General features: G+C 71.4%; 55 protein-coding genes and 3 pseudogenes (1 of these 58 running past the window's edge). 39 read left to right on the top strand and 19 right to left on the bottom strand.

All coding sequences use genetic code 11. The features are described from left to right. From ACFU9E_RS17450 to ACFU9E_RS17440, 3 genes are all read left to right on the top strand, one after another. Positions 1 to 61: the 3' portion of a hypothetical protein gene (locus tag ACFU9E_RS17450; protein WP_380684254.1), read on the top strand. Its footprint begins 461 nt before the window's first position; the window shows 61 of its 522 coding nt (coding positions 462-522); its start codon lies beyond the left edge, outside the window; the stop codon is at positions 59 to 61. A 106-nt stretch (positions 62 to 167) separates the two neighbouring features. Continuing rightward, on the top strand, positions 168 to 1,142 hold the full coding sequence (locus ACFU9E_RS17445; RefSeq protein ID WP_380684255.1) for a hypothetical protein: 975 nt from the start codon (positions 168 to 170) through the stop codon (positions 1,140 to 1,142). Positions 1,143 to 1,268: 126 nt separating this feature from the next. Continuing rightward, on the top strand, positions 1,269 to 1,847 hold the full coding sequence (locus ACFU9E_RS17440; protein WP_380684256.1) for a hypothetical protein: 579 nt from the start codon (positions 1,269 to 1,271) through the stop codon (positions 1,845 to 1,847). Positions 1,848 to 1,868: 21 nt separating this feature from the next. On the opposite strand, the gene ACFU9E_RS17435 is transcribed toward ACFU9E_RS17440, so the two are convergent. Beyond that, a complete protein-coding gene (locus ACFU9E_RS17435; protein ID WP_380684257.1) occupies positions 1,869 to 2,321 on the bottom strand; it encodes a hypothetical protein in 453 nt (150 codons plus the stop codon). A 133-nt stretch (positions 2,322 to 2,454) separates the two neighbouring features. Between ACFU9E_RS17435 and ACFU9E_RS17430 the strand changes: the two genes are divergently transcribed. The 8 genes and pseudogenes from ACFU9E_RS17430 to ACFU9E_RS17395 all read left to right on the top strand — a co-directional run bounded on the left by ACFU9E_RS17430 (position 2,455) and on the right by ACFU9E_RS17395 (position 9,901). Beyond that, positions 2,455 to 2,700 (top strand): hypothetical protein, encoded by a 246-nt coding sequence (locus ACFU9E_RS17430; protein WP_380684258.1) that lies wholly within the window; start codon positions 2,455 to 2,457, stop codon positions 2,698 to 2,700. Positions 2,701 to 2,923: 223 nt separating this feature from the next. Beyond that, positions 2,924 to 3,316, top strand: a complete 393-nt coding sequence (locus tag ACFU9E_RS17425) for a hypothetical protein (RefSeq protein WP_380684259.1) — start codon at positions 2,924 to 2,926, stop codon at positions 3,314 to 3,316. Between the two features lie 265 nt (positions 3,317 to 3,581). Next, on the top strand, positions 3,582 to 4,166 hold the full coding sequence (locus tag ACFU9E_RS17420) for a DUF2975 domain-containing protein (RefSeq protein ID WP_380684260.1): 585 nt from the start codon (positions 3,582 to 3,584) through the stop codon (positions 4,164 to 4,166). Next, positions 4,166 to 4,414, top strand: a complete 249-nt coding sequence (locus ACFU9E_RS17415) for a helix-turn-helix transcriptional regulator (RefSeq protein ID WP_355363610.1) — start codon at positions 4,166 to 4,168, stop codon at positions 4,412 to 4,414. The genes ACFU9E_RS17420 and ACFU9E_RS17415 overlap by 1 nt, the downstream gene beginning before the upstream one ends. A 286-nt stretch (positions 4,415 to 4,700) precedes the next feature. Further along, a complete protein-coding gene (locus ACFU9E_RS17410) occupies positions 4,701 to 5,618 on the top strand; it encodes a DUF6891 domain-containing protein (protein WP_380684261.1) in 918 nt (305 codons plus the stop codon). A gap of 88 nt (positions 5,619 to 5,706) precedes the next feature. Further along, a pseudogene (locus ACFU9E_RS17405) lies at positions 5,707 to 6,449 on the top strand (transposase). A gap of 70 nt (positions 6,450 to 6,519) precedes the next feature. Further along, positions 6,520 to 7,317: a GNAT family N-acetyltransferase gene (locus tag ACFU9E_RS17400; RefSeq protein ID WP_380684262.1), complete on the top strand. Its 798-nt coding sequence runs from the start codon at positions 6,520 to 6,522 to the stop codon at positions 7,315 to 7,317. Between the two features lie 649 nt (positions 7,318 to 7,966). Then, a complete protein-coding gene (locus ACFU9E_RS17395; protein ID WP_380684263.1) occupies positions 7,967 to 9,901 on the top strand; it encodes a CocE/NonD family hydrolase in 1,935 nt (644 codons plus the stop codon). A 357-nt stretch (positions 9,902 to 10,258) separates the two neighbouring features. Here the strand turns inward: ACFU9E_RS17395 and ACFU9E_RS17390 are convergent, their stop codons facing one another. Further along, a complete protein-coding gene (locus tag ACFU9E_RS17390) occupies positions 10,259 to 11,557 on the bottom strand; it encodes a DUF4419 domain-containing protein (protein WP_380684264.1) in 1,299 nt (432 codons plus the stop codon). A gap of 214 nt (positions 11,558 to 11,771) precedes the next feature. On the opposite strand from ACFU9E_RS17390, the gene ACFU9E_RS17385 reads away from it, so the two are divergent. Next, positions 11,772 to 12,878 (top strand): hypothetical protein, encoded by a 1,107-nt coding sequence (locus tag ACFU9E_RS17385; RefSeq protein ID WP_380684265.1) that lies wholly within the window; start codon positions 11,772 to 11,774, stop codon positions 12,876 to 12,878. A 387-nt stretch (positions 12,879 to 13,265) separates the two neighbouring features. Here ACFU9E_RS17385 and ACFU9E_RS17380 read toward each other — a convergent pair whose 3' ends face one another. The 3 genes from ACFU9E_RS17380 to ACFU9E_RS17370 all read right to left on the bottom strand — a co-directional run bounded on the left by ACFU9E_RS17380 (position 13,266) and on the right by ACFU9E_RS17370 (position 16,945). After that, positions 13,266 to 14,429 (bottom strand): serine hydrolase domain-containing protein, encoded by a 1,164-nt coding sequence (locus tag ACFU9E_RS17380; protein WP_380689783.1) that lies wholly within the window; start codon positions 14,427 to 14,429, stop codon positions 13,266 to 13,268. Between the two features lie 68 nt (positions 14,430 to 14,497). Next, positions 14,498 to 15,691 (bottom strand): serine hydrolase domain-containing protein, encoded by a 1,194-nt coding sequence (locus ACFU9E_RS17375; protein WP_380689785.1) that lies wholly within the window; start codon positions 15,689 to 15,691, stop codon positions 14,498 to 14,500. A 252-nt stretch (positions 15,692 to 15,943) separates the two neighbouring features. Then, positions 15,944 to 16,945, bottom strand: coding sequence for a LacI family DNA-binding transcriptional regulator (locus tag ACFU9E_RS17370; protein WP_380686316.1), 1,002 nt, complete (start codon positions 16,943 to 16,945; stop codon positions 15,944 to 15,946). Between the two features lie 196 nt (positions 16,946 to 17,141). Between ACFU9E_RS17370 and ACFU9E_RS17365 the strand changes: the two genes are divergently transcribed. The 6 genes from ACFU9E_RS17365 to ACFU9E_RS17340 all read left to right on the top strand — a co-directional run bounded on the left by ACFU9E_RS17365 (position 17,142) and on the right by ACFU9E_RS17340 (position 23,725). Continuing rightward, complete coding sequence (locus tag ACFU9E_RS17365) at positions 17,142 to 18,776, top strand: ABC transporter substrate-binding protein (protein WP_380686314.1); 1,635 nt, start codon at positions 17,142 to 17,144, stop codon at positions 18,774 to 18,776. A 139-nt stretch (positions 18,777 to 18,915) separates the two neighbouring features. Further along, on the top strand, positions 18,916 to 19,863 hold the full coding sequence (locus ACFU9E_RS17360; protein WP_380686313.1) for an ABC transporter permease: 948 nt from the start codon (positions 18,916 to 18,918) through the stop codon (positions 19,861 to 19,863). Continuing rightward, positions 19,860 to 20,777, top strand: a complete 918-nt coding sequence (locus ACFU9E_RS17355; RefSeq protein ID WP_380686311.1) for an ABC transporter permease — start codon at positions 19,860 to 19,862, stop codon at positions 20,775 to 20,777. The genes ACFU9E_RS17360 and ACFU9E_RS17355 overlap by 4 nt, the downstream gene beginning before the upstream one ends. Further along, positions 20,774 to 21,778: an ABC transporter ATP-binding protein gene (locus ACFU9E_RS17350; RefSeq protein ID WP_380686309.1), complete on the top strand. Its 1,005-nt coding sequence runs from the start codon at positions 20,774 to 20,776 to the stop codon at positions 21,776 to 21,778. Before ACFU9E_RS17355 ends, ACFU9E_RS17350 begins: the two co-directional genes overlap by 4 nt. Beyond that, positions 21,771 to 22,631 carry an ABC transporter ATP-binding protein gene (locus ACFU9E_RS17345; RefSeq protein ID WP_380686307.1) on the top strand — a complete coding sequence of 287 codons (861 nt, stop codon included), beginning with the start codon at positions 21,771 to 21,773 and terminating at the stop codon, positions 22,629 to 22,631. Before ACFU9E_RS17350 ends, ACFU9E_RS17345 begins: the two co-directional genes overlap by 8 nt. Next, entirely contained in the window at positions 22,628 to 23,725 is a 1,098-nt protein-coding gene (locus ACFU9E_RS17340) for a C45 family autoproteolytic acyltransferase/hydolase (RefSeq protein WP_380686305.1), read from the top strand. The genes ACFU9E_RS17345 and ACFU9E_RS17340 overlap by 4 nt, the downstream gene beginning before the upstream one ends. A 697-nt stretch (positions 23,726 to 24,422) precedes the next feature. Here the strand turns inward: ACFU9E_RS17340 and ACFU9E_RS17335 are convergent. Together ACFU9E_RS17335 and ACFU9E_RS17330 are read right to left on the bottom strand one after the other, a co-directional pair. After that, a pseudogene (locus ACFU9E_RS17335) lies at positions 24,423 to 24,646 on the bottom strand (transposase); the annotation flags it as partial. A 676-nt stretch (positions 24,647 to 25,322) separates the two neighbouring features. Continuing rightward, positions 25,323 to 25,880 (bottom strand): NUDIX hydrolase, encoded by a 558-nt coding sequence (locus tag ACFU9E_RS17330; protein WP_380682866.1) that lies wholly within the window; start codon positions 25,878 to 25,880, stop codon positions 25,323 to 25,325. A gap of 385 nt (positions 25,881 to 26,265) precedes the next feature. Here ACFU9E_RS17330 and ACFU9E_RS17325 point away from each other — a divergent pair, with 385 nt between their 5' ends. Next, complete coding sequence (locus tag ACFU9E_RS17325; protein WP_380682865.1) at positions 26,266 to 26,817, top strand: hypothetical protein; 552 nt, start codon at positions 26,266 to 26,268, stop codon at positions 26,815 to 26,817. A gap of 188 nt (positions 26,818 to 27,005) precedes the next feature. Here ACFU9E_RS17325 and ACFU9E_RS17320 read toward each other — a convergent pair whose 3' ends face one another. After that, complete coding sequence (locus tag ACFU9E_RS17320) at positions 27,006 to 27,677, bottom strand: restriction endonuclease (RefSeq protein ID WP_380715109.1); 672 nt, start codon at positions 27,675 to 27,677, stop codon at positions 27,006 to 27,008. Positions 27,678 to 27,885: 208 nt separating this feature from the next. Between ACFU9E_RS17320 and ACFU9E_RS17315 the strand changes: the two genes are divergently transcribed. Next, positions 27,886 to 28,086 carry a hypothetical protein gene (locus ACFU9E_RS17315; protein ID WP_355375782.1) on the top strand — a complete coding sequence of 67 codons (201 nt, stop codon included), beginning with the start codon at positions 27,886 to 27,888 and terminating at the stop codon, positions 28,084 to 28,086. 475 nt (positions 28,087 to 28,561) lie between these two features. Here the strand turns inward: ACFU9E_RS17315 and ACFU9E_RS17310 are convergent, their stop codons facing one another. From ACFU9E_RS17310 to ACFU9E_RS17300, 3 genes are all read right to left on the bottom strand, one after another. Then, a complete protein-coding gene (locus ACFU9E_RS17310) occupies positions 28,562 to 28,924 on the bottom strand; it encodes a hypothetical protein (RefSeq protein ID WP_380682863.1) in 363 nt (120 codons plus the stop codon). Between the two features lie 184 nt (positions 28,925 to 29,108). Then, complete coding sequence (locus tag ACFU9E_RS17305) at positions 29,109 to 29,687, bottom strand: hypothetical protein (RefSeq protein ID WP_380682862.1); 579 nt, start codon at positions 29,685 to 29,687, stop codon at positions 29,109 to 29,111. 316 nt (positions 29,688 to 30,003) lie between these two features. Continuing rightward, entirely contained in the window at positions 30,004 to 30,498 is a 495-nt protein-coding gene (locus ACFU9E_RS17300; RefSeq protein WP_380682861.1) for a hypothetical protein, read from the bottom strand. Positions 30,499 to 30,812: 314 nt separating this feature from the next. Here ACFU9E_RS17300 and ACFU9E_RS17295 point away from each other — a divergent pair, with 314 nt between their 5' ends. The 4 genes from ACFU9E_RS17295 to ACFU9E_RS17280 all read left to right on the top strand — a co-directional run bounded on the left by ACFU9E_RS17295 (position 30,813) and on the right by ACFU9E_RS17280 (position 34,019). Beyond that, a complete protein-coding gene (locus tag ACFU9E_RS17295) occupies positions 30,813 to 31,745 on the top strand; it encodes a class I SAM-dependent methyltransferase (protein WP_380682860.1) in 933 nt (310 codons plus the stop codon). Beyond that, entirely contained in the window at positions 31,742 to 32,284 is a 543-nt protein-coding gene (locus tag ACFU9E_RS17290; protein ID WP_380682859.1) for a hypothetical protein, read from the top strand. Before ACFU9E_RS17295 ends, ACFU9E_RS17290 begins: the two co-directional genes overlap by 4 nt. Before the next feature lie 221 nt (positions 32,285 to 32,505). Then, the gene (locus tag ACFU9E_RS17285; RefSeq protein WP_380682858.1) at positions 32,506 to 33,570 is read left to right on the top strand and encodes a hypothetical protein; all 1,065 of its coding nucleotides are present in this window, start codon (positions 32,506 to 32,508) and stop codon (positions 33,568 to 33,570) included. Further along, entirely contained in the window at positions 33,534 to 34,019 is a 486-nt protein-coding gene (locus tag ACFU9E_RS17280; protein WP_380682857.1) for a hypothetical protein, read from the top strand. Before ACFU9E_RS17285 ends, ACFU9E_RS17280 begins: the two co-directional genes overlap by 37 nt. A 391-nt stretch (positions 34,020 to 34,410) precedes the next feature. Here ACFU9E_RS17280 and ACFU9E_RS17275 read toward each other — a convergent pair whose 3' ends face one another. Continuing rightward, entirely contained in the window at positions 34,411 to 34,899 is a 489-nt protein-coding gene (locus ACFU9E_RS17275; protein ID WP_380682856.1) for a hypothetical protein, read from the bottom strand. Beyond that, positions 34,800 to 35,273 (bottom strand): transposase, encoded by a 474-nt coding sequence (locus ACFU9E_RS17270; RefSeq protein WP_380682855.1) that lies wholly within the window; start codon positions 35,271 to 35,273, stop codon positions 34,800 to 34,802. The genes ACFU9E_RS17275 and ACFU9E_RS17270 overlap by 100 nt, the downstream gene beginning before the upstream one ends. 352 nt (positions 35,274 to 35,625) lie before the next feature. Between ACFU9E_RS17270 and ACFU9E_RS17265 the strand changes: the two genes are divergently transcribed. The 3 genes from ACFU9E_RS17265 to ACFU9E_RS17255 all read left to right on the top strand — a co-directional run bounded on the left by ACFU9E_RS17265 (position 35,626) and on the right by ACFU9E_RS17255 (position 38,310). Further along, positions 35,626 to 36,261, top strand: coding sequence for an RNA polymerase sigma factor (locus ACFU9E_RS17265; protein WP_380682853.1), 636 nt, complete (start codon positions 35,626 to 35,628; stop codon positions 36,259 to 36,261). Continuing rightward, entirely contained in the window at positions 36,258 to 37,319 is a 1,062-nt protein-coding gene (locus tag ACFU9E_RS17260; protein ID WP_380682851.1) for a CU044_5270 family protein, read from the top strand. The genes ACFU9E_RS17265 and ACFU9E_RS17260 overlap by 4 nt, the downstream gene beginning before the upstream one ends. A gap of 490 nt (positions 37,320 to 37,809) precedes the next feature. Next, entirely contained in the window at positions 37,810 to 38,310 is a 501-nt protein-coding gene (locus ACFU9E_RS17255) for a tetratricopeptide repeat protein (RefSeq protein WP_380682850.1), read from the top strand. 698 nt (positions 38,311 to 39,008) lie between these two features. Here ACFU9E_RS17255 and ACFU9E_RS17250 read toward each other — a convergent pair. Continuing rightward, positions 39,009 to 39,674: a hypothetical protein gene (locus ACFU9E_RS17250; protein ID WP_380682849.1), complete on the bottom strand. Its 666-nt coding sequence runs from the start codon at positions 39,672 to 39,674 to the stop codon at positions 39,009 to 39,011. A gap of 673 nt (positions 39,675 to 40,347) precedes the next feature. On the opposite strand from ACFU9E_RS17250, the gene ACFU9E_RS17245 reads away from it, so the two are divergent. The 7 genes from ACFU9E_RS17245 (at position 40,348) to ACFU9E_RS17215 (ending at position 46,094) form a co-directional block, all read left to right on the top strand. Next, entirely contained in the window at positions 40,348 to 40,623 is a 276-nt protein-coding gene (locus ACFU9E_RS17245; protein WP_380682848.1) for a hypothetical protein, read from the top strand. A 122-nt stretch (positions 40,624 to 40,745) separates the two neighbouring features. Beyond that, positions 40,746 to 41,123, top strand: coding sequence for a nuclear transport factor 2 family protein (locus ACFU9E_RS17240; RefSeq protein ID WP_380682847.1), 378 nt, complete (start codon positions 40,746 to 40,748; stop codon positions 41,121 to 41,123). A 543-nt stretch (positions 41,124 to 41,666) separates the two neighbouring features. After that, positions 41,667 to 41,798, top strand: coding sequence for a hypothetical protein (locus ACFU9E_RS17235; RefSeq protein WP_380682846.1), 132 nt, complete (start codon positions 41,667 to 41,669; stop codon positions 41,796 to 41,798). A gap of 541 nt (positions 41,799 to 42,339) precedes the next feature. After that, positions 42,340 to 43,065 (top strand): 2OG-Fe dioxygenase family protein, encoded by a 726-nt coding sequence (locus tag ACFU9E_RS17230; protein ID WP_380682844.1) that lies wholly within the window; start codon positions 42,340 to 42,342, stop codon positions 43,063 to 43,065. Positions 43,066 to 43,078: 13 nt separating this feature from the next. Then, positions 43,079 to 44,269: an argininosuccinate synthase-related protein gene (locus ACFU9E_RS17225; RefSeq protein ID WP_380682842.1), complete on the top strand. Its 1,191-nt coding sequence runs from the start codon at positions 43,079 to 43,081 to the stop codon at positions 44,267 to 44,269. A gap of 97 nt (positions 44,270 to 44,366) precedes the next feature. Beyond that, positions 44,367 to 45,341, top strand: a complete 975-nt coding sequence (locus tag ACFU9E_RS17220; RefSeq protein WP_380690001.1) for a DMT family transporter — start codon at positions 44,367 to 44,369, stop codon at positions 45,339 to 45,341. A 405-nt stretch (positions 45,342 to 45,746) separates the two neighbouring features. Then, on the top strand, positions 45,747 to 46,094 hold the full coding sequence (locus ACFU9E_RS17215) for a hypothetical protein (protein ID WP_380689999.1): 348 nt from the start codon (positions 45,747 to 45,749) through the stop codon (positions 46,092 to 46,094). Between the two features lie 593 nt (positions 46,095 to 46,687). Here the strand turns inward: ACFU9E_RS17215 and ACFU9E_RS17210 are convergent. After that, positions 46,688 to 48,277 carry an MFS transporter gene (locus ACFU9E_RS17210; RefSeq protein ID WP_380688912.1) on the bottom strand — a complete coding sequence of 530 codons (1,590 nt, stop codon included), beginning with the start codon at positions 48,275 to 48,277 and terminating at the stop codon, positions 46,688 to 46,690. Positions 48,278 to 48,484: 207 nt separating this feature from the next. Between ACFU9E_RS17210 and ACFU9E_RS17205 the strand changes: the two genes are divergently transcribed. Further along, positions 48,485 to 49,477 carry an Lrp/AsnC family transcriptional regulator gene (locus ACFU9E_RS17205; protein ID WP_380715106.1) on the top strand — a complete coding sequence of 331 codons (993 nt, stop codon included), beginning with the start codon at positions 48,485 to 48,487 and terminating at the stop codon, positions 49,475 to 49,477. 811 nt (positions 49,478 to 50,288) lie between these two features. Then, positions 50,289 to 51,116: an HAD family hydrolase gene (locus ACFU9E_RS17200; RefSeq protein WP_380688908.1), complete on the top strand. Its 828-nt coding sequence runs from the start codon at positions 50,289 to 50,291 to the stop codon at positions 51,114 to 51,116. 59 nt (positions 51,117 to 51,175) lie between these two features. Here ACFU9E_RS17200 and ACFU9E_RS17195 read toward each other — a convergent pair whose 3' ends face one another. Then, positions 51,176 to 51,424: a hypothetical protein gene (locus ACFU9E_RS17195; protein WP_380686896.1), complete on the bottom strand. Its 249-nt coding sequence runs from the start codon at positions 51,422 to 51,424 to the stop codon at positions 51,176 to 51,178. Positions 51,425 to 51,560: 136 nt separating this feature from the next. Here ACFU9E_RS17195 and ACFU9E_RS17190 point away from each other — a divergent pair, with 136 nt between their 5' ends. After that, positions 51,561 to 51,872: a transposase gene (locus tag ACFU9E_RS17190; RefSeq protein ID WP_030060918.1), complete on the top strand. Its 312-nt coding sequence runs from the start codon at positions 51,561 to 51,563 to the stop codon at positions 51,870 to 51,872. Then, the gene (locus ACFU9E_RS17185) at positions 51,869 to 52,564 is read left to right on the top strand and encodes an IS3 family transposase (protein WP_380686898.1); all 696 of its coding nucleotides are present in this window, start codon (positions 51,869 to 51,871) and stop codon (positions 52,562 to 52,564) included. Before ACFU9E_RS17190 ends, ACFU9E_RS17185 begins: the two co-directional genes overlap by 4 nt. Here ACFU9E_RS17185 and ACFU9E_RS17180 read toward each other — a convergent pair. The 3 genes and pseudogenes from ACFU9E_RS17180 to ACFU9E_RS17170 form a co-directional block, all read right to left on the bottom strand. Then, positions 52,461 to 53,810 (bottom strand): IS30 family transposase, encoded by a 1,350-nt coding sequence (locus tag ACFU9E_RS17180; RefSeq protein WP_380686908.1) that lies wholly within the window; start codon positions 53,808 to 53,810, stop codon positions 52,461 to 52,463. The genes ACFU9E_RS17185 and ACFU9E_RS17180 overlap by 104 nt on opposite strands. A 354-nt stretch (positions 53,811 to 54,164) precedes the next feature. Beyond that, positions 54,165 to 54,443 (bottom strand): annotated as a pseudogene (locus ACFU9E_RS17175) (YrhB domain-containing protein); the annotation flags it as partial. Positions 54,444 to 54,640: 197 nt separating this feature from the next. Further along, a complete protein-coding gene (locus tag ACFU9E_RS17170) occupies positions 54,641 to 54,961 on the bottom strand; it encodes a hypothetical protein (RefSeq protein WP_380686900.1) in 321 nt (106 codons plus the stop codon). A gap of 234 nt (positions 54,962 to 55,195) precedes the next feature. On the opposite strand from ACFU9E_RS17170, the gene ACFU9E_RS17165 reads away from it, so the two are divergent. Continuing rightward, on the top strand, positions 55,196 to 55,804 hold the full coding sequence (locus tag ACFU9E_RS17165) for an SMI1/KNR4 family protein (RefSeq protein WP_380686902.1): 609 nt from the start codon (positions 55,196 to 55,198) through the stop codon (positions 55,802 to 55,804). The last annotated feature ends 444 nt before the right edge of the window (positions 55,805 to 56,248 follow it).

Raw genomic sequence — 56,248 nt, 5'->3', positions numbered from 1 at the left:
CGCCCGCACCGCGATCCGCACCAACTGGACCACCGCCCTCTCGGTCACGGGCATCGGCTGACCCACCCACGGCGGGGCCCGTCCACACCGGGCCCCGCCCCCGCCTCCATCCCCGGCACGGGCCCGGGCGGAAATTCCTTCGATCGGTGGGCATGTTTCGTGAAAGTGTGTCCACGTACGACATCCGCCGACCGGAGACCACTTTGACGATCCGCCGCACGACCCTGACCGCCGCCGCCTCGCTGCTCGCCCTGTCGGCCGTGGCCGCCTGCAACGACGACACGCAGTCCGCCCCGACGGCGGCCGGCACCTCGGCCGCCGCGAGTACGACCACATCCGCTCCCGCTCCGGCGCCCACGCCCAGCGCGACCACGTCCGCCCCGGCCGCCACCCCCAGCGCGACCGCGAGCGTCACGCCGACCGCCACGGCTGCCCCGAGTGCCACGGGTGCGCCGGTCGACGCCTCGGGAGCGTTCGACCCCGTACAGGCACTGACCACTCCCGACCTGACGCCGTACGCCGCGACGATGAACATGACGGTGGTGGCGACGGGCGCGGGCGGTGAGCAGTCCACGATCACCTCGACCGGCCGGACGAACGTCAACACCCCGGTCACCGAGAGCCGGACGGAGACCAAGACGCTCGTCGGCGGCAGCGATGAGCCACTGCTCTGGGTGGAGGTGGTGAACACCGGCAAGGGCATCTTCATGCGCGACAAGACCAAGCCGGGAAGCACCTGGACTCCTTCGGGCACCTCCTCCGACGACTCCGCGTCCGACACCGCCACCACCTATGCCAAGGCGCTCGCCGAGTCCGGCCCCGCCGCCCGCAAGGGCATGGAACAGAAGAACGGCGTGCCCGCCTACCACCTCGGCGGGCGCCTGACGATCGACCGGATCAAGAGCCTCGCCCCCAAGGAGCACCAGCGGATGAGCGCGAAGGGGGTCACCGCCATCGACTTCGACATCTGGATCGACCGGGGCGGCCGGGTCCTGGCCCTGCGGCAGACCATGAAGGTCCCCGACGCCCGTGTGTCGACCGTCACGACGGTCACCTCCGTGACCTACAGCGACTTCGGCCCGCGCGAGACCTTCACCGCCCCGACCGCCGCCGCGACCACCGCCCCGACCGCCGCCGCCTGAGCCGGCCGCCGCCGACGGCACGCCCCACCCCGCCCGAGGGCCGCCCGCACATGCGGTCACGGCCCGCCGGGTGGCGCGCGCCGCCGCCGCGGTCGGGGCTTTGTACCGTGCGCGTAGGCTCACGGCATGAGCTTCACGGGATTCTGGGTGGTGATGCCGGTGCCCGCGGCCGTGATCGACGAGGTGGCTCCGGTGCTCGGCCCGGTGATCGAGGCACAGTCCGCCTCGGATGCCGCACGCGCGGGCCTGCAGCGCTGGGCGCGTGGCGGCGCGGACGTCCCCGACGTCCTGGAGTTCCACGACCTGGCCGCCCCCTACCTGCTCGACGACCATCTCGACCTGCTCTTCGAGGTCTGGGGCGGCTACGAGAAGGCCGGCCCGTTCCTGAAGTCCGCGTGCCGCAAGGGCTACCCCGCCATCGGGCTCGCCCACGCGCTCGGGCACGAGCGGTTCGGCGTCCTGCCCGGCTGGTTCGGCACCTTCGTCGTCCCGCCGGACGAGGTGCGGGCCGCCTTGCCCGCCGTCGAAGCCGCCCTCACGCTCCACCCCGCCGACCGGGCCGCCGCCGACCAGAGGCTGAACGAGTTCTTGGAGGAGGCCTCGCCGGAGGACACCGCCGCTCTCCTCGACGACCTGGCGCCCACCTGGCGGTGGGCGGCCGCCACCGGACAAGGGCTGATCGGCGCCCAGGCCGTCCCCTGCTGACCGGCGGCGTTGTGGCGGGTGTCAGGTGGTCGCGGGCAGGCCGGCCTCGTGTTCGGCGGTGCTGATCAGGTCGATCACCTGGACCTGGTGGAGCGACAACGCGTCGTTGGCGATCCGTCCGATGTCCACGGGGCGGGTCGCGTGGCCGAGGGGGTGGGCGAATCCGGTGACCACCCAGCGTCCGCCCAGCGGTGACGTGTCGTCGGGCAGCCATGCCCAGTGGGCGCCATGGGTGTGGATGAGGAACTCGCCGGTGACGGCCATGAGCATGGCCCGGAACCGGTGCCGTTCGTCCTCGTCCATGGCGGTCGGGTCGAAGCCCTCGACGATCTCCCGGTCGAGCAGCCCGATCGCCCAGTCGGGGTTGGTGCGCAGCCACTGCGGGTCGCCGCCCAGGCTGCTCACGATCCGTTCGGCGAAGTCCCGCAGGTCGGCGGCCCATGCGTCGGTGTCGGGGTTCGGGTAGCCGGTCATCGACGGGTGCCTCCTCGTACGGGTCGTGCCGGGTGCAGACGATACCGACCTCCCCGAGCCGCTCGCCGGCCGGCCACTGTTGTGTCGGCGGTGGCGGCTACGGTTCGAGTGCCTGTTCGCTCCGCTGCGCCTGGTGGATATCGCCGAAGCCGTTCCGGAGCTGGTGCCGCCGGCGCGGCGGACGGTGCGTCTGCACCTGCGCCTGGGCGGGCCGACCGTCCGCGACGGCTCGGTCGGTGGCTCGCTGCTGTGGCGCTCCTTGGGGCAGGTCGCCGCACTGCTGACGGGTCCGCTGCTCCTGGCCGATGTGGAATACCACGGTGACTGCGTTCCCGGGCCCTGCGTGCTGCACGTCCGGGGCCCGGACCGTGCCGGGTGAGCCGCTTCCCGCCGGACACCTGGTTGTGAAGGCGATGGACGGCTGTTCGAGTGCTGCCAGGCCTACGGTCCCCTGCGACCTGGGGAGAAGTAGGGCAGCCGAGGCGACGTTCCCGGGCAGCGGGCCTGGTGCAGGACGTCGACCTTCCCGTGGCAGCTCAGCGGGCAACGCCCGTGCTGCCGGATGAAAGGAACCCCTCATGCGGAGCCGTTCCCTCCCCCCGATGCTTGCCGCGCCGGTCGCGGCGGCCCTGTCCCTGCTGGGTGTAGCCGTCCCGGCGCAGGCTACGTCCGGCGAATACGCCGAGGCGGTCCCGGTCGCACCAGCCGCAGCCGCAGCCAACGGCGACTTCTTGGTCGCCATCGAGCAGTGCGGGCCCTGGGGCTGCGACTACGCGACCTACTGGTCGCTGACCAACCCGACGGGATGCCACGTCATCCCGAGTGACCCCAAGGAGCCGACCCTCACGGGCTGGAGGGAGTTCTCGAACGAAACCGACGGGGACGCATACCTCTACAACAACACCGACTGCAGCGGGGGACCCGACGCGATCCTCGAGCCCAAGTCCGACATCAAGATCGCCAGCCCCACCTACCGCTCGGTCCTCTTCCGCTGAACCTCGCCGCGTGCCGGCGGACGGCGTGACGCCCGGGCCTCCACTCCACGCCGTCCGCCGGAAAGGCGAGGCCGCCCCGCTGAAGGCGACGCCGCACAGTGCTTCGGCGCCGGTCACCGGGGCATCGCCGCCCACACCTGCAGCCTCCGCCCGAGCGCCGCCGCCGACGCTGCGGTGTGCCCGGGGTTCCTGACCGGGCTTGTCGATTATCGATATGGTCGAGTAACGTCGAACATATCGAAAATCGATGCGCGGAGGGTGGGAGTTGGATACGCGGCTGACGAAGGTGCTGGCGTCGGTGACGTTCGTGCTGGCGGTGCTGTGCGGGCTGGCGTTCCTCGGGACGGGGGCTGTGCGCATGCTCGACGACGGGGCGGTGTGCGTGCAGACGGGCTTCTGGGCCAATGCCACACTGGCCGGTGACCTGCCGGTGCGTGAGGGTGTGGACGCGGCCAGCAGTGCCTCGCGTCTGTGTCAGGGGAATCCGTCGGTGGGGCAGCGCGCCGCCGACCTCGGGGGTGAACTGCCGTGGCTGCTGTTCGGCGCGATGGCGCTGCTGTTGTTCTCCCGGCTCATGAAGGCGGTCCTGTCCCGTGGGCCGTTCACCGTCGAGGTCGCGCGGCTGCTGACCGTTTTGGGCTGGTTCGTCACGGTGGGCGCGGTGGTGGCCGGACTGGTCGCGGGCTGGTCGCAGTCCTGGCTCGTGGGGAGCATGGCGCCGATCGTCGGGGCCGGGCCGGCGCTCTCCGGTCCGCTGGTGCTGGTCCTCGCGGGCCTGGCCGCGGTGGTCATGGGGCGGATCATGCGTGAGGGTGTGCGTATGCGGGAGGACCTCGAAGGGACGATCTGATGCCTGAAGAGGAACCCCATGCGATCCGTATCCACCTCGACCGCCTCCTGGCCGAGCGCGGCATGACGTTGACCGAGCTGTCCGCGCAGGTCGGGATCACGGTCGTCAACCTGTCCGTCCTCAAGAACGACCGGGCCAAGGCCATCCGTTTCTCGACCCTGTCGAAACTCTGTGCGGCCCTGGACTGCCAGCCCGGAGACCTCATCACCCACGACCCCGCCGCCCCGGACACGGACGCGGGGCACTGACACACCACCCCCGGTCCGGGTTCGGACACGGTGTCGTGCCCGCTCTCGAACGGCCCGCGGGTCGGCCCCGGGCCGTCCTCGGGTTGGGGCAGGCCTGGGGCACCCCTGTCCCGGCACCGTTCCAGCGTTCCCGTCATGTTGGGTTCATTGGGACAGTCGTCGGGACTGTGGCCAGACCTCGGCCAACAGCCGCCAGGTACCGGGCTGGTCGAGCGGTCGCGGCAGCGGCAGTTGCGTCGCGGTTTCCGGGAGGTCGGCTGTCAGAGGGGTGTGTCAGAGTCTGGGCATGCTCGAGATCGTGGTGAGGACGGAGAACGGGGAGCGGCACGTCCGTGTGTCCGCCGAGGAGCTGGCCGGGTTGGTCCGGCGGATCGGTGGTGACGGTGACCGGTTCCTGGTGGTCCAGCGCATACCCGACCTGCCGGACGTCTTCGCCCAGGTCTGGCACCAGGCCGGTGGTGACTACACGCTGGAGTACCGGGACGGCACCGCCGCCCGGCACTTCCAGGCGATGGTCGACGGGCCTGAGGCCGTGAGTGCGGCGATGACCGGCTGGGCCCGCCAGGAGGCCGGATGGGACAGTGGTCCGGCCTGGTCGCCGCTGGACATGGGCCCCGTCCGTGAGGTGCCGCCGCTCGGCCTCGACGAGGGCGAGCGCGCGGAGTTGGAGAAGCGCGTCCGCGAAGTGCTGGTGGGCGGTTACGCCTCCCTAGCGGAACTGGCCGAGCTTGCCGAGGAGTTCCTGGTCACCGAGGACGGCCGGCCTGTCTCGCGCGAGCAGGCGCAGGCGCTGGCCGACCGGTTGTGGGTGGAGCGGGTCGCGGAGCAGGCCGGCTGGCGGGGCGAGACCGACCCTGAGCGGCTCACCCGCGCGTTCACCGCCCTGCAGGGGGCCGGTATCACCGCCCGCGAGAACTTCACGTGTTGCCGTAGCTGCGGCCAGTCCGAGATCGGCGGCGAAGGCGGGCCCGAAGCCCGGGGCTTCGTCTACTTCCACGCACAGTGCACGGACGCTGCCGCAGCAGGCCACGGACTGATTCTCCTCTACGGCGGCTTCGACGACTCGCCCGAGACCACGACAGCCACCGGCCACGAGGTCGTGGCCGCCCTCGAAGCGGTCGGCCTGACCGCCGAGTGGGATCACGACCCCGGCCGGGCCATCACCGTCACTCCGTTGGACTGGCGTCGCCGCCTGGTCGGCTAGTGCTGTGACCGCATAGGTTCGCCGGGTTGGCGCTCTCGGGCCATCGGCCGGTTGGATGTCGCGAGCCGTTCAGCTCGGAAGGGGAGCGGTGGCAGAGCCGGTCAGGGTCCGCAGACTCACGGACCGTGAAGGACAGCAGTTACAGCGGATCGTGCGACGAGGCAGTACCAGCTCGGTGCGGCATCGGCGGGCGATGATGCTGCTGGCCTCGGCAGGTGGGAACCGGGTGCCGGTGATTGCCCGGCTTGTGCTGGCGGACGAGGACACGGTGCGGGATGTGATCCATCGGTTCAACGAGATCGGCCTGGCCGGCCTGGACCCTCGGTGGGCGGGAGGTCGTCCCCGCCTGCTCAGTCCTGACGACGAGGACTTCGTCGTTCAGACGGCCACCACCCGCCCGGCCAAGCTCGGGCAGCCTTTCACCCGCTGGTCCATCCGCAAACTGCTGGCCTACCTGCGTCGGGTTCACGGCCGGGTGATCCGGATCGGCCATGAGGCCCTGCGCTGCCTGCTCGCCCGGCGTGGTGTCACCTTCCAGCGCACCAAGACGTGGAAGGAGTTCACAGACCCCGAGTGCGACGTCAAGCTCGATCGGATCGAACACCCCGACCAACGCCTCCTGGGCCAACCCGATCGAGGCCCACTTCGGACCACTGCGGCAGTTCACCCTCGCCAACTCCAACCACCCGAACCACACGGTCCAGACCCGCGCGCTGCATGCCTACCTGCGCTGGCGCAACACCAACGCCCGCCAAGCGCAGCGAGCGCGCCCGCATCCGCAGCGAGAAGGGCATCCACGGGGGCGGCCGTCTCCCGACGCGTGCCGCGTGATCAGTCACGTCTGCGAGGAACAGGACAAAACTCAATGGCGAGGCCGCCCGCCTCATGCTGGAGTGGGCGGATGGATCATGAAGAAGTGCTCGCTCTGTTCGACCGCCAGATGAGGCGCGACGCGCAGCCCGACGGTGCCGGAGCCCGCGTCGAGCGTGACGGCGACGTCGTGCGGCAGGTCGGCGAGGATCACGACTGGAACGGCGTCCTCTGGTCGGACCTCGACGATGCCACGGCGGATGCGGCGATCGCGGCGCAGGTGCGCTACTTCGGCACGCTGGGGCGCGAGTTCGAGTGGAAGGCATACGCTCACGACCGGCCCGGCGATCTCGGGAGGCGGCTGCGGTCGGCTGGGTTCACAGCGGAGCCCGAGGAAGCGGTGATGGTCGCCCGGATCCAGGATCTGCCGGCCGACATCGCGCTGCCCGAGGGCGTCCGCCTGCTCTCGGTGACCGATCTCGCGGGAGTGGATCTCGTGGTGGACGTCCACGAGCAGGCCTTCGGCACCAGCGGCGCCGGTCTGCGGCAGCGGCTGCTCGCCCAACTGACCCAGGACTCGGAAACGGTCAGCATGGTCGTTGCGATGGCCGGCGACCTGCCCGTCTGCTCGGCGCGGATGGAACTGAACCCGGGCACGGAGTTCGCGGGCCTTTGGGGCGGCGGCACTGTGACCGCCTGGCGAGGCCGGGGTATCTACCGGGCCTTGGTCGCCCATCGCGCCCGGATCGCCGCCGGCCTCGGCTACCGCTACCTTCAGGTCGACGCAACCGACCAGAGCCGCCCCATTCTGCAACGACTCGGGTTCGCCATCCTGAGTACCACGACTCCATACGTCTACCCGCCCCAGCGCAACGACCGCGAAGCGTAGCGAGGCAACGCGGCCATCGGGCACACCCGGTGAACCTTCTCGGTCGCAGCGCTGGGGATCGGCGTCAAGGATCACACCCGCAGGGGGAGTGAGGCGAGGGTGGCACCGGCGTGGTCGGTTTCTGCACGGTGCCGGCCGGTGTCGACAACAGGCTCGGCGAGTTGACCAGCGGGTTGCGTCGTCGGGCCGCTCGGCGATGAAGCAGGTGCCGGGTGACTTCAACGGTGGCAGCCGGGCAGGGCCAGCGGTGAGGTCCGGGCGCGGCGAGGGCCGGATCAGCCGGAACACCTTGCTGTCGAACGCGTTCGGTCTTTACAGCGGCTTCACCACTGACGGCTGGACGGCTTCCGTCATCCGGCTCCCGTCATCCGGCTCCGGTGGTCCGGCTTGCGTGGTCGGGCGGGCCGGTGTCCGGTTGCGGTGATGTCGGTCCGCTGGCGTGGAGGGCTTCGTCGCCTGGCCGGTTGCGGAGCCGGGGAGAACGGACTCGGGGAGAACCCTGAGGGAGCCCGTGCTGTGTCAGGGTTCTTCCAGGGGTGGTGGCCATGGCGGTCTGCCGCCGGTCCGTGGTCCTATCGGGTCGAGGGGGACGAGCCAGGGAACTCCGTCGTATCAGGAGAGGCCAGGCCATCGGATGAATCGTCGTACCGTGCACCGGACCAGCCGTGCCACCGCCACACCCACCGCCACCACCACACCCACCGCCACGCCCGCGCGGGCCCGCCGTCGGCTCGCCGCGGTGCTCGCGGCGACCGCCGTGCTCACGCTCGCCGCTGTCCCCGGACCCGCCGCCGCGGCCGGCGGCGGCGCCGTGCCACAGGACGGCGCGGATCCTCAGCTCCAGTCGCGTTACATCACCATGCCGGACGGTGTGCGTATCGCTGTCGATGTCTACATCCCCGCAGGTACCGCTCCCGGCGCCGCTCTGCCGACCGTTCTGTCCGTGCAGCGTTACTGGCGCGCCCGGGTGCAGGCCGGCGACAGCGGCGGCATCACTGAAGCCGCTCGCCGCTGGACCGCCCGTGGTTACGCCTACGTCACCGCCGACCTGCGCGGCACCGGTGCCTCTTTCGGGACCCTGACCTCCGAGCCCAGCGACGAGGCCGCCGCCGACGCGGGTCCGCTCAGTGACTGGATCGCCGCCCAGCCGTGGTCCAACGGCCGGGTCGGTACCACCGGCGAATCCTACGGTGGCGACACCGCCATGCTCGCCGCGTCCCTCGGCAACCATCACATCGCCGCCGCCGCGCCGATCTCCTACGACTTCGACGTCTACGAGGACCTGGCGCGCCCGGGCGGTGTGCTCATCGAGCCCCGGCTCGGCCCGTACGCGATGCTGCTGCGCATCCTCGACGGGACCGGCGGCACCACGTGCGAGAGCGACGAGCAGACCCGCGAGCTGTGCGACCTCGCCGGACTGCACGGTGTCACCCCGCGTCCGGTGGACGGCCCGGACGGTCCCGCGCTGCTGGCCGCCGCCCGGGCCGAGCACGTCGCCAACGTCAACCAGGTCGAGATGGCGCACGCCGGTACGCACCGTGACTACCGGGACGGGCTCAAGGCGTGGAAGACCGGCAGTATCGCCGAACGCACCGAGGCCATCGAGGCGGGCGGTGTGCCGGTGTTCACCAGGGCGGGCTGGCTCGACGCGGGTACCGCCAACGGCGTGCTCTCCCAGTTCAGTGCCCTGTCCAACACGCAGGACGACTGGATCGGCCCGTGGAACCACGGCGCGACGTGGTTCGCCGACCCGTTCCGACCGGCCCGTGCGCTCACCAGCGCCGAACGCCACGACAACGAACAACGCGTCGTCGCCTTCTTCGACCACTACGTGCGCGACGGGGCTCGCCCGGACGGCCGCCGCCGGGTGCACTACTACACCTTCAACGAGGGCGCCTGGCGCACCACCGACCGCTGGCCGGTGGCCGGTACCCGTACCCGCCGGTTCCACCTCGGCGAGGACCACACCCTCCAGCGCCGCCACCCGTCGCGCGCAGGCACCGACCAACTGGTCCTCGACCCGAGCGCCGGCACCGGGCAGTCCGACCGCTGGAACACCAACCTCGGCGGCGATCCGGTCAGCTACCCCGACCGCGCGGCCGTGGACGCCAAACTGCTCAGCTACACCACCGCCCCGCTGACCGAGGACACCCGCGTCACCGGCAACGGCAAGGTCACCCTCGACGTCACCGGCCTGGCGGGCTCCGATCGGGGCGCGTTGCACGTCTACCTGGAGCACGTCGCCCCCGACGGCCGTGTCACCTACCTCACCGAAGGTCAACTCGCCCTCACCGAACGGGCCGTGGCCGACCGGGCCGACAACCCCGACTGGCGTCGGCTGCGCACGCCCCGGACCTACGCCGGCGCCGACTCCGCGCCCTTCCCGCAGGGCAGCGCCCAGCGGGTGGTGATCGACCTGCAGCCATGCTCGGCGCTGTTCCGCGCGGGCGACCGGATCCGGCTGAGCGTCGCGGCCGCCAACCCCGACTCCTTCGAACTGCTCCCGGCCGACGGGCGGGCCGCCTACCTGATCGGCCACGGCGGCACGCGGGCCTCGACACTGGACCTGCCGGTGGTCGGCTGACCCCCCCCGCCGGACACCCGCCCCCGCCCGGCGCAGACCGCCGGGGGTCGTCGGCAGCCTCGACGACGCCCGGCGCGCTGGAGCGGGCCTGCCCCGACGCGGACGACCCCGGCCGCACGGTCGTCCGCGACAACAGCGGGTGCTGAGCGCCACGAGGTCGCGGTCGCGTGCGGCTTTCCACCGGCGCCGAGCCCGGGGGATTCGGTGGTCGCTCCTTCAGGCGGGCTGTGACGTCTTTCGGGCGCTGCTCGGCCTGCTGCTTTCTGCCGGTGTCGGCGATGGCGGGAAAGCCCCCGCACGGCTGTGGGGAGGACAGTTGACGGGCGGGTGCCAAGACCCGCCGAGGGACAGTCGTTGTCAGTGCGGGAGCGCCCGGAGGGCGGAGCCGAGGTCACTGCCGGAAGGGCGCGTCGCGATGAACTCCGGCTCGACGAGGTGGCCCGGGTACCAGAGGCCGTCGGCTTCCACCACGGCGTGGTCGCCGAAGGAGATCGCCCGGGTGGCGGACAGCCGGTGGCTGAAGTCCGCGGAGATGGCGGTCAACTGGTCGGTGGGGAGGAGGGTGGCGTTCGTGCGGCCGGTGAAGGCGTTGATGTCGGTGATGGTCCAGTCCTCGGGCAGGGGGCGGTCGGTGAGTTCGAGGACGGCGAAACCCAGGCGCGGGCGGATCCAGTCGCCGTCGCGTTCGATGCCGAGCACTCCGCCGAGGAAGACCATCGAGCGGATCCCGTCCGGCCGCTGCCACCTGTACGGGACACGGGAGAGGTGGGACGGGAACCGGCCGTCGTGGATGACCTCGCCGACGGCCGGCTGTGGGCCGTTGGCGAGGTAGCCGTGGGCGAAGAAGGCGGTGATCCAGCCGGTGACCCGCGCGCCGCCGGAGGCGGACTGCCACTTGTAGATCGACCGCCAGAAGTCCTGGTCGACCGGCTCGCCGGCGGCCGTGGCGGCGATGGTGGCGAGCACCGGTCGCAGGTTCCGCAGCCACGGCCGCAGACCCGCGAACCGCCCCTCCAGCTCGCGGACCCGGACGGTCAGCCGATGCCAGTCCTGGGCGGTGCCCTCCAGCCGGATCCGGGGAATGCCGCAGAGCGTATGCCAGCGGAAGTCGTAGTAGGGGCTGACCACGTCCATCAGCGCGACCAGGGTCGCGGAGGCGTCCACGGGCGTGGTGGTGGAGAACGTCGGCTGGAGAAGGTCCGCGACATCGTCGCCGATCCGCTCCCGGAGAGGCCGCTGGATCAAGTGGAGGGACTGTTGCCAGTCGGGTTCGTGCAGCAGCGAGTCGTCACGGACGGTGATGAGCTGCTTCTCGCCCGGGGTGTCGGTGAAGAGTTCGGCATAGGTGTCACTGTTCAGCCGGACATGGGTGGCGACCTCGTGGACCACCGTGTACCACAGCAGGTCGGGGGAGAGGCTCAGCGGCAGGTGGGCGCAGAAGCACAGGTGCAGCGCGCGCAGCAGCAGGCTGGAGCCGGATGCGTCCCGCTTGTCCGGCGGGGACCCGAGCAGGGCGCCGGTGGACCGGTGATGCACGGTGAAGCCCTCGCGGACCACCGTACGCAGGAAGCCGTCGTTGCCGAGCTCGGTGAGCGTGGCGGCGAGTTCGGCTGCCTCCTCGGTGTCGTCCAGCGGCAGGTCGAAGTCGACGGCCATCTCTCATCCCCCAGAAAACGTGATCGAGCCCGTCGCCCGGACTGTGGAAGGCGGGTCCGATAGTAGTACGGGGAGTATCGGCCAGCGGCAGGATGTCCTCCTCGCCGTCGATGCCTGGCGCGCCCTGCCCGCGTCGCGCGCGGCGGATCAAAAACGCGTTGGCCGGTCCGTCGTGGAGCTGCGATGATCCCCGCGTCTCTGCGGCGGAGGGCATGTGTTCGTCTTTGTGTGTGCTGGGTGTGGCGCCAGACTGACCGAGCCGCTGTCCCAGGTGGAGCTGCCGGCCCACGCCCATCAGAGGTACGGGAACGGGATTCAGCTCCCGGTTCTCATGGAGCCGGGTACGTTCGCCGTGGAACCGGAGCCCTGGGGGCACCCGTGGCGAAGGTGGGAGGAGATCGATCCGGACGAGGCGGCAGCGCGGGGCGTCTACGCTCCGGTCCACGCCTTGTCCGAGGGCCCGTCCGGCACCATCGTCATCGCACCGGGGGACACCTGCGGCACCGTGCTCGTTCCGGAGCGAGCCGGTGGCTACTGCTGTGGCCTCGACTGGGGTGACGGCCCCAACATGGCTTGCGAGGCGTGCGGCCTGCCCGTGGCGAACCGCATCGACGACTGCTCGCTCTGGCAGGCGGTCTGGCTCGCGCCGGACGCCGTGCACCGCCTGCCCGTCGTCGACGGCGACATCGCGATCCTCTCCTGGGCGGAACTGTTGGTGGAGCGGAAGGCCTCACCCCCGAGCGTGCCGATCACGAGATGGGGCTCGACGCTCGGGCTGGACCACTGGTGGTCATGGAACCCACAGTGGGAGGCGGCAGCCGGCCGGGCGCTGGCCCACCTGCTGGCCGCCTCGGACGGCCGGCCGGTGACCGTCCCGCACGGTCTGATCGCGGAAGTGTTCCAACGTGCCCTCGACGCCCTGCTGCCCGCGGTCCAGCCGGCGCGGCGCGCCGTCCTGGCCGGACCCGGACTGCCCGCCCCCGATACGGATGCCGACATGGTCATCGTGCCGACCCACCCGCAGACGGGGGAACTCTGGAGTCCGGCCGGCCCGGCGGCATCGGCCTACTCGGTGCCGCTGCCGTTCGGGGTGTGGATGTGGATGGCCTTCCCCGAGCCACACCTCCTCCTCCCCGTGTCAGGAACCATGCCTGACGGCGTTCTCCGCGACGACCCGCCCGCGCCGCGTCCCCACCACCTGTTCCGAGCCGACCGGGGAACCTTCCAGCACACGCTGGTCCGGTTGCCGGCCGCCCGCAGGCCGTGGCTGCGCGATGTCCTGGAGAACCTCACGCAACACATGCGCGCCGGCCTCTTCTAGCCGGCCGGCGGGGAACACCGGTACGCCCTCTTCGGGGCTGCCGTTGACCGGAATGGCGGCAGCCGGGAGTTGGTCACCCGGCGGGGTGACCAACTCCCGGCCTTCGCAAGGCCCCCGCATGTCACGGCCCGGCACTGACACCGGCACTGCCACCAGCTCTCCCACCGGCCGCCCAGGCCGCTCCACTCCGTGCTCGGCGAGCTGTGCGGGCCGCTCCTGGGGGCATCGCATGCCTGGGCTTGGTGTCGGTGAGGGAGGTGGGTCTGCTCGGCGGCCGCAGGCCGTGGGTCGGGCTCGATGCCGGGCACGGTCGGCAGGTCCCGCTGGTCCGCCTCGAGTTCGGCCCGGCCGGCCCGCTGCGTCCGTGCCCGGCGGCCCGGTGGGTGGTCAGCGGCACAGGGCCGTGTCGAGTGCGTCGGTGAGGTGTGTGGCAGTGGGTTCGTCGGGGACGGTGGTGAGGGTGATGTTCGCGGCGCGGCCGTCCTGGGTGACGGCGCCGCGGGTGCGGTGACCGGGGGAGGTGCCGCCGTGGCCCCAGGCGAGGCCGCCGCAGGTCAGCGGCCTGCTCTGGATGCCGAGGCCGTAGCGGACGCCGGGGCCCAGGACCTCGGCGGGGACGGTGGTGAGCATCTGGGCGAGTTGGGTGGCGGGCAGTAGACGGCCTTTCAGGAGCGCGGTGTAGAAGGTGTTGAGGTCGGTGTTGGTGGACACGAGGGCGCCCGCGGCCCAGGCCATCGAGGTGTCCATCTCGGTGTAGTCGATCAGCGGCGCGTCGGGGGCGGTGCGCAGGTAGCCGTGGGGGTGGGCCTCGTGGATCGTCGTGTCGCCGGGGAGGGGGACGTAGGTGTGGCGAAGGCCGATCCGGTCGATGACGCGCCTGGTGACCTCCTCGCCGAACGGGCGTCCGGTGACCTTCTGGATGATCAGGCCGGCCACCAGGTAGTTGGTGTTGTTGTAGTCCCAGCCGGTTCCGGCGGGGAACAGCGCTTTCTGGGCCAGTGCCTCGTCGAGGAGTTCACGCGGCTCGAAGTACCGGTACTGGATGGTGGTGAAGTCGGCCAGCGCGGGGGCGTTCATGTAGTCGGGCAGGCCGCTGGTGTGCTGGAGCAGCTGGCGGACCGTGATGGTGCGGCCGTCGATGCCCTCGCCGCGCAGGAGGCCCGGCAGGTAGGTGTCGACGGCCGTGTCGAGGCCGACCTTGCCCTCGGCGACCAGCTGCAGGACGACGACGGCGGTGAAGGCCTTGGTGTTGCTGCCGGCCCGGATCTGCCCGTCGACCGGGACCCTGGCCCCGGTGGCCAGGTCGCCGACACCGGCGGTGTAGGTGCGGCTGCGGCCGTCGCGGCCCTTGACGGTGGCGAGGGCCGCGGGCATCCCGTCCTGCTCCACCAGCGCGTCGAGGCGCTGCTGCACGACGTCCGGGCGCGGTACGGCCGTGGCCTGGTACGGGGCGAGGACGGTCAGGGCGAGGGCGGCGGCGGCCGTGGCCGTCGTGGCGTGCCGTGCGAGGCGCACGCGGTGTGCCCTGTGCTGTGGGGCGTGTTCGTTCATCGGGGGCTCCGGTACCGGGAGGCGAGGGGGAGGTGTGGGGCGGTGCGGCAGGGTGGCAGCTGCCGGGGTCAGCGGCACAGCGCCTCGTCGACCGCCTGCGCGATGTGGTCCATGGTGTCGCCGTCGGGGATCGTGGTGACGGCGATGTTCACGGCGCGGCCGTCGTCGGTGGTGCCGCCGGCGGTGTAGTAGCCCGGGATCGTTCCGCCGTGTCCCCAGGCGACGCCGCCGCAGGACAGCGGGCGGCTCACCAGGCCCAGTCCGTAGCCCATGGCGGGGCCGGCCGCCTCGGCGGGGTCGGCCGCCCGGGCGGGGACGGTGGTGCGCATCTGGGCGAGCTGGGCGGCGGGCAGCAGACGGCCTTCCAGCAGCGCGCCGTAGAACCGGGTGATGTCGGTGTTGGTCGAGACGACCGCGCCGGCCGCCCAGCCCCAGGCCGGGTCCAGTTCGGTGTAGTCGCGCAGCGACCCGTCGGCGGCGCGCTGGTAGCCCTGGGGGTGGGCCTCGTGGATCGTCGTGTCGCCGGGGAGGGGGACGTAGGTGTGGCGCAGGCCGATCCGGTCGATGACGCGCCTGGTGACCTCCTCGCCGAAGGGGCGTCCGGTGACCTTCTGGATGATCAGGCCCGCCAGCAGGTAGTTGGTGTTGCTGTACTCCCACTGGGCGCCGGGCGCGAAGTGGGCCTTCTGCGCGAGCGCGGCGTCGAGGAGTTCACGCGGCTCGTAGTAGCGGCGGGGGGCGTCGAGTATGACCTCCTTGTCCAGGTAGTCGGGCAGGCCGCTGGTGTGCTGGAGCAGTTGGCGGACCGTGATGGTGCGGCCGTCGATGCCCTCGCCGCGCAGGAGGCCCGGCAGGTAGGTGTCCACGTTCGTGTCGAGGCCGACCTTGCCCTCGGCGACCAGCTGCAGGACGACGACGGCGGTGAAGGCCTTGGTGTTGCTGCCGGCCCGGATCTGCCCGTCGACCGGCACCTTGGCCTTGGTGGTCGCGTTGCCGACACCGGCGGTGTAGGTGCGGGTGCGGCCGTCGCGGCCCTTGACGGTGGCGAGGGCGGCGGGCATTCCGTCCTGCTCGACCAGCGCATCGAGGCGCTGCTGCACGGCGTCGGGCCGCGGGCCGGCGAAGGCCGCGGACGGTGCCAGGACGCCGGCCGCCACGGCGCCGGCCACGGCTGCGGCGGTCACGGCGGTCACGGCCGCCGCCCGGCGCCGGCCACCGCGCGGGCGGTTGGGAAGGTGGTGCTGCGGTGCGTGCTCGTTCACGGGAAAGCCCCTTCTGGGTAGGGCGCCGGAGCTCTTCTCGGCGCCCTCCAAGAGGACCATCCGACGGACCGTCAATCCGTCCGCGCGAAGGACGAGACCGCACCCGGGAACGTGGTCCGGGCCGTGGCCGGGCACGGGAGCGTACTCCCGGGGCCGCCTCGGCGGAGCACCCCCGAGGCGGCCCCGGTGGCCCTGTGGCCCGCGGCGTCGGAAGGGTGGAGGCGGGGGAGGGCCGGGGGCGGGGGGTGGTGGTCAGTGCGGGCGGGCGGTGGACTGGCGTTCGTGCAGGGTCGCGGGCACGATCCTCGGTGCTGCCGATCCCGGTTCGCCGGCGAGGCGTTGGAGCAGGAGCTCCATGGCGAGCCTGCCGGTGGCCTCGGGGGAGAGGTCGAGGGCGGTGATGGCGGGAGTGGCGAACCGGGTCTGCTCGCTGTCCGATCCCGCGGCGATGAGCAGGCGGTCGGGAATGTCCCAGCCGAGGGCGATCGCGGTGCGGGCGATGCTGGCGGCGTGGCGGCCGGTGCTGGCGAAGACGGCGTCCGGGGGGCTGGGGCGGGACAGCAGCAGTGTGCCGATCTCGGCGCCGGCCGTCTCGCCGCGTTTTTCGGGGACCCGTTCCAGGATCGGTTCCTGGCCGTGTTCCCGGGCCCATGACAGGTAGGCCTCGACCGTGTCGTGGTTCCAGGCGTTGTCGTCCGTGCCCGCGACGACGGCGATCCGGCGGGCGCCGCGTTCGAAGAGCAGGTCGAGTACGCGCCGGGTCTCGGCGCGGTTGTCCGTGTCGGTCCACCAGATGTGTTCGGGGCGGGCGGGGTCGCGGCCGGTGGAGACCACGGGCAGCCCCCGGTCGAGGAGTTCGGCCAGGACCGGGTCGCCGACGAACGGGTCGACGACGATACCGCCGTCCAGGTTCATGGCGGCGGGGACGGACCGGCGCGTGAGGTCGGGGACGAGCATGAGTCCGAAGCCGTGGTCGAGCGCCGCGGTCGCGGCGGCTCCGGCCAGCCGCACGAAGTAGTCCACGCCCTGCAGTGTGTAGCCGATGGCGTCCAGCGGGCGGATGGCCAGCGCGATCACCCCCGTGCGGCCGCCACGCAGACTCTGGGCGATGGGGTTGGCCTGGTAGCGCAGTTCGGCGGCGGTGCGCAGGATGCGCTCGCGCGTCGCCGCCGCCACCGAGCCCTTTCCGTTGAGCACATGCGAGACGGTGGTCGCCGACACACCGGCCGCCCGCGCCACGTCGCGGATCGTCACTCTCCCCGACGGAGCCATCACGCGTTGTCCAGCCTTTCCGGATGTTGGCAAAAAGATACCACCAAAACGATTGACCAAAACGTTTTGGTAGGTGAGTCTACCGGTCTGAGTTGTCCACTCCCGCTGGATGCGGACCCCCACGTGCGCCCATCGTGGCGCCGCCGCATGCCCGGGGACAGGCCAGGAAGGACCGGAAGTGCGCAAGAGAGCGTTTGTCGCCGTCGCGATCGCGGGCGTGATCTCGCTGGCCGGGTGCGGAAACCCGGCGCAGTCATCGAGCGCCGACCAGGGCGCGGGCGCGGGAACGCGCGTCGACACCCCCGCCGCCAGGGCCGAGGTGGACCGGGTGACCTGGAACGTTCCCTACGGCGAGCCCACCTCGCTGGACCCCCTCAAGTCCTACAACTACCCGGAGAACGAGGTCCTCTCGAACCTCTGCGAAAGCCTGATGCGGATCAACCCCGACTTCTCGGTCACCCCGGGACTGGCTGAGTCGGCGGAGCACCCCACACCCACCACCTGGGTGTACAACCTGCGCAAGGGCGTGCGGTTCTGGGACGGCCAGGAGATGACGGCCGACGACGTCGTCTTCAGCCTCAAGCGCCACCTGGACCCCGCCGAGGGCTCCTTCTGGGCCGCGGACATGCTCACCGGCAACATCGCGGGCGTCGAGAAGACCGGCGACCTCCAGGTCACCGTCACCCTCAAGACACCGGACGTGGTCATCAACGACTACATGGCGACCCCACTGGGCGCCGTCACCCAGGCCGCGTTCACCCAGCAGGCCGGCACCGGGTTCGGCACCCCGGACAAGGGCGTCATGTGCACGGGCCCCTTCCAGCTCAAGTCGTGGGAGAAGGGCTCCCAGATCAGGCTGACGCGCAACGACGCGTACTGGGACCAGACGCTCAAGGCGAAGGCCAAGGAGTTCGACTTCCGCTTCATCACGGACCCGGCCACCCTCACCAACGCGCTGAAGACCGGCGAGATCGACGGCACCTACGACGTGCCGACCGACGCCGTCGACCAGCTGTCCAACGCCACCAACGGCACCCTCTACCTGGGCAGGTCCATGCAGATGGTGGCCGTCATCGGCACCGGCGAAGGCCCCTTCGCCGACCCGCGGCTGCGCACCGCCCTGCTGATGGCCACCGACCGCGAGGCCATCGGCAGGACCGTCTTCGCCGGCACCGCCACGCCCCTGCGCTCCGTGGTGCCCCCGGGCAGCTACTCCTACGGGTCCGCCGCGTACGAGAGCGCCTACGACAAGCTGCCGCCCACCACGGTGGACATCGAGGGCGCCAAGAAGCTGGTCGAGGAGGCCGGAAGGCCCAGCGGGCCGATCACCATCGCCTATCCCAGCGAGCGGCGCGTCTACGAGGACCTCCTTGCCGAGGTGCAGAGCGCCGGCAAGAAGATCGGACTGGACGTCCAGCCCAAGGGCGTCCCGAGCGCACGGTACGGCGCCTTCTTCTCCGACGCCGAGGCCCGCAAGGGCTACTCGGGCTTCATGACCACGAACTACTTCGACGTCGCCGAGCCGCTGGCCTTCCTGCGCAACCGCATCGACCCCGGATCCCCCGAGAACTACGACAAGTTCTCCGACCCCGAGATCACCGCGCTGGCGGGCCAGGCCTCCGCGGAGAGCGACGACACCAAGCGGGCCGAGCTCACCGCCCGGATCGAGACGAAGTACATGGCCAAGACGCCGTGGCTGCCCATGGTCGCCCCCTCGACCCGGCTGTTCATGAACAGCCGGATCACCGGAGCACCCGCGTCCTTCGTCTACCTGTACCACCCGTGGGCCGCGTCCGTGGGTTCGGCCAAGTGATCCCGTAGCACCCGGCGCGCGCCACCCTCACCCCTCACCCTCACCCTCATCCCCCACCCGCTGCCCCTCCACCACGCTCCGCCCGGGGGCGCGGCCCACGCCCGGCCGCGCCCCCGCGACCCCCACACAGGAACAGCCCATGCTCGGATTCCTCGTCCGACGCCTGCTCGGGCTGGCCGCGACCCTGATCGTCGCCAGCTTCCTCGTCTTCGGTGCGCTCTACCTCGCACCGGGCAGGCCGGAGACCTTCCTCACCCAGGGGCGTTCGATCAGCCCCGAGACCCTCGCCTCGATCCGCGCCCAGTACCACCTCGACGACCCGCTCCCGGTGCGCTACTGGGACTGGATCACCGGAGTGCTCCACGGCGACCTCGGCCAGTCCCTGGTGTTCCGCCAGGACGTGGCCGGCCTGCTCGCCCCGCGGGTCGGCTCGACCCTGCTGCTCACGCTGTACGCCGCCGTGCTCATCGTCGTGTTCGGCGTGCTGGTCGGCGTGGTCTCCGGGCTGCGCGGCGGCCGGCTCGACACGGCGGCGCTGATCGTCACCAGCACGGGCTTCGCCGTCCCCACCTTCTTCGCCGCCCTGCTGCTCATGGACCTGTTCGCGGTGCAACTCGGCTGGTTCCCCGTGTTCGGATCGGGCGAGGGCCTGACCGACCGGCTCTGGCACCTCACCCTGCCCGCGATCGCGCTCGCCATCCCCTCGGGCGCGGTGGTCGCCCGTATCACCCGCACCGCGATCACCGAGGAGAAGGACTCCGAACACGTCACCACCGCGGTCGGCCGCGGACTGCCGCGCTCCCTGGTGGTGCGTCGGCACGTGCTGCGCAACGCACTCCTGCCGGTGACCACGATCGTCGGCGTCAACATCGCCGCCCTGATCGCCGGTGCCACCGTGGTCGAGAAGGCCTTCGCCCTCGACGGCCTCGGCTCCGCGCTGGTCGACGCGGTCAACCAGAAGGACTTCGCCGTCGTCCAGGCCATCGCGCTCGCGCTGGTGGCCGCCTTCGGCCTGGTCAACCTGGCCGTCGACGTGCTCTACGCATGGCTGGACCCGCGGTTCAAGCTCGGAGGGAAGCGCTCATGAGCGACGACGTCAACACCCTTGGCGGCGCCACCGCGACCCCCGCGGCCGAGGAAGCCCCGACCGCGCGCGCCACCGGCCGCCGCAACCCGCTCCGGCGCCTCGTCGCGCGCGTCGGAATCGCCGGCACCATCGCCGCCGCCGTCATCGCCCTGCTGGCCGCCATCGCGATCCTCGCCCCCTGGATCGCCCCCTACGACCCGTTGCAGGTCGACCTCGCCGCCACCTATCAGCCCCCCAGCGCGCAGCACCTGCTCGGCACCGACAACTCCGGCCGCGACCTGCTCTCCCGGCTGATCTGGGGCGCCCGGACCAGCCTCCTGGGCCCGTTCATCGTCGTCACCGTCACCGCGGTGCTCGGCACCGTCCTGGCCCTGACCGCCGCCTGGTTCGGCGGCCGCGTCGACGACCTCGTCTCCCGCCTGCTCGACCTGCTGTTCGCCTTCCCCAGCCTGCTGCTCGCCATCATCGTGATCGCGCTGTACGACCGCGGACTGCTCCAGGCGTCCCTGGCGCTCGCGGTGGGCTTCACCCCCTACACCGCACGCGTGCTGCGCAGCGTCTCCCTGCGCGAACGCATGCAGCCCTACATCGCCTCCGGAGAGATCCAGGGCTTCTCGGGCTTCGGCATCTGTGTGCGGCAGATCCTGCCCAACATCACCCCCCAGATCCTCACCGGAGCCACCATCAACTTCGGATCCGCCATGATCGAACTCGCCGCGATCTCCTTCCTCGGACTCGGTGTCCAACCGCCCACGGCCGACTGGGGCCTGATGGTCTCCAGCGGCCAGGCCTCCCTGGTCAAGGGCTTCCCCCAGCAGTCCCTCTACGCGGGCCTGATGATCGTCATCACCGTCGCGGCGTTCAGCGTCCTGGGCGAACGCCTCGGCGGACGCAAGGCAGGAGGACGCGCGTGAACCCGCTGCTGCGTCTGGACGCCCTCCACGTGACGCTCGACGTCGACGGTGAGCGCCGCCCCGTCCTGCACGACGTCTCGCTCGACGTCGCCGCGGGCGAGGCCGTCGGCCTGGTCGGCGAATCCGGCTCCGGCAAGTCGATGACGGTGCGCTCCATCCTGCGCGTGCTCCCGCGCGGCGCCGAGACCTCGGGGCGCATCGACTTCGACGGCACCGACGTCCTGTCCATGCCCGCCAAGGACCTGCGCAGGCTGCGCTCCCACGATCTCGCGGTGATCCACCAGGACCCGCGCGCCGCCATCAACCCCGTGTCGAGCGTGGGCGACTTCCTCGTGGAGGCGCTGGTCGCCAACCACCGGGAGAATCCCCGCCGGGCCCGCACCCGCGTCCAGGGCATCCTGTCCGACGTCGGCATCCCCGACGCCGCGCGCCGGATGCGCCAGTACCCGCACGAACTGTCCGGCGGGCTGCTGCAACGCGTCGTCATCGCGGCCGCGATCGCCACCCGCCCCCGGATGATCCTCGCCGACGAACCCACCACCGCCCTGGACGTGACCACCCAGTCCGAGGTGATGGGCATCCTCGACGAGATGCGCCGCGAACACGGCCTCGCCATGCTGTTCATCACCCACGACCTGGAACTGGCCGGCGCCGTGTGCGACCGCATCGCGGTCATGTACGCGGGCTCGATCGTGGAGGAGAGCGAGCCGCAGGCACTCGAAGACCACCCCAGACACCCCTACAGCCGGCTCCTGCTGGACTCCCGGCCGCGCATCGACCAGGCCGCCGACCGCCTGGAAGTCATCCCCGGACGGCCGATCTCGGCCTTCGAGGTCGGCCCCGGCTGCGCCCTGGCACCACGCTGCCCCCACGCCGAGCCGCGGTGCACGACCACCGTCCCGGCCCTGCGGCCGACCGGCGGGGGACGGGTGAGGTGCCTGCGCAGCGAAGAGATCGAGCCCGTTCTGCGACGTTCCGGCACGGAGGTGCGCGATGCCTGACCACACCCCCGTCGTCGAGGCGGCCGACCTGCGCAAGGTCTTCCGGGTCCGGCGCCCCGAAGGCCGCGGCCACACCGACTTCACCGCCGTGGACGGCGTCGGCTTCCGGGTCCGGGCCGGAGGAGCGCTCGCCATCGTGGGGGAGTCGGGCTCCGGCAAGTCCACGGTCGCCCGGATGCTGGTCGGCCTGGAGACCCCGACCTCCGGCAGCATCACCGTCCTCGGCCGCCCCCGCACACCGGGACGCGCCGGCACGGCCGAACGACGCCGGCGCGGACGCGAGATCCAGATGGTCTTCCAGGACCCCTACGGATCCCTCAACCGGCGCAGGACGGTGCGCGACGCCCTGGGCGAGGTGATCGACCTGCACTTCAAACCCGCCCGCGGCGAACGCGAGGAGCGGATCACCCGCCTGCTGGAGGACGTCGGCCTCGACGAGCGGCAATCGCGCGCGCTGCCCTCCGCGCTGTCGGGCGGGCAGCGCCAGCGGGTCGCCATCGCCCGCGCCCTGGCGGCGGAACCCCAGGTCCTGGTCCTGGACGAATCGGTCGCCGCCCTCGACGTCTCGATCCAGGCCCAGATCCTCAACCTGCTGGCCGACATCCGCGAACGCACCGGCCTCACCTACCTGTTCATCAGCCACGATCTGTCCGTCGTACGGCAGATCAGCGAGGACGCGATCGTCATGCGCAAGGGCCGGATCGTGGAATCCGGCCCCACCGCCCGCATCCTCGACGACCCGCAGCACCCCTACACCCGGATGCTGCGCCGATCCGTGCCCGGTCCCGGCTGGAAGCCGCGGCGAATGAGCCAGGACGAGCGCCGGGCGCTCGCCATGGAGGAGACATCGTGACCACCCCTACGGTCTTCCGATCGGCCAAGGCGGCCCCCGGCGACCGCGGGCAGCGCCTGGGCAAGGCCTTTCCGCAGCGCATCGGGCAGGTCAGCGCCTTCTACGACCGGCTGTTCGCCGCCTCGGGCGCCGCGCCCGAGGACGTCACCGACTGGAGCCTGCGGGCCTTCGAGCACATCGGCGCCTGGGCCCCGGACCTGGCCGAGGAGATCGACGGCATGGCGAGCGGCGCGGGCCTTCCCCTGTGGCGGATCGCCGCGCTCAACGCCCGGACGGAGATCCTCGGCCGTTTCGGCCGCGCGCAGCACCCGGAGTGCTCCACGCTCGTGTACGCGCCGCACGACGGCCGCCCGCCGGTCACCGCGCAGACCTGGGACTGGCACGACGGCATGCGCGACGGCTGGTTCGTCTGGACCATCGAGCACCCGGACGGCCGGGTCGTGCACACGGTGACGGAGTTCGGCATCGTCGGCAAGATCGGTGTCAACACGGCGGGCCTGGGCCTGCACTTCAACATCCTCGGCCACACCTCCGACAAGTCGCCCGCGCCGGCCGGCTCGTGGATACCGGTACACGTCCTGGCACGGCGCGTGCTCGACACCTGCACAAGCACCTCCGAGGCCGTCGAACTGGCCACCGCCACACCGGTGGCGGCCTCCAGCTCACTGACGTTCGCCGGCCACGCGCAAGGGCGGAGCACCGCCGCGGCGATCGAACTCAGCCCGGCCGGCTCGGCACTGCTGCGCCCGCGCGAGGACGGCTTCCTGCTGCGGACCAACCACTTCGTGGAGCGGGCGCTGGCCGGCGGCGAGGCCATGGGAGTCGAGGACCCGGGCACGTACCGGCGGATGGAGGTCCTGCGGCAGCGCACGGCGACCCTCACCGGAGCGGACCGGGAGGACCTCGTCGAGGCCCTCACCTGCCACGCGGAGGAGGGCGCGGAACTCTGCTGCCACGCCCAGCCGGACGCGGCGCTCGGCAAACGCTGGGAGACGCTCGCCACCGTGTCCCTCGACATCGCCGGGGGAGGACTCGTCGCCCACGCGGGCGGACCCTGCACCTTCCACCTCGCGTCCCGGGCCGAGGTGGCCTGACGCGACACCGGGGGCGGGCCCCGCCAGGCCCCGGCCCCCCACCGGCCGGACCGCGGCCCCCTTCGGCCCGCCGAAGGGGGCTCTTCCCGTCCGATGGCGACGTAGCGAACGCGGAGTCGGTCTCGGCTCACCTGACGACCACACAACCGCACGAGATGGGCGTGGACGCCGGGGTGTTCGCCGACTTCGCCGACCCTGTCGAAGAGCGCCTCGTTCACGGCCGCGCCGCCCCCGCCGCGCCGCCACCGCGGCGACCCGCTCGCGCTTTTCCACCGCGGACCTCGCTCCAGGGCTGCCCGCTCAAGGCAAGCGCACCCCGTGGAGCCGGCCCGCACCCGGCTCCACCGTCGGGAAGACGCAGGCGCTTGGCCCGATCGGGGGTGACGGCCTCCGGGCCGTTGCCGGAATATTCGGTGCGTGGCGTGGCATCAGGAGTGTGTCGGGCCTTGGGCGGCATCCACGCCGCCGGGTTGGCCCACCGGGACCTGAAGCCTTCGAACATCATGGTGACCATCGACGGGCCGAAGGCGATCGCCCTCGGTATCGCGCGCTCTGGACTCCGTCGACGGCGGTCTGACGAGTACGGGTGTGGCGATCGGCTCGCCTCCCTTCATGTCACCGGAGCAGATCCGCGGTGAGAGCCTGACTGTGGCGAGCGACGTCTTCTCTCTCGGGTGCGGTGCTCGCCTTCCCCTCCTCTGCGCCGTGGCCGGCCGCCGTGGCCGGCCACGGCGGGGACCTTCGCGAGCAGGGGCAGCAACTGGGTGACGTCGTCGCGGTTGCCGCCCGTCAGTGACACCGCGAGCGGGATGCCCCGGCCGTCGACGAGGATGTGGCGCTTGCAGCCCGGTCGCGCGCGGTCGACCGGGCTCGGCCCGCCTTTGGGCCTCGTCGGGCGGCCCGGACGTGGGTGGAGTCGATCCAGGCGAAGTGCCCCGAGCGAATCGAGGGACGCACGACCTGGAGGAGCGGGGGACACCGGGACACGCTCGGGCAGCGGGTGGGCCGGGTCGACCCCGGCCTCAATCGAGCCCTGACCGGCCCGGCCCCGGCCTGCACCGGCTGCCGCAACGGCCTCCCCTTCGCCCTTCCCCACTCCGGGACCCCGCGCCACTTGCCTTCCCGGAGCACCGGGCACGGGTGGCAACCGGGTCACCATCGCGGACCACCGGACTGGGCCCTGGCTGGGCGCGGCGTGCTCCGCCCCGGCACCCGTGGCCAGCGCCAAGGGCTGTGCTGGACCAGCCCCTGCCGCCTGCCCTGCGCCGTCGGGCCACTGTCAGGGCCGTGGCCGGCCCCGTCGTCGGCCCGTCACTGCACCGGCCGGACCGTGGCCGGTCCGGCCGGTGCAGTTGCCCTCGGTGAAGGTGGCCGGTGCCTGTGCCTGTGCCGGGCTATGGTCGCCTGCCGTCCTGGCCTGCCCCGATCGCCCTGGCCTCTCCACCCACTGAGCAGTTGCCGACGTCACCGCCCACCTGACGAAGACCTTGGGGTCACCCCCGCGCCTGCGGGGAGGACGGTGCAGGGCTGACGGCGGTCTCGGTGTTGAGGGGCTGGCGGGCTGCGTCGATCGACGAGGAGGCTTGGACAGGCCAGGTCAGGGGCTGGTGGTGGCGAGACGGTGCGGCCCGAGGTAGTAGGAGAGGGCGGCGTGCGAGGGCCCGTCGGACACCTCGCCATCGACCAGGAGCTTGACCACCTCCGTCTCCGGCAGCCACTCCACCCGGGCGGCCTCGGAGATGTCCTGCGGTTCGCCGATCCGTGTGCACCCGGTGATGTGGTACGCGCGGAAGTGCGCGTCGCTGATTCCCGCCATGGCGTCGTACTCGGTCATCAGCTCGACGTGGCCGGGCCGCCAGCCGGTCTCCTCCTCGACCTCGCGGGCGATCGCGGCGGCCGGCTCCTCTCCGGGGTCGGCCCACCCGGCGGGCACCTCCCAGCCCCACCGGCCGGTGATGAACCGGTGCCGGTGGATCAGGAGGAAGTTCCCCTCTTCATCGGTGACGACGGCGGTGGTGGAGGCCCGGGGCATGCGGACGACGTGGTGCTCGGTGCGGCCGGTCCCGGGGATGTCGACGTCATCGAGCCACAGCTCGACCCACGGCGAGCCGTACACCTGTCGCCGCCCGTAGACCTGCCACTCCGATCCCGGCACCGGGTCCTCCTCACGCGCGTGCGAGCTGGTGCCCCGACTCTCTCACGCGCGCGGCCAGTTCCAGGACGGGCCGCTCGGCCGCCCACGGGGCGAGGATCTGCCGGAGCGTACGGGCCTGGAGCATGAGCGGCTGAACGACTGAGGTCCCTGCGAGGTCGAGGGCAGTGCACCGCCCCCGGCGCCGGCCGCGGCCGCCCTCGCCCCTGGACGCGATACGCCACGCCGCGCGGTGGCCGCCACTCGGTGAGTCGGGCGGATGAGGAGCGGTTCCCCCGCCAGGGGGAGCCGGTCCCTCCCTGCGGCGGAGGCCGCGACCGGGGGTGAGGCGGGAGATTGGAGGCAGTCGGGAAGAGCCCGACTCCCTTCTACCCGCTGAGGATTGACCATGCGAAAGCTCACCACCGCCATCGCGCTCACCACCGCGGCCGTGGCCCTCGCGGCCGGGACGGCCGGCACCGCCGCGGCCGCGCCGGCCACCCCCCTACCGGCCCAGCACCTCTCGCTGCACAGCTGGACCCTGCTCAACGAGCACGGCCCGGGCCCCAACCCCGGCGAGCGGCTCACCGCGCAGGTCAGCGCCCGTACGGTCGACGGCCACTCCCGGGGACACGTCGTGGTGCAGCACGTGTTCGAGAAGAGCGGCACCACCCGGGCCGAGTTCGACGTCGACTGCCTGACCGTCGACGGGAACGGCGTCATCACCGTGACCGGGCCCATCTCGCAGATCGTGATCACCCCGCTTGTGGGCGAGCCGTACCTCTTCGAGGAGGGGCGGCACCCCGAGGCCGGCCTCACGTTCTACCCGACCGACGAACAGGGCGAGCGCCGGGTCGGCTTTAGCCGGACCGACCCCCAGATGCACTCCGAGGTTGTCAAGTGCGGCGCGGTTCCGGCCGGCTTCTGGGTCATCGGTGGCGGGACCTTCCTGCGCCGCTAGGAGCGCGTTCCTATGACCGGCAACCCACCTGTGTCTCGTCATCTTCCGTACGGGATGATCCCGGCATGCGTGGTCCGGAAGTGTACGCCCGCAGCCTCCCGCCCCTGTCGGCCGGGACCGCCAGGAACCGGAGCCCGCGGTGGCCCTGACCGCGGGCACGCCCCGCCGGGGGTTCGACGGTCGGGGTGTCAGTGCCAGGGGGGTCGGCCGGTGCCCTCGGCCCACAGGGCGAGGGCGCGGTGGTCGGTCATGCGGATGCCGACCTGCGTGCAGAACGCGGCGGCGGCCTTGGTGAACGTGCTGGTGGTGACGACGACGGCGAGGTCGCAGCCGTGGATGTCGCGGTAGGTGCCGTTGACCTTCTGGACGTCCTGCGAGCCGACCAGGGTCTTGGGCCCGTAGCGCTTGGCCTGGATGAGGATGCGCTGCCCACTTGGGGTGGTGGCCAGCACGTCGGCGGCCAGGTCGCCTGATCCGCCGACGACGGTCACCCGCGTGCAGCCGTCGCGCCGACACAGGTCGGCGAGCGCGTGTTCGAAGGCCTTCGGGCTCATGGTCATGAACGCGCCGATGTGCCGCAGCTGCGCGGTGCGTGCGTGGTGGGCGCGGCGGTCTGCGGCGGCGCGGGCACGCACGGTGGCGACTGCGGCGGTCAGGGCGATCGCGATGATGCCGGTGAGGGCGAGGAGGTGGTGGGCCAGCCATTGGACGGCGACGATGGCCAGGGAGAAGGCGACGAGGGCGCCCCCGCCGAGCAGGACGGCTTGGTCGCGGGCCCGCTGGCCACGACGGCCGCGGCGGGCGATGGTGGTGCGTCGGCGTGCGGGCCTGCGGGCCACGGTGTTCCCCTCCTGGTCCACGGTGTGGCGGTGAGCCTAGGGGTGGCCGGCGTCGTCACGTAGGGGAACCGGTAAATCACGGGGCCGGCGGTGGCGACTTGACCGGATCCAGATGGTGGGAGGCCGAACGGCCTGCGCCGGTGCGGCCTGTTTTCCCGATCCGGGCCCGCCGTCGGCGGACTTCTGGCATCCTCGCCCAGAGTTTTCGACATGTGACACAGGGTGGGCTTTGCAGTACACGATCAGCGCGAGCGCGTTCCTCGCGATCATCATCATCGTCCGCCTGCGCAGGCGGACCGAGGCCCGCTCCCGCAACGACGAACTGGTGACTGTGCTGAGCGCCGTCACCCTCGGGGTGCTGATCGCCGCCACCCCACTGGGCCAGGGCATCCACCAGCTCGTCGAAGCGGTCGTCAGGGCCCTTCAGTGACCGCGCCGGGCTGGCGGCACCCGCTCCGGCGACTTCACCACCGGGGCGTCGAGAAGACACTCGCACCGGCCGTCGTGCAGGCAGCGGACGACCTCGGTGTTCCACTCGACGGCGCCAGGATCCGCGCCGCACCCACTTACGAGCCGGTAGGGCCGGGCGTGTTCGCCTTGCCGGCAATCCTGACCGGAGCCCTCTGCCATTCGCTCGCTCTGTACAACGAGTCGGGGTGTACCCCGGGAGGCCGTCTGCCCCCGGAACAAGGGGCATGCGTGCCCGGGGCCAACGTAGGGTTCGGCCTGCTCGGTATCACAGGGTTCGTATTCCTCGTCGTCGCGGCTGCGGTGGTGACCTCCATCCGCGACGGACAGCACATCAACCCGACCTGCCGGCCGCTCTGCAAGGCGTTCGACCTCCTGCGAGCCGCTGCGGGTCGCCATCAACGACACCACCGCGATGTTCGGCACGGGCAAGGAACTCAAGGCCACAACGACCCGGCACATCGAGCGGGTGGAGGCTGCCCTGGGGCCTGGCTGCCGACGACCTGCTCGTCGACAGGCAGGCGGCGGCCCGGAAACTCGGCGTTCTGGCCGCCGGCATCTCCAACAACCTCGCGCACGACCGCTTCACCGGCCTGCCGCCGGAGGCCACTTTCCCTGCTGCGGCTGCCCTGGAACCGGACCGTCTCGATGGCAGGCGGCTGATGAAGGCATGCCGCCTGGCCGGCATCCTCGTCTTCGTCCTGGCGGTGGCCCTGGGCCGGTTCGGTGACGAAGCGGTGATCCTGGTCCCGGCCGCGATGGCTGTCTGGCCCGTGTTCTCGTTCCTGCTCCTGTGCCACCGCCACGGCCTGGCCGAAGCCACCCGACCCACCCGCGTCGTCCGCTTGCTCCTGCCCGGCAGCGCCGCCCACCGGGGGGTGAGACCGGCCGCCCCGGGCCCGAGGTGTTCTTCTTCTGGGCCAGTCGGCGGGGTACTGCCTCGGTGCCGTGAGTCGGTCCGGCCTGTGTCCCGGGCGGGCCGCCCTATGCCTTCGGGATGGAGAAGCCGAAGGGCAGTTGGCGCATGAGGTGGTGGTAGCCGGTGGCGTCGCGGACCAGGGATTCCAGGTGGAGGACGGTGTGGATGGTCGCGAGTTCGCTGTCGGTGGGGTCCATGGTGTGCTGGCGGGAGCCGGGGACCGGGCGGGAGCCGGCCAGCGCGTTGCGCAGGGCCGAGGTGTTGATCCCGGGCAGGGTGCCGGCTTCGGCGGCGGCGAGGGCGGTCCGCAGGGTGTCCATGCTGGTGCCGCGGACCTGGATCCGGGTCGGGCCCGGTGCTGGCTCCGGCTGGGGTTCCGGCTTTGTCTGGAGGGCTCGGAAGGCCAGGGCGGTGCGGCCGAACCAGGTGATCCGTGCTGCCGAGTTCGGGTGGGCGCTGTCGGTGGCGAGGGTGTCGAGGACGTCGTCGCCGGCGAGTTCGCACAGGCCGTGCTCGCTCAGACCGCGCGTGATGCTTCTGGCGCGGGACTGCTTTCCGAGGAGCTGTGTTCCGGTAGTCCAGTTGTCCACATCGTGGCCTGCCAGGTCTTCCAGCACGGCCCACTCGTCCTGGCGGAGCGTCACAAATCCCTCCCGCAGAGTTACGTCCGCGCGTCATCCTGCCAGGACCTCCGCTGCGTTGTACGGCGAAGTCCACAGGTCACGCTCGGCTGGCCGGTGCACACGCGCAGTCCTCCACCTGGCCTTCGAACGACCACTCCAGCTGGTCGGCTGCCCCCGTGCATGCGGGGGGATTACGAGCACACCGAGGAACCGTCCAGATGTTCCGGCTGACCCCCGCGCCTGCGGGGAGGACCTCGTATCTCTGAAGTGCTCCGCCGCTGATGCGGAAGCTCGTCTTGGGCCTTTGCGCTTGCTCGCGGTGAAGGAGGCCGGCAGCTCAGTGTCCCGGTCCGGCCGGTATCGACCGTTGAGCGGCGGACAGCCGGGACTTGGCGATGCGGCGGGTGCGGCCACTCTCAGCCAGAACCTCCAGAACGGTCACGGCTGAGGACTTCTCGGCTGTGCGAAGCTGTAGCCAGTTGGAGGCCGCGAGCAGGCTCTTGGTGTCCCACGGCTCGTCCAGGGTCATCGCCCGCAGCAAAGTCCACTCGTCGAGGCGTCGTGTGGAGAAGTCGTCCACCACAACGGCGTCGGCCATTTCCAGGTACCAGGAGGGATAGCCGGGATCCGCGAGCAGTTCAGCGGCCCGTCTGTCGAGGTACTCGCAGACGGCACTGTTCGCCATCCCTTTGTCGGGATCGGTAAGTACTCGGGCGACAAGGGCAACGGCATCCACCAGGGCCACCTCGTCGAACGCCCTCCGGTAGCGAGCAAACCGCACGTGCTCGTCCGGGTCCCAGCCCGAATCCGCAGACACCGCGCCGCTCGACATCACCGTCGCCCCTCTCAACCAACTGGTGGATGGAAGCCTGCCACAACCGTGGCACCCCTGATGCATGTCGAAGCCCGGCAGAGACCCGTTCGGGTTCGGCGAGACCGGGCACGTTCATCGGTACGTGCCTGAGCGCGTTCACACAAGCACCGACACCTGTCGGCGTGCTCCGGAAACTGCTCCGCAGGGTACAGAGCGGCGTGCACCACTCGAAACGTGTCCGTGGAGGGGCGTTGAGCGGAGGCCGCTGCTTGGCGTGGCGCCCGGGCTCGGCGGGAAATCGAGCCTCGTAGCGGCATCGTAGAGTGCTCCGGGTGTCTCCGCTTGAGATCTCTGACCTGATTACCGCAGTCGACCCGGCCACCGGACGACGGCTGCCGGTTCGGCGTGCCGAGGTCGTTGAGCGGCTGCGCGCGCACGGCGACCAGCGGGCCGCGAGGATCGTGGCGGGGCTGCCCGCCGACCAGGACGGAGTGTTGGACGGGGTCGCCGTGGACCGGCTGCTGATCAGCGTGCACACCGAGCTGCAGCGCCTGAGCGAGGAACTGCGCATCGGCGAGCGCCTCGTCCACCTGCTCTGCCCGCTGTTCACCGCGATCCGGGCCTCAGGTGTGCCGGGGCCGTATCGCCTGGTCGACATCGGCTGCGGGCTGGGCTACCTGGTTCGTTGGCTCGCGGCCACCGGCGCCCTTGCTCCGGACGTCGAACTGCTGGGGGTCGACCTCGACGCGGCGCTGGTCGGCGAGGCAGGGCGTTTGGCCCGGGACGAGGGGCTGCGCTGCCGCTTCGTCCACGGCGATGCCTTCGCGCTGCCGGAGGCCGCCACCGTGTACGTGTCCACCGGCGTGCTGCACCACTTCCCCGAGCCGGCGCTGACGGAGTTCTTCGCGGCCCAGGGAGCCTCCCCTGCTCTGGCGTTCTGCCACTACGACATCGCCGCGACCGGCCTCGCCCCTGTCGGCGCGTGGATGTTCCACCGCGCCCGGATGCGCCACCCGCTGGGACGACACGACGGCGTCGCCTCCGCCCGGCGGGCCCACAGCGACGAGACCCTGCTGCGGGCCGCCGCAGCCTCGGGCATGCGGCCACTGCTCTACGAGCCCCGACGCATCGCCAACCCCTTCTGCACCACCCTGCGCCCGGTCAGCGGGCTGCGCCCGCACCTGGAAGCACCCCTGCGCCAGGCCCTTGGCCGCTCCTCCCGCCGGCTCCTGGGCCCCGAGCAGCTCGCACAGGCCGCCCCATGACACCCGCCCTGCCACTGGCGGTACTCGGCGCAGTCGACGCGGCATTCAGCGGCTTCCGCGCCTATGCCGGCTGCGACGCTCGCATCCGCAAGCATCGGGCCACCACGCGCGCCGCCCTGCGCGGACTGGCCGTCGGGACCGTCCTGTTGCTCGCCCCCGCAGTGACCGCCGTCCTCCATCTGCTCACCGCCACCGACCCGCAGCGCGCCTACGCCACGCTGACCGCCGGCAGCTGGGGCTACCTGCTCCCGCTCACCCTCTACGCCACCGCGGTCCTCCTCTCGCTCGGCGCCTACTTCCTCCTGCCGTTCCGCGCCGGCACCCTCGCCGTGGTCATCGGACTCGGCCCGCTCACCCTCCTACGCCCACTGGCCATCGCCGCCGCGTGCCTCGGCGCGCTCCTCAACGGTGGTGGCTGGGCCTCCCTCCTGGTCGGTGCAGTGGCCGGCACAGCGATGCTGTCCGTCGAGCCCCTCGTCCACCACCGCTGGTACCGCCCCGCCCACACCACACCCGGCAACGCCGTCGCCGAGCACTGATGGCGTTCCTCGCCACCTCCGGACCTTGGCGGCAAGGTCACCCCACCGACCGGCCGACCCAGCACCGGGGCGACTGCTCGCCCTTGTCGTCGTTCTCGGTCCCGTGCTCACCTCACCGCCGTGACCGGCATCGCGGCGCTCACCGATTTGCCGGTACGGTGCCGTATCACCTGCTGTTCACATTGCCGCGGGGGTCGCACGGGCGCACCGAGGGGATCAGTGTGGCGACGATCACGGTGGACGTGGCAGTTCCCGACGCGCTGCGGCCGGTCGTGGATGTGGCAGCGTTGCCGGCGGCCCTCGGTGACGCGGGGCCGGCGTGGCTGGTGCTGTCCGGGGACGGACGGCTGGCGCGGTGGACGCCGACGACCGGCGAGGTGCAGGACGTGGCCCGGTGTCGGGAGGAGAGGCTGGCGTCCGAATACGGTGGCGGTGTTCGACTGCGGCTTCATGTGTCTCGATGTGGCCGTTGGGCGGCGGTGGTTCAGGACCGCGGTCGGTACGGCACCGTCGTCGATCTCACCACCGGTTCGCCGGCGTTGAAGTTGGACGGCGGGGACTACGGCTGTGAAACCGTCCCGTTCGCGTTGGCGTTCACCGAGCACGGTGGCCGGCCGGTTGTCGTCCATCGCACTGCCTGGAACCGGTTGGATGTCACCGATCTCGCGTCCGGCGAGGTGCTCACGGCGCGGGACAGCCCGGATGGAGACGAGGACGATGCGGAGCACGACCTCGACTACTTCCACGGCGCGCTGTCGCTGAGTCCTGACGGGACTCGTGTCTACGACGGCGGTTGGGTGTGGCAGCCGTGGGGGATGCCGGCGGTGTGGAGCCTGACCGCCTGGCTGCACGACAACCCGTATGAGTCCGAGGACGGGCCCAGCTATGCGGTGTATCCCGCGGTCTCGGAGTGGAACTGGCCGGTGGTGTGGATCGACGACGGGCGGATCGCCGTGTATGACCGGGACGATGCCGGCAGCGGTACCGTCCACGTCCTCGACCCCACCTCGATCGAACTGCGCTCGCCGGGCGTCCGATGGATCAAGGCGGTCGCGACGTTCCCCTGGCCGGTCGGCGATCTCGGCTTCTTCACCGACGGAGAGCATCTGCTGATCGCCGACGAGGCCGGTCTGCAGGGCGTCGACATCATCAGCGGACAGCAGGTGTTCGCGATCGACGGGTTCCGCCCGGCGCGTCAGGATCGACATACCGGAACGCTGATCCAGGTCGGCAGCGCCACTGCCCGGTTGTGGACGCCGCCGAAGTGGACTGCGCGCGCCGGCTGAGCTGCCATTTCCTGCGAGGTGCCGAGCGGGAGAACATCCGCGAGTCCACACGGGAAGGGCTCGACACCGCCTCTCGCAAGGGCAAGCACGGCGGCCGACCGCCGGTCATCACCGACGACATGCTGCACATCGTGCTGCGGCGCCGTGCGAACGGCGAGTGCGTCGAGCAGATCCAGCCCGACCTGATCATCCCCACCGGCAAGCGCAAGGGGCGCAACCCCTCGGTGGCCGGCACCTACCGGGCACTGGCTGAGCATGCCGAACGCGAGGCGTACCCCGAAGCTGCCGAGAAAGCCCCCGCCGACTTCGCCGCAGCGTCGGTTTCCGCCCGGTGTGCCGGTGCGGAGGTCATCGTGGGCGGCCCGCCCCGGGGCATGAAGCTGATGAACCAGGAGAAGCTCTCCCGGCCGCTGCGGTACCGGATCGACTGGGCGGAGCCGGCCGCCTGACGGCCGGCCGGAGGGGACTCGATGGTCGGACCTGTGGGTGGGCGGGGTGGTGTCGGCGCGACGGCCGGCAGCAAGTCGATCGACACGGCACGACACGCCGGTGAGCGGAGCGGTTCGGCCGTCGGCGGCCAGTCACCCGGTGGATGCAGCAGATCGGGGGACTGCCGAGCGGGAAGTCGGCGCCGAAGCGACTCGGGGTCGTCCACCGTAAGACGTTCGCCGCCCCGGAAGGGCTCGTGCCGCGTGGACCGAGGACGGGACCGCCCGTGCCCGGCTGAGCCCCGTGCGCGGCGCCCCGCCGCCCTCCCGACCCGACGAGCCGGGGACCCGGCAGCCGGCACGTCCGCACGGCCCTTGGCGCATGCCGGTCGGGACGGCCTGTCGGAGGGCGTCAGCGCTGCTCGACCGCCGGCTGGTCGGTGGCGCCGACGACTCGCGCCAGCTCGCCTGCCGATTCGGGGGTCAGGCGGTAGAACCCCTGGAGGCTGATGGAACGTTCGAGGCGGCCGTCCACCACGTACTTCAGGCCCCGGGTCCGGCCCCGGAGGTTGCGCCAGGTCAGCCGTTCCAGCAGGTCGCCGGGTACCGGGGTCTCGAAGTCCACGGGCGTGGCGTCCACGTGCACGGGTGCCGCGCCGCAGCCGGCGGCGCCGAGCATCGACCAGTCGTCGTGGCCCGGGAAAGCGGGATCGTTCCACGTCACGGGCGCGGTGCCGCAGCAGTCGCGGCGCTCCCTGTCGAGCACGCGCATCCGGCTCACCACGAACACCTCGCGCCGGTTCACGTGCAGCGCGTACACCTCGTCGCCGACCCGGGCTCCCGACCAGGACGGCAGGGAGGTGTGCACTCCGCTGTAGGCGACCGGCGGCCGCTCGCCCACACGTCCGGCCCGGCGCAAAGCACGGCAGGTGTCATGAGTCCACAGGACGGTGAAGGCATCAGGCATGCCGTGATCGTAGGAACGAGGTCCGACATTCCCCGGCCGGACCTTTCCGGGACTGGCCGAGCTCCGGTGGCGTGGGGCAGATCGCTTGCCGGAGGACAGTCCGGTACTGATCGGGTACGGCGGCGGCGAGCAGCCGGGAGCGGACGGTGGTGGCGGCCTCCCGGGGCGGCGGGTCCTCTGGAGGAGCTGGAACAGCGAGTCGAGGGGGCGAGGCCGGTGTAGGAGGCGAGGTGGGCGGCGCTCGGGAACGCGCTCGCGTCGCCGACGTCGATCAGGACGCGGGCGCAGGTCCGGCGGGCGTGGGTCATCGCGACAGCCGCCCGTCGGGTCTCTCGCCGGGCAGGGGCCAGTGGTGCCGGCGGGCGGCGGTCTCCCGCAGTGCCCGGCGGGCCCGGCCGGGGCAGGCCGGCCTGACGCGGTGGTCGTGGTGAGCGCGCGGGCCGGCTCGCCGTCCGGGTCGGCGCCGAACGTGTGGGCCCGGCCGGCAGCTTGGCCGGGGACGTCCTTGTCCAGGCTCTCTTCAGGGGGTGCTTCCCGCGGTGCGAGGGGGCGGGTATGTAGGATCCGGGTTTCTGGGCCGGGCCTCGCACCCACCCTCGCCGGCCCCGGCCGGTGACCTGTGTCACGGGAACCGGTGTTTCGGCCCGGACAAGGCATGACGTGAACCATCCACACTCCCGGCTGCGGGCCGGGAATCCCGAAGCGTTCCGCGACCTGTTCCGGGACCACTCCTGCCTGGTCTACGGCCACGCCGTGCGCGTGACCGGGAACTGGGCCCTGGCCGAGGACGTGGTCTCGCTGACCTTCCTGGAGGCCTGGCGCCTGCGCGGCAAGCTCCGCGACGAGGGCGACAGCCCACGCCCCTGGCTGATGGGCATCGCCGTGAACGTGCTGCGCAACACGACGCGAGCCGCCCGCCGCCACAGCGCGGCCATGTCCCGTGTGCCCGCCGCCGACGCGGTCCCCGACTTCGCGGACGAACTCGTCGGCCGCATGGCCGACTCCGAGGAACTCGCGGCCGCCCGCAAGGCCCTGGCGCGCCTGCGGCGCCCGGAACGCGAGGTCTTCGCGTTGTGCGTCTGGTCCGGGCTCGGCTACGCCGAAGCGGCGACCACCCTCGGCGTGCCCGTCGGCACCGTGCGCTCGCGTCTGTCCCGCGCACGCACCCGGCTGCGCAAACTCGCGGACGAGGAACTGCGCGCCACGAAGAACAACACGGAACCCCTCCGGCCCCCCGGACAAACACAGGGCAGCCGCGACACCGCGGCCCGGCCGCACAAGGAGACGCACCGATGATCCGCAACCCGCGGCGGCGCAACGAACCGCTCGACCACGCGGAACTGGCCCGCCTCCTGCCCGCGCCGGCCGACCCCCGCCTGGCGGCAGACCGCCGGCACCTGCTCGAGGACCACCTGATGAACGAGATCCACCACTCCGCCCACACCCCCGCGCCCTCCCCTCCACGCCGCCCGCTGCGCCGTGCCGCCCTGATCGCGGTGCCGGTCGCCGCGGCCGCGGCCCTGGCCCTGGTCGTCTCCTCGGGCGGCTCGCCCGGCACCACGACGGTGGCGGCTCCGCGGCTGGTCAAGGCTCCCGTCGTGCAGATCGAGGAGGGGAGCACCGTCCAACTCGCCTCGACGGTCCGCGAGATCGCCGCCGCCGCAGCCGCGACGGCGAACGCCACGCCCCGGCCCGGACCGGGCCAGTACATCTACATCAAGAGCCGGGTCTCCTTCATGGCCTCCAGCCTCAACGCGGACACGGGGGAGTCCGCCACCTGGGTCCAGCCGCTGCACGACCGTGAGGTGTGGAAGTCCCCCGACGGCACCAAGGGCTGGCTGGACGAGCCGGGCTACCAGGACAAGGGCGGTATCACGCTGGACAACGGCGATCCCCGCAAGCAGCAGACCTACCAGTGGCTCGCGACCCAACCCACCGACCCCGAAGCGCTGTTGAAGTTCGCCTACTCGACGGTGAGCGGCACCCGCGACCGTGACCAGCAGGCGTTCAACGAGATCGGCTCCGTCATCCGCGAGCAACTCGTGCCCGCCGGCCTCGCCGCCGCGCTCTACGAGGCGGCCGGCAGGATCCCGGGCGTCGTGGTGGTCGAGCACGCGCAGGACGCCTCCGGCCGCGACGGGATCGCGCTGGCGCGTCTGGACCCGCAGACCGGCGAGCGGTCGGAGTGGATCTTCGACCGGGACAGCCACCAGTACCTCGGCAGCCGCGGCGTGCAGATCCGCGAGGTCAACGGCGTCAAGCCCGGCACCGTCGTGGAGCGCACGTCCATCGTCACCCGCGCGGTCGTCGACGCCAAGAACCAGCGCCCCGGGGCCGGGCAGGCCACGGCCTGACAGCCCGGTACCGGCCGGGGGTGCCGCCCCGGCCGGTGCCGCCGGTGATCCGCGACCGCGACCGGCGGTTCGCCACGACCGGTGAACCGGACCGCCGGCCTTGAGTCACGCCCAGCAGCGTGCCGGATGCCACACACCTCTTCGCGTGGGGCGGTGGTGCGGCGTCGCGCTTCCCCGCCCGCCACTCGCCGCGTACAGGGCCTTGGCCGAGCACGCCCAGTCGAAGTTCCGGCTGTGCGCGAGTTCCAGGAGCACCGCGCCGAAGCCCGGCCCGTACCGGTGGCACGGCCGGTCGATCCCGCCCCGTCCCTCCCGCGGCACGAGGGGCCGGGCCCGGAGCACGTCCGGCAGTGGGCGCGGTTCTCGGCGTGACCATCGTGCCGTGGACGACGTGGCTGACCGCCGAGTGTCGAAGTGCCGCTTCCCCTTTCGTTCCCCCCGCCTTCCCGCCTGGTGAGAAGCCGCCCGCGGGCTCTGCGACGATGTGCGCATGAGCACACAGACCAAGGAAGCCGGCCTGTCCGAAGTCGCCCGCCTGCGCGGGGAGGAGCGCTTCGAGGAAGCCCGCTCACGTCTGCTGGAACTGTCCGCGCGCTTCCCGGACGACGCCGAGATCGCCTACATCACGGCATCCGTCCACGACCGGATGGGCCTGGAGGCCGAGGCCGTCGCCTTCTACGAACGCAGCCTCGCCACCACCGGCCTGTCCGAGGAGGACCACCGCGGCGCTCTCCTCGGCCTCGGCAGCACCTACCGCGTCCTGGGCCGCTACCCGGAAGCGGTCGACACGCTGCGCGCCGGCGTCCAGCGCCACCCGAACGACGGTGCCCTGCGCACCTTCCTCGGCATGGCCCTGTTCAACGTCGGTGACCACCACGGCGCGATGAGCCTGCTGCTCGACCTGCTCGCCACCACCAGTGAGGACCCGGACGTGCGGCGCTTCCGCCGCGCCATCGAGTACTACGCCAAGGACCTGCACCACACCGCCTGAACGCGCTCGCAGCGGAGCCACCGCCTCCGCTGCGACGCCCCCCGGCCCGCCGTCGCCGACCCGCGCCCCCGGCGCGCCCACGAGGACCTGCCGCCCCCGGGCACGGCCGCCCCGCCCCGGCCGGCCGCACGACACACGCCGAGCCGACCCCCCCGGCCCACCCGTCGGCACCGGGGTGGACGGTGTCTTCGCGGCCGTGGCCAGGTACGGGGAAGGGCACTCGGTTTTGCCGGAGGAAGTCCGGCGCCACCGCATCCCCGGCGTCCGAGAACGGACAGCTCGGTGCGCCGCGGGCGGCACGAGCGCGGTCCGCTGTCGGCGGGCGGTGACCGTGCCGGCTGCGGCCGGCGTGCCCCGCGCGGGGGCGGGGCCGATCAGCCGGAGTCCGTGCCGGGGGCGTGGCGGGTGCGGGCCCGGCGGGCGGGCGGGTGCGGTGAGCGTGTGCCAGAACTGCGGTGCGGGGTTGGCGGATCCGCCGCTGCGGGGGCCCAGTGAGGCGATGATGAGGGCGGTGGCCAGACCGACGGCGTACGGCAGCAGCGGCAGGGAGGACGGGCGGCGCAGGAAGGCGCCGATCAGGAGGGGGGATCCGGGCGGCTGGTCCGCATGAGGGGTGACCTCGATGTATCCGTGTGGGCAGGACTGCGGGGTGGGGAACCCGGCAGCGCGAGGGGTTCCCCACCGCCGTTCGGCCGTCGTCATCGGGCCGCGTGCGCGGCCTCCAGCCAGTTGAGGAACTCGCAGGCGAAGTGCCACTGGTGGCCGGTGAAGACGTGCTCGGGGGCGCTCGTGGGGAACTGGATCGTCAGGCGGATGCGCAGGCCGCGCGGGCCGTCGCCGAACTCGTGCATGACACGGCAGATCTCGGTGCCGTCCGTGAGCCGTCCGGTGCCGCCGATCCGCACGGGGTAGGTCTCGTGGCCCTCGTCCGCGATCGCGACGCCGTCGTGGAAAGTGAGGAAGAAGCGCAGCGGTCCGGAGCCGATGGTCTCGATGATCTCGACCACCCCGTCGGCGGAGTTGGCGAGGTAGTGCTCCGGGTTGGCCGCGAGCAGAGCCGTCCGGTCGCCGCTCGCGAGCCGGCCTTGCCACCAGGTCAGGAACTCCTCGGCGGTGATCCCGCCGATCTCCAGCTCGGTCACGGCGGACCGCCAGGCACCGCCCGAGGCGCCGGGCAGCGGGGCCATGATCCCGTCCGCCGCCCGCAGATCCTCGGCGAGCAGTTCGCGCATGGACTCGTCGCGGATCCGGTTCTTGAGCAGGGCGAGCGCGTTCCGCGCGCGGTCCAGTTCCCACTGGCGGATGTCGTCCTGCGAGTACTCGGTGCCGTCGATCACGGTCCGGACGGTCAGCGCGCCGTTCATGGCGTGCCCCTTTCGATGAGAAGGAGCCCTTAAGTGGAGACTTTTTCTCCGATTCTAAGACGATAGCATAGACGGAGAGAAACTCTCCGGTTCGAGCGGGTTCATGGAAGGCGGCACATCATGTGGGCGGACGCGGCACGCAGCAGGCGACGGATCCTCGACGCGGCCCGTGACGTCGTCGGGGCGGCGCGATGCCCCGTGGCGTCGCGCCGCTGTTCCAGGACGGGGCGGGGTGCGGGTCCGGGACCCGGCCCTGGAACTGCCCGGCCGTCAGTACAGACTGGGTGCGGAGTCCAGAGGGGTTCCGCAGGCGGCCGACCATTGCGGTGAGGAGGTCGGCGACCTCCGCGGAGGTGTTCGCCTGTCCGTAGGTGTAGAAGTCCGGGCGCACGAGGATCGCCTGAGCGTTCGAGGGGGCGAGTCATCGGTTGTACATGCCGTCGAAGTCGACGTAGGAGCCCGGGAACTCCACGGGGGCTTTGGAGATGTGGACCACGTTGATCGTGAGGAAGCCGGAGAGCGCGTCGGCCTGGGGTTCATCCTTCCGATTCTCTGACCGGCCGCCCGCCTCGGCCGTGTCGACCCAGGGCGCAGCCCGCCCCGGCCGGCCACAGCGACGGATCCGCCCCGAACGGCGGATCCGTGGCCCAGCCCCCTGAAGGTGCCTCAAGGCATGTTCTCCACCTTCGATCTGGAGCTCGCCTGGATCGGCCTCGGCGGCGCCGTCGTGCTCACGGCCGTTCTGCTGGTGACCGACGAGCTGCGCGGCGAGCGCGTCGTCTCCCGGTGGAAGCCTTCCTGGCTGGCCTGGCTCGCCGTCGCGATGCACCTGGTCCACATCTTCGACGAGTCCGGCATCGCCGCCGATGGTGCCCGGCACGCTTTCCCCGACTCGCTGTGCACCACGCTCGGCCAGGGCGAACTTGAGAGGAACCCGCCCTCGGCTTGATCGCGGCCGGGCGGATCGACATCGTTCAGGGCAACGGTCTTCCGGTACTGGCGGGAGAATCCGGGTGATCGGAAGGCGGCTCGCGGGACGGGCGCACGCGCAACGGCTGGTATTACTGGGGTATGCAGGAAGAGATTGCACGCTCCGCGATCGACACGTTCATCTCCGCGTTCAACGCCTCGGACGACAGCTATGTGACTGCCCTGCTCTCCCAGGCTCTGACCTCGGACGTGGTCTTCTGGGGGCCGTTGGGTCGCAGCGAAGGAATCGCAGCGGTCGAGCGGTTCGTGCTGGACCTCCGCCGCCACCCGGCGGGGACCGGCACGATGATGCGCTGCTCGGAGGTGGACATGCCTGACGAGTGGGCCCGGTACCGGTGGGTCTTCACCACGCCGGACGGAGGTCCCCGCCTGGCGGGAACGGACGTCGTCCATCTGCGGCGGAGCCTCATCGACCAGGTCATCGTCTTTGCGGGGGAGATCGAACCGTCCGCCTCCTGAGTGCTCCTTCTGTCGCTGTCCTTCCCCTGCCGGCCGCGTCGAGGGGCCAGGCCTTCGCCCGGCCCGCCCTCTCGGCCTGTAGCCCGCCCCGGGCGAGCGAACAGGCGCGAGCGGGTGGCCGCGCTGGCCGGGGTGGAGGGGAAGCTGACCGGGCGGCGGACCGCGCTCCTGGATGCGCTCACCCGGCGCGCCGGGACCGTCACCGGCTGATCCCGCGGGTCGGCTTCCGCCTGCGGCCGTCTTTCCCGGTCCCGGAGGTGGTGCGGCCCGAGGGGAACGCTCTCTTCCCGTGGCGGTCCGAGAGCGGCGCGGGCGCTTGTGCCGCCGCCGGGTGGACCGGCCGGCTCTTCGCCGCGTGGACCGGCCGGCTCTTCGCCGCGTGGAGGAAGCATGCCCCGGGCGCGGTGGGGTGGCCCGGTCCCCACGAGGCGTGGCGCACAGTGAGTATTCGCATACGCACGGTATGCTTCGGGCGAGTCGGGCCGCCCGGGTGGAGCGCAGACGCCGCCGAGGGGGGAATCCGCCGTCCGTGAGGAGGGGCCCATGCCGAAGTTGAAGGCCGCGATCTCGGCGAAGACCAGCGACAAGAGGGTCGAGCGGATCACGCGGTACCTGGAACTCGACGACCGCGACGTCGAACCGCCCCCGGTCCGGGTGCCGGGGGCATCGTGGTGACGGGGGCGGGCCCGGCGCCTCCCGCCGGCCCCGTGCTCGCCCGGCCGGCCGAGCGGCCGGGTCCGCTGCCGCCGCTGCCGCAAGTGCCACCGGTGTGCAAGATGGCGTGTTTGTCCACGGTCGGTGGCTCGAACGGATCGGAACGGCGATTCGGCCCCGGGGCCGGAGAAACCTTCGCACCTGCCGCGAGCTGCGAAATCGACAAATCTTCGAGATCTTTCCCCATCCCCATACCGCGGTGAGGTGGGTCACATCTCCTCGCCGGATGTTTCGCGTAATTCCCGGCGGTACCGATTGAAGATCGTCCGGGCCACTGCAGGATGGACGGAGAATCTTTCGGGAATGCGATGTTTCCAATAGTTCTTTCGAGGGTTGCCCGAAGTCTCGCATGTCGGACGCCGTGCGGAAGCTCGACCCCGCGCGGGTGGGAACCTTCTCGTCAGGTTCCGCTGGTATGTTTCCGACGCTCCGGAGCTGAACGAAACCGGTCGACGAGTGGATCCAGCACATTTTTCCGCCGGACATTGCAGAGGGGGAATCAATGAACGAGTCCAGCCAGCCCGCCGGTGCGCTCGAAATCGGCGAGCGGGGGTACGTCCACAGCCGATTCGGCACCGTGATCGGTCCCGAATTCATTCAGGGCACCGATTGGAAACTCTTCGCCGACAGCTGGAACAGCCTGAGCCGGGACGGCTACATGTCCGACGGCGGCACCTACCGGGAACGCCGCTACTCGGAGTTCTCGCACGACGCCGCCCAGGGACGCACGGCCCTGCTCCCGCACGTGCCCTACTCCCAGACCAAGGAAATCAACTACCTGAACGGAGGCATCGAACGACACTTCGACCCATTCGAACGACACGTCGCCGAAAGCCCCGTGCTGAATACGATCTTCCAGTGGTGCGCCGACATCCTGGCCCGCACCACCGGAACCGCGCACTGGAAGGTGCAGAGCTTCCAGAACCGCATCCTGGCGCGCTCCACGGAAGCGGGACAGCCCACGCCCGAAGGAATCCACCGCGACGGCGTCGACTTCGTCCTGACCCTGCTCGTCGGGCGCGAGTCCATCGACGGCGGCACCAGCGCGCTCTACGACGCCCGCACCCGTGAATGCCGCGCCGAGGTCCTGCTCACCGAACCCGGGGAGTTCCTGTTCGCCGACGACGAGAAGATGGTGCACGGCGTCACCCCGCTGACCCCCGCCCGTCCGGGCGGTCAGGGCCACCGCGACGTCCTGATCGCCATGTTCACCCGTGCCGACGGCTGACCAGGAGAGGGCCATGAACCACAGCCGGATCATCCGCTCCTTCCGCCAGCTCACCCCCGAGCACCTGGACCCCGCCGCACCCGTCGTCACCCTGTTCAGCGGAGGCCTGGACAGCAGCTACCTGCTGCTGCGCCTGCGCGACGCCGGGTTCCGCGACGTGCACGCGGTGAGCGTCAACCTCGGAGAGGACGAGACCACCGAGCACAAGCAGCGAATCGCCGACAAACTCGGCGTGCGGCTGCACGTCATCGACGGCCGGCAGGTCTTCGCCGAGGAGTTCGTCCGCCCGGCCATCGCGGCCCAGGCGGTCTACCTCGACACCCACCCCGTCAGCTCCACGCTCAGTCGCCCCCTCATCGCCCGCCTCGCCGTCGAACTGGCCCGCGAACTCGACGCCATCGCCGTCCTGCACACCGCCAACCGGTCGCAGAACACCCTGCGCCGGCTGAACGGCGCGCTCACCCTGCTCGACTTCCGCGGCGCCTACGGCAGCCCGTACGACCTCGACCCGGTCGACCGCGACCAGAAGATCCTCGAACTCAAGGAGGCCGGCCTGGACCAGATGAGCGAACGCGTCGTCAGTGGCGACTCCAACCTGTGGTGCCGCGAGTTCGAGTCCGGCATCCTCGACGACCCCGAGGAGCACGCCGTACCCGCCCACATGTACGCATGGAGCACCCCCCGGCCGCAACACACCGAGGAGACCGTCGAGATCCGCTTCCACCAGGGCGTCCCGGTGGCCGTCGACGGCGAGGAACTGCCGATCCTCGACCTGATCGCCGGGCTCAACACCCGCGTCGGCGCCTTCGGACTAGGCCGCTACAGCGGCCTCGAACACCTCGACAACGGGGAGAAGGTCCTGGAGATCCGGGAGATGCCGGCGGCCTGGCTGCTGCTGCGCACCTTCCGTCACCTGGAGACCGCCACCCTCGAAGCCGAGACCATGCGCGAGAAGATGCACCTGGAGCAGCTGTGGGTGCGCGAGGCGCTGGAAGGCCGCTGGTACGGCGAACTGCGGCTGGCCGTCCAGCACTTCATCGACTCCTGCGCCAGCCGCGTGACCGGGACGGTACGTTGGCGGCTGACCAGCGGCGGCGCGGACACCCGGGCGATCGTCGCCGACGAGCCGCGCTACCTGCGTGACCGTGAGGCGTGGGAGAAGGAATCGATCCGCACCGAGCGGGCTCCGTACCTGGCAGCCTGACCGGGCCCCGCGTGACGGGCAGGGCCGGGTGGCCGGGGAACCCCGGTCACCCGGCCCGCCGCACCCACTCCACACCACGAAAGCGAGAGAGCACCTCGTGCCCAAAGGACAGTCACGCGCCGGTCTGATCGACCTCCTGCTGTTGCTCGTGGCAGCCGTCTGGGGCTCCACCTACCTGGCGGCGAAGGAACTCGTCACGCCCGCCACCGTCGTCGCCGTCCTCGCGCTGCGGTTCCTGGTCACCGCGGTGGCCATGCTGCCGCTCGCCGTGCGCAGACTGCGTGGTGCCGGCCGGGACGAGATCGTCACCGGAACGCTCCTCGGCCTCATCCTCGCCGTGATCTTCCTGTTCGAGACCTTCGGCATCGCCCACACCACCGCGACCAACGCCGGCCTCATCATCAGCCTGACCATCGTCATGACCCCGCTTCTGGAGAGCGCGGTGAGCCGCTCCTGGCTGCCCGCCCGGTTCTTCCTGGCCGCGGCCATGGCCGTGGCCGGCGTCGCCCTCCTCGCCTCCGGCTCCGGCCTGCACGCCCCGACGCTCGGCGACTGGCTGATCCTGGCGGCGGCGGCCGTACGGGCCGTGCACATCACCGTGATGCACCGGCGCTCGGCCCGCAAGAGCTACGACTCGTTCACCCTCACCTTTCTCCAGATGGCGACGGCGGCGGTGCTGTTCTGCCTGGCCGGCCCGCTGGCCGGTGACTCGGCTCCCGCCCTGGCCGCACGCCTGGGCCCCATGCAGTGGGTCGACCTCCTCTACCTCGCGCTGATCTGCACGGTCTTCGCGTTCTTCGTCCAGATGTGGGCGGTACGCACCACGTCACCGTCCCGGGTCAGCCTGCTGCTCGGTACCGAACCCGTGTGGGCGCTGCTGGTCGGCGTCCTCCTGGGCGGGGACCACCTCGGACCGTACGGCGCCGCGGGCGCGGCGCTGATCATCATCGGCGCCGGCTGGGGACAGCGCATCGAACGCCGACACCGGGAAGGCACGGCGGGCCACCCCGAACCGGACGGCGAATCGCCCGACCACGACCCCGCCGACACCCAACTCGCCCACCCGGCCTGACCCAGGGCCCGCACGCCGGCACGCCACGACCTGCGCCGGGCACCTCCCCGACGGCCGGAGGCCCGGGTCGACGAGGTGGACGGCGGCATGCGACAGCGCGAGCGGCATGCGCCCGAGATCCCGTGCGAGGCCCGCAGTTCCTGTCCGGGTTCGTGGCGGCCACGGCCGGCGAAGGTCGCGGTGAGCCGCGGCCCGGGCGGCGCCCATGCCCCCGGTCGCGACGGCCGGTCCGTGTCCGGGGCCCCGGCCGCCGCCCTTCCCGGCCCGGCCGCCACGGCCGGACGTCAGGCCGTACCGCGGCGGATCAGGTACCCGGCCGGGCACGACTGGGTACCTGATCCGTCCCCGACTGAGTAGTCGCACCCATGTGCGGTGCGGTGCGGTGCGGTGCGGTGGGATCGGCCCGTGGACAATCTCCCGGCCGGACCTGACCCGTCATCGCGCGACCGCGACGCGTGGAAGTTCCCGCTCGTCGCGACGGTACTGCTGCCGCTCTGCCAGGTCCTTTACTGGTACTTCGTCCTGGTGCGCGCGGTCGAGGTCGAGCAGTGCGTGCCGCGGGGTGCCTGCGGGCGGGACTGGGGCCCGCAGTACAGCGCCGCCGACGGCCTGATGGGCGCGCAGCTGCTGCTCGTCACGGCCGCCTGGATCCTGCCGCACCGGATGCGCTGGGCTCCGTGGCGCTTCGTCGCAGCCGCCCTGAGCGTGCTGTGCGGCCTGGCCTGCAGCGCGGTGATCCAGCACTTCGACTGAGAGCGCCTGCCAGCGTCCCTGCGGTCTCCGGCTGACGTGCCCATGGTGGGACGGCGGGTGGTGCTGCGGCTTCGTGTCCGGCGCTTCACGTGCGAGGACGTCTCCTGCGGGCGGCGGACGTCCGTCGAGCAGGTCGCGGGCGGCTGTGGCGGGCGGTTGTGGTGCGTCGGCGTGCGGGCCTGCGGGCCACGGCGTTCCCCTCCTCGCCCACGATGTGCCGGCGAGCCTAGGAGCGGACGGCGTCGTGACGCAGGGGAACGGTCAACCACGAGGTCGGACGGGCTCGTCGGCAGTGCGCCGACCGCCTCGGTGCTGGTCAGCAGTCCGGTTCAGAGCTTTTCCAGTTCCGCTCGGCGCGCCGGCGGCACGGACTGCCAGTGGCCGCCGAAGCGCCTGCGCAGCGAGGACCACAGCGTCTGCGGATTCGCCGCCGGGAAGCCGGGCTGACCCTCGCGCGTGCGGGGAGGACCCAGCCGATCAGTCGCCGCCACCGTCCATCGCCGGCTGACCCCCGCCGGCGCGGGGAGCACGGGCTGACGCCGGTTCGGAACGCGGGGCGGTGCGCCGCCCCGGGTGGGGCAGCGCACCCGATGTCACGGTGTGCGTTGGAGTTCCTCGACGGACGCGCCATCAGTGGAAGCAGCGGCAGCCGCGGCGATCCGCGGGGCCGGAGCCGCGGCCGGGGACCCGGCGCCGGGGGAGGGGCGGCCCGAGTGCGCGGCCGGGCGCAGGAGGAGGGCGCAGCCGAGGGCGGCCAGCAGGGCGAGCGAGGCCGACACGATCAGGCAGAGCCGGAGGCCGTCGAGGAAGGAGCCGCCCAGCGCGGCCAGGGCCGGTTCGGTGGCGACGCCCAGGTCGAGCCCGGTCACGGCGCCGAGGCCCTGGTCCCGGGCGGCGGCGAGGGCACGGCCGGAGGCCTCCGCCGGCACGCCGCCGTCGGCGAGTCGGCCGGGCAGGGAGTCGAGGGCGCGGGTGGTCAGCAGTGCGCCGAGCACGGCGGGGCCGAGGGCGCCGCCGAGCTGGCGGAAGGCGTTGTTCCCCGCGGCGGCCATGCCGGTCAGGTGGTGCGGCACGGAGGAGACGGCGGCGGCCGTCATCGGGGTGAGGACGGCGCCGATGCCGAGGCCGAGCAGGACCAGGCGCCAGGCGAGCGACCCGTAGGAGGTGCCGGCGTCGATGCCGGTCAGCGACAGCAGTGAGCCCGCCATCACCACCAGACCGGTGGTGATCATGACCCGGGCGGACACCCGGTGCATCAGGCGCCCGACGGGGATGCCGACGACGAGGGACGTCCCGCTCACCAGGACCATCCGCAGTCCGGCCTCCAGGGTGGTCAGGTGCTGCACCAGGCCGAAGTACAGGCTCAGGACGAAGAAGAAGCCGATCAGCCCCAGGAAGCTGATCATGGCGACCAGGGTGGTGGCGGCGAAGGCCGGGCTGCGGAACAGGGCCAGGTCGAGCATCGGGCTGCTGCTGCAACGCTCCACGAGGACGAACGCGACCGCGCTCACGGCACTGAGCACCAGGGCCGCCACCACCGCGGGCTCGCCGAAGCCGTTGGCGCCGCCCTCGATCACGCCGTAGACGACCGAGGTGACGGTGACGGCCGCGCTGATCTGCCCGGGCCAGTCGAGCCGCCGGCCGTGCGGCGCCCGGGAGTCAGGCAGCAGGAAGGCCGCGACGGCCAGCACGACCAGGGACACCGGGATCGGCAGGAGGAAGATCCAGCGCACCCCGACGTGCTCCAGCAGCACCCCGGCCATCAGGGGCCCGACGGCCAGCGAGGCCAGCATGGACATCGCCCACACGCCGATGAACCTGCCCCGCTCCCGGTGGTCGGGGACCGCGTGGCTGATCAGGGCCAGCGTGGTGGGCAGCAGGGCCGCCGCCCCCAGGCCGGAGGCCGCCTGTCCGATCCACAGCGACTGCACCGAGTCCGACCCCAGCGAGACGGCCGCGCCCAGCGCGCAGAAGGCCACGCCCGCCTGGAACACCCGCTTGCGGCCGTGGACGTCGCCCCACACGCCGGTGGTCAGGATCAGCGCGGCCATCGGTAGCACGAACGCGTCCGACACCCAGGACAGCTGGGAGGTCGAGGCGCCCAGCGTCCGCTGGATCGCGGGCAGGCTCACCGACACGGTGGTCACGGGAAGGTAGGCGACGAAGACGCCGAGACAGGCCATGACGAGCGTGACGCCTCGTCCGGCCCCGGGGCGTTGCACCGTTGCGGGGTTCACGAAGTGGTTCCTTCGGCTGCGGGGTGCCGCGCGGGCACCGGCTGCTGGTTGGGCAGCGACCAGCTTCGCCCCCGCCGGCGGATAGTCCCCAAGCGATCTCGGTAGAAGGAGAAGAACCTCCATCTGTACGCCCGCGTGTGTCAGGATTCCTCCGTGTATGACGACCTGGACCGCAAAATCATCCACGGGCTGCACTGTGCCCCGCGAGCCTCGTTCCGCCGCCTCGGCGAGGTCATCGGAGTGTCCGAACAGACCGTGGCCCGCCGCTACAACGCGCTGCGCCGCGGCGGGGTCCTACGCGTGGTCGGACTGAGCAGCCCGGCCGCCCACGGACGGGCGGAGTGGATCGCGCGGCTGCGGTGCCGCCCGGACGCCGCCGGGCCCGTCGCCGAGTCCCTCGCCCGCAGGCCCGAGGTCGGCTACGCCGGCATCGCCTCGGGCGGGTCAGAGGTCATCTGCCTCATCCGCTCGGCCAGCGGCACCGGGCGCGACGACGTCCTGCTGCGGCAGCTCCCGAGGGCCGCCTCACTCCTCGACACGAGCGTGGACCTGCTCATCCACACGTTCACCACCCCGGCCACGGCCGGCTGGGCCGGCAGGGAACGCTCCCTCACCGACGAGCAGGTGCGGCAGCTGATGGCGGAGCGCCCCGCACCCGCCGGGCCGCCGCTTGCCCCGACCGACGAGGACCTGCCCCTCTTCGCGGCCCTGGCGGAGGACGGCCGCGCCTCCCACACCCGCCTGGCGGAGGCCACCGGCTGGTCCCCGGCCCGCGTCGCCCGCCGGCTGGAGGCCCTGGAAGCCGCAGGCTCCCTCGCCTACGGCATCGACATCCTGACCGAACGGCTCGGCTACGAATTCAGCGCGCTCCTCTGGTTCCAGGTCGACCTGCCCGCCCTCCACCGCATCGGCGAGGAGATCGACCGGCACGACGAATGCGCCTTCGCCGCGGCCACCAGCGGCAAGCACAACCTCCTGGCCGTCGTGATCTGCAAGGACACCCCGGACTTCTACCGCTACCTCAGCCGCCGCCTGGCCCACATCGAGGGCATCAGGGGCTACGAGATCAGCATCCGCGCCCGCCGCCTCAAGCAGTCCGTGTCCCTCATCCACCACGGACGGCTGATCCACCCGGGCTGGGGGTGAAGGGGCCGCGGGTTCAGATCTCGCCGTCCGGCGTGGGCTGACCCCCGCGGGTGCGGGGAGGACACCACGACCTGCACCGTCTCCCACCAGTTCCACGGCTGACCCCGAAGGAGCGAGGAATGCGACGGCGGGCCCCGTGTCAGTACGTGTCGGAAGCCGTTGTCGTACCGAAGTTGATCGGCGGGTTTCCGCAGTTCAGGCATGATGCCGGCATGGCGAGGCATGCTCGGGCCGTTGGGTTGTCTGGTTGGTGGAGGTGCCGGGATGGCGTCGGTGGTGGATCTCCTGGAGGAGCGGGAGCCGGCCGCGCGTGAGCGTGTGAAGGAGCTTCGGGAAGTGGCGGACCGGGTGCTCGCTGAGCTCGCCGAAGCGGAGACGGCCTGGCACGAGTGGCTGATCGCCCGGCAGCGCGTTGGCGAGGTGCTGTCCGGGCCGCGGCCCGGACAGGCAGGTGAAGCCGGCCCGGGAGCCGGTGAGTCTTCCGGGTCGGAGCCCGCGACGAACGCGCCCGCCGAGGTTCCCCTACCGAGGGCCGCGCGATCGGGCTCGATCGTCCCGGTGTGGCGTCCCGCGCTTCCCTGGACGCGCTCGCTCCCCATTACCAGCGCATCCGCGCCACGCTCACCGAACAAGCATCCAGCGGGTAGTCAGTGACGTCCTGTCAGGAGATCACTTCTGTACTCGGACTGGAGCCGGTTCCGGCAAGTGTGGAAGGAGTTCGGTCGAAGATGAAGCGGCCGGCCGACCGGGGCTGGGCCGGCGAGCCCACCCCGGGACGGTTCACGCTCGCCGCCGGGCCGGCCGGCGGCTCATGAGTATCGTCATCGACCACAGCGCCATCTGCTCATGCACGGCGGGGCAGCGAATCGGTCTCGTCCTCGCGGGATCGCCAACGAAAGAGCAACCGATGCAACCGATTGTCCTATTCGACCTGGACGGCCTTCTGATCGACTCCGAGCCGATCTGGGACGCGGCAAAGCGTGAAGTGTTCGGTCCGCTCGGCCTGCACCTCACAGCGGAGATGCAGGCGGCGACGCGCGGGCTGCGGCAAAGGGACATGGTGGCCTACTGGTTCGATCGGGCCACCATTCAAGCCGACCCCGACGACGTCGAGCAGCAGATCGTGGCCGCCGTGTGCCGTGGGCTGGAGGGAGTGGCGCTGAAGCCCGGCGCCGAACACGCCGTCGCGGCATGCGCGCGTGCGTCGAGGGCGATGGCCGTCGTGTCATCTTCGCCGGAGTCGGTGATTCGGCATGCGCTCGCGAGTACCGGCCTTGACCGATCTTTCGATGCCGTGTTTTCGGCCGAAGACGACGAACACGGCAAGCCCCACCCGGGCGCCTATCTCCGCGCAGCCGCCGCCCTCGGCGCGTCACCCGACGAGTGCATCGTGATCGAGGACTCGCTCAACGGCGTCCTCGCCGGCGTGTCAGCCCAGATGACGGTCGTCGCCGTTCCCGAGGCCGCTGATCGCTGCGACCCGCGCTTTGCGATTGCCACTCTGGTAGTGGAGTCCCTCAAGGATCTCGATACCTCTGTATTCGGCGCGTATGTGTCCGGGGGGAGCCGGGACGCCACGCGGGCATCGCGTGCTGTGGATCCTCAACCGCCGTTCCGCGAACCAGATCGTGCTGTATGACGCCTCGATCGTGGGTTCGGGCCTTCACGGGTGAAGGCCCGAACCCACCCCGGGACGGTTCACGCTCGCCGCCGGGCCGGCCGGCGGCTCATGAGTATCGTCATCGACCGCAGCACCATCTGCTCATGCACGGCGGGCAGCGTCTCGTAGTCGCGCACCGGACGCCGCGAGCGCATCGGCCGGCTCAGCGTGCGTTCCACTACCCAGAGTCTGGGCAGCACCACGAACCCCGGGGCGTCCTCGCTGCGCTTGACGATCTCCGGAGCAAGCCCCAGTTGCTGCTGCGCCCAGCCGACCAGGCGACCCACGTAGCCGCCGTCGGCCCACAGCAGGACGATCCTGCGACAGCGGGCCCGGATGCATTCCAGCTGAGCTGCTCCGGGTTTCGCGGAGTCCCTGCTGTCTGGGTTTGTTACGATCCAGGCGTAAGGAGAACCACGAGCAGTGCCAGCACCCCGTAAGTACCCCGATGAACTCCGTGAGCGTGCCGTCCGCGAGGTCCGCTCGACCGGCCGCCCCGTGGCCCATGTCGCCCGTGACCTGGGCATCCACAAGGAGGCCCTGCGGTCCTGGGTCCGCCAGGCCGAGGCCGACGCCGGAGAGCGTGACGACCGCCTGACCAGCTCCGAGCTGGAAGAGCTGAAGCAACTCCGCAAAGAGAACGCCGAGCTGAGGCGGGCCAACGAGATCCTCAAGGCCGCCAGCGTGTTTTTTGCCCAGGAGATCGACCGTCCCCGGACGAGGCCGAGCAGGTGATCGACCACCTGCGCGACGGCTTCGGGGTCGATCCCGTGTGCCGGGTGCTGGAGCTGTCGCCGTCGACGTACTTCGCGCGCAAGCAGCGACCGAAGTCCGCCCGCCGTCTGCGCGACGAGGAGCTGATTTCGCTGGTCACAGCGGTGTGGGAGGACTCGGGCCGCACCTACGGCGCCCGCCGCATCACCAGGGCCCTGGTCCGAGCCGGCCACGCGGTGGCCCGATGCACCGTCGAGCGGCTGATGCGTGAAGTCGGCATCGAGGGCGTGATTCGCGGCCGGCGCCGCCGCACCACCGTCCCGGAGCCCGCGGCGCCGCGTCCGCCGGACCTGGTCAACCGCCGGTTCACCGCCGAGCGCCCGAACCAGCTGTGGCTGGCCGACCTGACCTACATCCGCACCTGGTCGGGCTGGGTCTACGTGGCGTTCGTCCTGGACGCGTACTCCCGCCGAATCGTGGGCTGGCAGGCCGCCACCCACATGCGCACCGACCTGCCGCTGGACGCGCTGGAAATGGCGCTGTGGCGCCAGAGGATCAAGAAGGACGCCGGCCTCATCCATCACAGCGACCGCGGGTCGCAAACCGGGTTCAAGGGGTCGTTGCAACACCGCTGGTTTGGAGCGAGAGTAGCTGATCGTCGAGAGCCTCCGCAGGAGTTCTCCAGCCGAGTGTTTTCCGTGGCCGGGTGTTGAGCGCGCCTGCGACGGCTTCGAGGTCGCGGGCGGTCCAGCGGGCCAGGTCCGTGCCCTTTGGGAAGTACTGCCGCAGCAGCCCGTTCGTGTTCTCGTTCGTGCCCCGCTGCCAGGGGCTGTGCGGGTCGGCAAAGTAGACGGCGATGCCTGTGTCGGCCTTCAACTGGGCGTGCTGGGCAAGCTCCTTACCTCGATCCCAGGTCAGCGATCTGCGCAACTGTTGTGGGATGTTGGCCATTTGGGCTGTGAGGGCCTTGCGCATCGCCTCGGCGCCGTAGCCAGCCAGCGCGGGGCCGTTCTTCACCCTCGGCTCGACGCCGTAGCCTTCCATCCGCGGAAGGTGGACCAGGATCGTGAACCTGGTCGTGCGCTCCACGAGCGTGCCGATGGCGGACCGGTTCGTCCCGATGATCAGATCGCCTTCCCAGTGGCCCGCGACGGCCCGGGTCTCGACCTCGGCGGGACGCTCGCTGATCATCACGTCGGGCGTGACGTGACCGGCCGCCTTCCGGCGGGCGCGCGAGCGCGGAACCCGAAGGGCACGCCCGGTCCGCAGGCACGTAACCAGCTCATGCTCGAGCGCGCCGCGGCCCTGGACGTAGAGGGCCTGGTAGATCGCCTCGTGCGAGATCCGCATGGATTCGTCGTCCGGATAGTCGACCGGCAACCGCTTGGCTATCTGCTCCGGACTCCACGCCGTCGCCCAGCGCCGGTCCTGACGGCGGGGCTTGTTCCGCCCCTTCCACTCCTGGGTCGCCGGACCCGGCGCCGGCCTTCCGTCGGGAGCCTGGATCAAGCCGGCCAACCGGTCCTGCACGTACTCGCGCAGCCGCTCGTCGGCCGCGAGCTTCGCGGTCTTCGGCCGACCTGCCGCCAGCTCGGCCTTCCACTGCGCGATAGAGGCCCGGTAGTCGAGCCTCCCGCACCTCGTGGCTGCGTTGCGCCGCAGTTCCCGAGAGATCGTCGACGGTGAGCGCCCCAGCCTGCGGGCTATCTCCCTCACGCCGGTGTCCTGGGCCCTCAGCAGGGCGATCTCCTCGCGCTCGGCGAACGACAGATACCGACCTAACAACGGACTGAGCTGGATCGAAGGCATCCCGCCACGATCGCGGAACCACCGCGAACCGACCGGCCCGGACACGCCGCACGCCAGCGCGGCATCCTCGCTCGTGAGTCCTTCGGCGATCTTCAACCAGAACGCGCGCTCCACGTCCCGACGCACCGGCGGCCGACCCGGCGATCGCATCGCCGGACACCCCGTCACCTTCGTCGTCCATCCCGCAGGCCGCCCCACCGACACCTCCACAATCGAGGTGTTGCGACGACCAGTTGAATCCACCCAGGCGTACCGGACGAGACTGAAGCAACACCCGCAAGCCGCTTGATCACACGATCGCGGACTCCACGAAACTCGGGGCAGCTCACGCACGTACTCGAAGGCCTCGGCCGGCGACAGCACGGGCAGGATCTGACGGATGGCCCGCACAGCGTGCAGGTGTCCACGTGTGGCGGCTCTACCGCGAATCACATCGTCCAGATCATCCACGGCGGTACGTACCGGCAGCCCGCGTATCCGGGCCCGGTAGTCGTCCTCCCACTCGCCGGTCATCGCAGAGACGACGCCGATCCCGTGCAGGCCCCCGTCGACGCGATCGACAAGGTACGGACCCGCACCCCCGAGCACGAGTTCCGGATCCCGGGTGCGCGCGAACTCCTCGGACGACCAGTAGACGATCCAGACCAGCTCGTGCTCCTCGACGCTCACCACTGCCATGCGCCGCGCCTTCACACCTGAAGCCCGTTGTCTCCGGTACTCCTTCTCCAGTTGCTCCTCGACGACCCGAACCGCAGCCTCCCGCTCGATCACGCCCGTCAGCATTCCGTACAGCCCGGGCCATGGCCACCGAATTCGCCAGCCGTGGCAGGGCACGCAAAGCCTCCCGATCCGCTGACCGCAACATCTGTGGGGAGTACCCGGAACCACCGTCACCCCGACCAAGAACATCCGGCTGCCCCCGCGCCTGCGAGGAGGCCCTTCACACCGCGTGAGACAGGACACGCTGCGGTGGCCACACGTCACATGGCGTAGTACTCACCATCGTCGCCCTGGACCCGGGCGTTCAGTGCCTTCGCCAACCGGCACATGGTCGCGATCATCACATCCGTCGGATTCTTGGCCTTGATCCGCCCAGCCCTCCACCACAAGGGCTCGCCAGACGACCTACCGCTCTCCCGTAGAACGAGCTCGGCGACCCCCTCCGAGCTGCCTACAGGCAGCGGGACCACCACGAGGCCTGGCTCTGCGGCTACCGCCGCCCCCCACTCCGCCGCACTGATGTCCTCACCCACTTCGTCCCACCAGTACTCACGCCGCGTGATGTGCAGGTCGTAGCCCATGGCCGCCCAGCGTAGATGGACACGCAGCACCGCGAAGCCACGTCGAACCAGGTTCCGGATTCGCTGGCCGCCGACTGACCCCGCGCCTGCGGGGCCCGACGTGGGCGCCTCACGCGGATGCGAACATAGCGCTCGCGAAGGAGCGGGGGAGGGGCTTATGGGGGCAGCCGATCACACTGGTGACACCGGTACCGGTGAGCAGGTAGTTTGCGGAGGACAGAGAGAAGAGTTCGCATGGACTCCCGGATCGCCCGTATCCGACGCAAGCTCGCCAAGGTGCCCTATGCCGCGCTGCGAAGCTACTCCTTCGGCGAAGAGAAGCACGGGTTCCGCCTCGAACCCCCGTTGCCGGACGCGAAGGTCGCCGAGTTCGAGGCCGACCGCCACATCGAACTGCCCGCCCCCTACCGCAGCTTCCTGACCAGGCTGGGCGGGGGCGGCGCATCGCCTTTCTACGGCCTGCTGCCGCTGCAGTCATGCCGGCTGTTCAGGATGGACCCCCGCGGCGAGCCCGGCCGCCCTCGGGGGTTCACGTTCACCGGCGGCCCGTCTCACCGGAGTGACCTGTTCCTGCACATCATCGAGGCGGGGTGTTCCGACCTGGTGCTTCTCGGTATCACGGGTCCCCTGGCGGGTCGCGTCGTCACCGGAAACGCCGACGGCTTCTGGGGCCCCAACGTCTCGTCGGCCACGGACTTCCTGGCCTGGTACGAACGCTGGCTCGACCACATGCTCGCCGGGCGCGACAACCGCAACCTGAACCTGACCTCACCCGCCCTGCGAGCGCCGGCCGACCGCATCGAGAGACAGCACCGCGACCGCAAGGATCTGTCACGGTCCTGAGAATCCGAAGCCGCGTCATCCGGTTGAGAATGGAGACGAATCGTCCCAGCGGGGATCGCTTCGGCGTCGAACAGCATCGGCGCCTGGGGCGGCCTACGGCCCGGCGACAGGCGATCGGCGATGACGTCCTGGAACAGTCGCCGGATGGGCGGCCCGGAAGCGGTCACGTCGTGCCGGGGCCGCTCGGGGTCGACGTGTGCGTTCATGGTCGGCGCAGCCTACTCCTGGTGTACCTCGGCTGCCCCGGCCGGCGCGGGGAGGACCCGCCGATCCCACCGGAACCCCCGCTCGGGTCCGGCTGACCCCCGCGCCTGCGCGGGGAGGACTGTCTGGTGCGGCCCAGCGGCCGCCCCTGGTACGGCTGACCCCCGCGCCTGCGGGGCGACCCGCTGGCGCTCCCACCCACGCACAACCAGCCGACACTCTTCCAACTCCGTAAGTCAG

It is taken from the genome of Kitasatospora sp. NPDC057595 (assembly GCF_042800875.1).
In the GTDB taxonomy this organism is placed as follows: Bacteria; Actinomycetota; Actinomycetes; order Streptomycetales; family Streptomycetaceae; genus Kitasatospora.
Note: the sequence above shows the minus strand (reverse complement) of the source record. Positions and strands in the feature narration are given on the sequence as shown.

Coding starts and splice junctions, on each gene's coding strand:
- ACFU9E_RS17440 (WP_380684256.1), top strand. CDS start 1,269: ATGAGCTTCACGGGATTCTGGGTGGTGATGCCGGTGCCCGCGGCCGTG.
- ACFU9E_RS17435 (WP_380684257.1), bottom strand. CDS start 2,321: ATGACCGGCTACCCGAACCCCGACACCGACGCATGGGCCGCCGACCTG.
- ACFU9E_RS17425 (WP_380684259.1), top strand. CDS start 2,924: ATGCTTGCCGCGCCGGTCGCGGCGGCCCTGTCCCTGCTGGGTGTAGCC.
- ACFU9E_RS17415 (WP_355363610.1), top strand. CDS start 4,166: ATGCCTGAAGAGGAACCCCATGCGATCCGTATCCACCTCGACCGCCTC.
- ACFU9E_RS17410 (WP_380684261.1), top strand. CDS start 4,701: ATGCTCGAGATCGTGGTGAGGACGGAGAACGGGGAGCGGCACGTCCGT.
- ACFU9E_RS17400 (WP_380684262.1), top strand. CDS start 6,520: ATGGATCATGAAGAAGTGCTCGCTCTGTTCGACCGCCAGATGAGGCGC.
- ACFU9E_RS17390 (WP_380684264.1), bottom strand. CDS start 11,557: ATGGCCGTCGACTTCGACCTGCCGCTGGACGACACCGAGGAGGCAGCC.
- ACFU9E_RS17380 (WP_380689783.1), bottom strand. CDS start 14,429: ATGAACGAACACGCCCCACAGCACAGGGCACACCGCGTGCGCCTCGCA.
- ACFU9E_RS17360 (WP_380686313.1), top strand. CDS start 18,916: ATGCTCGGATTCCTCGTCCGACGCCTGCTCGGGCTGGCCGCGACCCTG.
- ACFU9E_RS17355 (WP_380686311.1), top strand. CDS start 19,860: ATGAGCGACGACGTCAACACCCTTGGCGGCGCCACCGCGACCCCCGCG.
- ACFU9E_RS17345 (WP_380686307.1), top strand. CDS start 21,771: ATGCCTGACCACACCCCCGTCGTCGAGGCGGCCGACCTGCGCAAGGTC.
- ACFU9E_RS17325 (WP_380682865.1), top strand. CDS start 26,266: ATGCGAAAGCTCACCACCGCCATCGCGCTCACCACCGCGGCCGTGGCC.
- ACFU9E_RS17300 (WP_380682861.1), bottom strand. CDS start 30,498: ATGTCGAGCGGCGCGGTGTCTGCGGATTCGGGCTGGGACCCGGACGAG.
- ACFU9E_RS17290 (WP_380682859.1), top strand. CDS start 31,742: ATGACACCCGCCCTGCCACTGGCGGTACTCGGCGCAGTCGACGCGGCA.
- ACFU9E_RS17270 (WP_380682855.1), bottom strand. CDS start 35,273: ATGACCCACGCCCGCCGGACCTGCGCCCGCGTCCTGATCGACGTCGGC.
- ACFU9E_RS17260 (WP_380682851.1), top strand. CDS start 36,258: ATGATCCGCAACCCGCGGCGGCGCAACGAACCGCTCGACCACGCGGAA.
- ACFU9E_RS17255 (WP_380682850.1), top strand. CDS start 37,810: ATGAGCACACAGACCAAGGAAGCCGGCCTGTCCGAAGTCGCCCGCCTG.
- ACFU9E_RS17250 (WP_380682849.1), bottom strand. CDS start 39,674: ATGAACGGCGCGCTGACCGTCCGGACCGTGATCGACGGCACCGAGTAC.
- ACFU9E_RS17245 (WP_380682848.1), top strand. CDS start 40,348: ATGTTCTCCACCTTCGATCTGGAGCTCGCCTGGATCGGCCTCGGCGGC.
- ACFU9E_RS17240 (WP_380682847.1), top strand. CDS start 40,746: ATGCAGGAAGAGATTGCACGCTCCGCGATCGACACGTTCATCTCCGCG.
- ACFU9E_RS17235 (WP_380682846.1), top strand. CDS start 41,667: ATGCCGAAGTTGAAGGCCGCGATCTCGGCGAAGACCAGCGACAAGAGG.
- ACFU9E_RS17230 (WP_380682844.1), top strand. CDS start 42,340: ATGAACGAGTCCAGCCAGCCCGCCGGTGCGCTCGAAATCGGCGAGCGG.
- ACFU9E_RS17225 (WP_380682842.1), top strand. CDS start 43,079: ATGAACCACAGCCGGATCATCCGCTCCTTCCGCCAGCTCACCCCCGAG.
- ACFU9E_RS17210 (WP_380688912.1), bottom strand. CDS start 48,277: ATGGCCTGTCTCGGCGTCTTCGTCGCCTACCTTCCCGTGACCACCGTG.
- ACFU9E_RS17200 (WP_380688908.1), top strand. CDS start 50,289: ATGAGTATCGTCATCGACCACAGCGCCATCTGCTCATGCACGGCGGGG.
- ACFU9E_RS17180 (WP_380686908.1), bottom strand. CDS start 53,810: ATGCGATCGCCGGGTCGGCCGCCGGTGCGTCGGGACGTGGAGCGCGCG.
- ACFU9E_RS17170 (WP_380686900.1), bottom strand. CDS start 54,961: ATGGGCTACGACCTGCACATCACGCGGCGTGAGTACTGGTGGGACGAA.
- ACFU9E_RS17165 (WP_380686902.1), top strand. CDS start 55,196: ATGGACTCCCGGATCGCCCGTATCCGACGCAAGCTCGCCAAGGTGCCC.